Below are 57,671 nucleotides of genomic sequence, written 5' to 3'. Positions count from 1 at the left end.
GGCCCCCACCCCGAAGGGCCGTGGTCCGGCCGCCCCCGGACCCACCTGCCCCGTGCCGTCCGCCCCGCAGGCCGGATCGCCGCCGCCGTGCTCCGCCTCCTCAGGGAGCGCGACCGCCCCGCCCCGCAGGAGGACGATCCACGCCACCGCCTCGCCCTGGACCTGGACGACTGCCGACAGGAACTGGCCCGCTGGCAGCGGCACGCCGACTCCTACGAACAAGAGCTGACCCACGTCGCCCGCGAACGGGCGCACCTCCTCGCCTGGCTGGCGGCGCTGCACCCGTCGAGCGCCGTCATCACCCCGGTCGCCGACGCGGGGCCGAGCGGCACACACCTGCTGCGGCTCATGGCCGGGGAACGGCTGCTGTCCTGGCGCCTGCCGTCCACCGACCTCCCCCTGTTCGCGCACGTCCCGCACACGGAACCCACCGCGACACCTCCGCGACGGGACGGCCCCGGGGCTCCGGACCAGTCAGCCCACATCCGACGGCACACCCGTCTGCTGGCCATGGAGGGCTCCCTGTTCGTCACGCCCGCCGAGACACAGCCGTCGGCACGGCCTCCCGACCGCTGACAGCCCACGGTCACCCCGTGAGACTCCGGCCGGCAGGCTCGGGAGGCACGTCGGCCGGACCCCCAGCGCCCCCCTGCGGGAACACCCGGCGGAGGGGCGCTGCCCCCGACCCCGGCACCGCACACCCGCCACCCCCGAACCACCCCTACAGCCAGCCCGCGAACTCCAGCAGCAGCTCGGCGTCCCGAGCCCGCCCGACCCTGCGCGCCCGGACACCCGACTCCACCGCCCGGAACAACGTCCACCCCCGCAGCCGCTCCTGATCCAGGTCCAACGACTCCGCCAGCTTGCGCACGCGCCGCCGCGTGGTCGCCGCCCCCGACGGCGAGGCGATCAGATCCTCCACCCGGTCCCGCACCAGCCGCGCCAGATCGAACGCGCACTCGCCGACCACCGGATCCGGCCCCACGGCCAGCCACGGCATCCGCTCGCCCGCCAGCACCTTGCTCTGCCGGAACGTCCCGTGCAGCAGCCGGTGTTCGGGCGGTGCGGCCAGCAGCTCCTCCCGGGCCGCGAGCGCCGCGTCCACCAGGTCGCGCACCTCCGCGTCGGCGCTCGCCCGCATCGCCTCCGCCTGCCGCCCGGTCCGCTCGGCGACCGTCTCGAAGCCGCTCGCGCCGCCTTCGGCAGGCGGCTCCACCCACAGCCGCCGCAAGGTCCCCGCCGCCTCCAGCAGCGCCTTCGCCTCCGGCAGCGACCGCACCGACACATCCGGATGCAGCCGTTCGAGCAGCAGCACCCCCTCGGTGACCGGCCCCTCGAGCAGCTGCACGGCGCCCAGACCGGCCCAGTGCGCCAGCGCGGCCCGCTCGGCCTCCGGCCGGAACCGGGGCGGGGCCAGCTTGAGCACGGCGGGCGTCCCGTCCGCACGGCGCACCAGGGCGACCAGGCTGCTCCGGCCGCCCGGCACCTGCACCCGCTCGACGGTCAACTCGCGTAGAGCGACGGCCTGTTGGACCGCCTCCGGCAGCTTCTCCAACCAGTCGTCACCGCTCGGTGCCGTCTCACCGAGCGCCCTCACCAGACGCTGCGGCGGTTCGAAAGCCATGCGCGAGTCGTTCCCTTCCCTCTCCGGGTCACACGGTCGGTGTCGCCGAGCCCCCGGAGGTGGCCGCGTCCGTAACGGCCCGCTCGGCGAGCCCAGGGAAGGCTACGCTCCCGCCGCGCCAGCGCACCGCCCGCACCGCCGCCTCCCGCAGCGCCCCGGCCGCCTCCCGGCGCCGCTCGTCCCCGGCCGCCCGCACCAGGTCGGAGTACACCCCGGCCACCCGGTCCTCCAGTTCGGCGGCGAGCCGGACCGCCGCCGCCGAGTCCGGCACCGCAAACGGCAGCGCGTACGCGGCACTCGCCGCGACCGGCTCGGCGCCCAGGTCGCGCACCTCGCGCACCAGCGCGTCCCGGCGCGCCCGGTGCGCGTCGTACCCCGCCCGCGCCTCCGCGCGCCGCGCCTCGCTGATCCGGCCGCCGACGACGCCGTACCCGTACACCGCCGCGTGCTCGGCGGCCAGCGCCGCCTGGAGCGCCGTCAGCTCCGCGCCCGGCTTCCCGGTCGGCGCCGCGCTCGGTGTCGCGCTCGCCTTCCGCCCGCTCGTCCTCGTCATCGCTTCCCCTCCGTCAGCAGATACGCGTGGGCCGCGCCGGCCGCCGCCACCGAGGCGAGCAGCCGGGCCAGCTCGCCCGGGACCTCCATCAGCGCGGTGGTCCTGCGGTCCGCGAGCTCCCGCTCGGCGGCGGCCAGACCGGCGAGAGCGTCCTTCTCGGTCGCCGGGGAAGCCGACGGCGCCGCGGCCGCCGAAGCGGCGCTCGACGAGGACACGGAGGCCGAGGGGGACACGGAAGCCGAGGGGGACGCGGAAGGAGACGGGGACGCGGAAGGAGACGGGGACGCGGAAGGAGACGGGGACGCCGGAGCCTTCACGTCACCCCCGAACGCCTCCACGTGCCGTACGACCTCCGCCCGCAGCGGTGCCAGCCGCGCCGTCAGCGCGGGATGGGCGGCGAGGACGGCGTCGTACCGCTCCAGCAGCCCGTCGCTGTCCCGGGCCGCACGCGTGCGTGCCCGCTCGGTGACGGACGGGGTGCCGCTCGCCACCTCCTCGGAGTCCTCGGCACCGGACGAACAGCCCACCAGCAGGGCGGCCCCGGCGGCCGACGCGAGCAGGGTTCTTCTGCGCGGCCCGGCGGGGGTGCGCGGCGGGAGCGGGAACGGCACGGCAGACGTCCTCGGGGAACTCGTACGAACGGAAGACCGGGCGGGGAACAGGCCCGTGATCACCGTACCCGCGCACCCGCCGGAGCGAGGTCTCCGCCACCCTCCGTGCACAGGTGGACGGCAACACTCCCCGCGACCGGATACCCTTTGACCAGACACGCGACCCATCCCACAACAGCACACGCGGCCGAGGAGTCACCCGGATGAGCACCACCCAGAGCGAGAGGCTGCGAGAGCTCCTGGAACCGCTCGTCACCTCCCAGGGCCTGGATCTCGAAGAGATCGCCGTGGACTCCGTGGGCCGCAAGCGCGTGCTGCGTGTCGTCGTCGACTCCGACACCGGGGCGGACCTGGACCAGATCGCCGATGTGAGCCGCGCGCTCTCGGCGAAGCTCGACGAGACGGACGCGATGGGCGCGGGCGAGTACACCCTCGAGGTCGGCACCCCGGGCGCGGAGCGCGCCCTCACCGAGCACCGCCACTACGTGCGCGCCACCGGCCGGCTGGTGAAGTTCCAGCTGAGCGAGGGCGGCGAACTGGTCGCGCGGATCCTCAAGGCCGACGACGACGGCCTCGACCTCGAAGTGCCCGGCGTGAAGGGCCGCAAGGCCACGACCCGCAGAGTCGGCTTCCCGGAGATCGAGAAGGCCCGCGTGCAGGTCGAGTTCAACCGCAAGGACCAGGACGTCAAGGACGAGAAGGAAGAGGAGGCGTAGCCGTGGACATCGACATGAGTGCCCTGCGGGGCTTGGTACGGGAGAAGGAGATCTCCTTCGACCTGCTGGTCGAGGCGATCGAGTCGGCCCTCCTCATCGCCTACCACCGCACCGAGGGAAGCCGCCGACACGCGCGCGTGGAGCTCAACCGGGAGACCGGGCATGTGACCGTGTGGGCGAAGGAGGACCCCGAGGACCTCGAAGAGGGCCAGGAGCCCCGCGAGTTCGACGACACCCCGTCCGGCTTCGGCCGTATCGCCGCCACCACCGCCAAGCAGGTGATCCTGCAGCGGCTGCGCGACGCCGAGGATGACGCGACGCTCGGCGAGTACGCCGGCCGCGAGGGCGACATCGTCACCGGAGTGGTCCAGCAGGGCCGCGACCCCAAGAACGTGCTCGTGGACATCGGCAAGTTGGAGGCCATCCTGCCGGTCCAGGAGCAGGTCCCCGGAGAGACCTATCCGCACGGCCTGCGCCTTCGCTCGTACGTCGTTCGGGTGGCGAAGGGTGTGCGCGGTCCCTCGGTCACGCTTTCGCGTACCCACCCCAATCTGGTGAAGAAGCTCTTCGCGCTGGAGGTGCCGGAGATCGCCGACGGGTCCGTCGAGATCGCCGCCATCGCACGCGAGGCCGGTCACCGCACCAAGATCGCGGTCCGTTCCACCCGTTCGGGCCTGAACGCCAAGGGCGCCTGCATCGGCCCCATGGGCGGCCGGGTGCGCAATGTGATGGGCGAGCTGAACGGCGAGAAGATCGACATCGTCGACTGGTCCGACGACCCGGCCGAGATGGTGGCGAACGCGCTGTCCCCGGCCCGGGTCTCCAAGGTCGACGTGGTGGACCTCGCCGCCCGCTCCGCGCGCGTGACCGTGCCGGACTACCAGCTGTCCCTGGCGATCGGCAAGGAGGGGCAGAACGCCCGCCTCGCGGCCCGTCTCACCGGCTGGCGGATCGACATCCGTCCGGACACCGAGCAGACGGCCGAATAGACGTCACAGACATCCGACCAGCGGTTGGGCCGTTCGGGGGAATGGATCCAAGCCGCAGCCCGCTTAGATCACGTCAGATGTATCGCGGCAAGTGTTCGAGTCCTGCCCCAAAGGGGTGAGGTCGCCGCGGGGAGGTAGACTTAACTGTGTCTGGCCGGACGCACGCCGGAGCATGCCCTGAGCGCACCTGTGTGGGGTGCCGGGAGCGAGCGGCCAAGACAGAGCTGCTGCGCATCGTGGCGATCAAGGACGCATGCGTCCCCGATCCTCGCGGTACGCTGCCCGGCCGGGGTGCGTACGTACACCCCGCACTGGTCTGTTTCGACCAGGCGGTGCGCCGCCGGGCGTTCACGCGGGCGTTGCGCGCCCCGGGAGCGCTCGACACAAAGGCGTTGCGCCAGTACGTCGAGCAGACGACAGTTGCCGATCAGGCAACCGTTGCCGACCAGGCGACACCGTAAGAAGCGTCGCGCGGAACGTCCGTGCGGCTCAGGTACCCCGCGAGTTGGAAGTAGGTCGAGATTGCGATGAGCACTCGATGAGCACGCGATGAGTACGCCCATGAAGTAGCGACGGTCCGGACGCAACCCGGACCTAAAAGGAGCGAAGTGGCTAAGGTCCGGGTATACGAACTCGCCAAGGAGTTCGGCGTGGAGAGCAAGGTCGTCATGGCCAAGCTCCAAGAACTCGGTGAATTCGTCCGTTCGGCGTCTTCGACCATCGAAGCGCCCGTAGTCCGCAAACTGACTGACGCCTTCCAGGGCGGCGGCAAGCCCGCCCCGCGCAAGGCAGCCCCCAAGCCTGGCGCGCCCTCCCCGGCGCAGTCGGCCCGTCCGGCCGCGCCGCGTCCGGCGGCCCCCAGGCCCGCCGCGCCCCAGCCGCCGGCGGCTCCGGCCGCTCCGGCCCCGGCCGCCTCGTCGGCCCCCGCGCCGGTGACCCCCGGCCCGCGTCCCGGCCCCAAGCCCGCGCCGCGTCCGGCCCCGGCCGCCCCGGAGTTCACCGCTCCGCCGGCGCCCCCGGCCGCCCCGTCCGCGCCGCGTCCGGCCGCCCAGGGACCGCGCCCCGGCGCGCCCCGTCCCGGCGCCCGCCCCGGCGGTCCCGGTCAGGGTCACCAGGACCGTGGCCAGGGTCAGCGTCCGGCGGGTCAGGGCCCGCGTCCCGGTGGTGGCGGTGCGCCGCGTCCGGGTGGTGCCCGTCCGGCCGGCCCGCGTCCGGGCAACAACCCCTTCACGTCCGGCGGTAACGCCGGCATGGCCCGTCCGCAGGCCCCCCGTCCGCAGGGCGCGCCGCGTCCGGGCGGCCCGGGCGGTGCCCCCGGCGGCGGCGGTCCCCGTCCCCAGGCCCCCGGCGGTCAGGGCGGCGGTCCCCGTCCGCAGGCTCCCGGCGGCTCGCGTCCCTCTCCGGCGGGCATGCCCCGTCCGCAGGGTGCGGGTCCCGGCGGTCCGCGTCCCGGCGGCCCGCGTCCGAACCCCGGCATGATGCCGCAGCGTCCCGCTGCCGGCCCGCGTCCCGGCGGTGGCCCCGGCGGCCGCGGTCCGGGCGGTGCGGGTCGTCCCGGCGGCGGCGGTCGTCCCGGTGGCGGCGGCGGTTTCGCCGGCCGTCCGGCCGGTCCCGGCGGCGGCGCCCGTCCCGGTGGCGGCGGCGGCTTCGCCGGTCGTCCCGGTGGCGGTGGCCCCGGCGGCGGTGGCGGCGGCTTCGGTGGCGGCGGTGGCCGTCCCGGCTTCGGCGGTCGTCCCGGCGGTCCCGGTGGCCGCGGTGGCACGCAGGGTGCCTTCGGCCGTCCCGGCGGTCCGGCCCGTCGTGGCCGCAAGTCGAAGCGTCAGCGTCGCCAGGAGTACGAGGCCATGCAGGCCCCGTCCGTCGGCGGTGTGATGCTGCCGCGCGGCAACGGCGAGACGATCCGTCTCTCCCGCGGCGCGTCGCTCACCGACTTCGCGGAGAAGATCAACGCCAACCCGGCGTCGCTCGTCGCGGTCATGATGAACCTCGGCGAGATGGTCACCGCGACCCAGTCCGTCTCCGACGAGACCCTCCAGCTCCTCGCGGGCGAGATGAACTACCAGGTTCAGATCGTCAGCCCGGAGGAGGAGGACCGCGAGCTGCTCGAGTCCTTCGACATCGAGTTCGGCGAGGACGAGGGCGACGAGGACGACCTGGTGGTCCGTCCGCCGGTCGTCACCGTCATGGGCCACGTCGACCACGGTAAGACCCGACTGCTCGACGCCATCCGCAAGACGAACGTCATCGCGGGCGAGGCCGGCGGCATCACCCAGCACATCGGTGCCTACCAGGTCTCGACCCAGGTCAACGACGAAGACCGCGCGATCACCTTCATCGACACCCCGGGTCACGAGGCGTTCACCGCCATGCGTGCCCGTGGTGCCCGGTCGACGGACATCGCGATCCTGGTGGTCGCGGCCAACGACGGCGTGATGCCGCAGACCGTCGAGGCGCTCAACCACGCCAAGGCGGCCGACGTCCCGATCGTCGTCGCGGTCAACAAGATCGACGTCGAGGGTGCCGACCCGACCAAGGTGCGCGGTCAGCTGACCGAGTACGGCCTGGTGGCCGAGGAGTACGGCGGCGACACCATGTTCGTCGACATCTCCGCCAAGCAGGGTCTGCACATCGACGACCTCCTCGAGGCCGTCATCCTCACCGCGGACGCCTCGCTCGACCTGCGGGCCAACCCGAACCAGGACGCGCAGGGCATCTCGATCGAGTCCCGTCTCGACCGCGGCCGCGGTGCCGTGGCGACGGTCCTCGTCCAGCGAGGCACCCTGCGGGTCGGCGACACGATGGTCGTGGGCGACGCCTACGGTCGCGTGCGCGCCATGCTCGACGACAACGGCAACAACGTGGCCGAGGCCGGCCCGTCGACGCCGGTCCAGGTCCTCGGCCTGACCAACGTCCCGGGCGCCGGCGACAACTTCCTCGTGGTCGAGGAGGACCGTACGGCCCGCCAGATCGCCGAGAAGCGTGCGGCACGCGAGCGCAACGCGGCCTTCGCCAAGCGCACGCGCAGGTTCTCCCTGGAGAACCTGGACGCGGCGCTGAAGGCCGGCGAGGTCCAGCAGCTGAACCTGATCATCAAGGGTGACGCGTCTGGTTCCGTCGAGGCTCTCGAGTCCTCCCTGCTCCAGCTGGACGTCGGCGAAGAGGTCGACATCCGCGTCCTGCACCGCGGCGTCGGTGCGGTCACGGAGTCGGACATCGACCTGGCCATGGGCTCGGACGCGATCGTCATCGGCTTCAACGTCCGGGCAGCCGGGCGTGCGCAGCAGATGGCGGAGCGCGAGGGTGTCGACGTGCGCTACTACTCGGTCATCTACCAGGCGATCGAGGAGATCGAGGCGGCCCTGAAGGGTCTCCTCAAGCCGGAGTACGAAGAGGTCGAGCTCGGTACGGCGGAGATCCGCGAGGTCTTCAAGTCGTCCAAGCTGGGCAACATCGCCGGTGTCCTCATCCGCTCGGGCGAGGTCAAGCGAAACACCAAGGCACGCCTCATCCGCGACGGCAAGGTCATCGCGGAGAACCTCAACATCGAGGGCCTGCGTCGCTTCAAGGACGACGTCACCGAGATCCGCGAAGGGTTCGAGGGCGGTATCAACCTCGGCAACTTCAACGACATCAAGATCGACGACGTCATCGCGACGTACGAGATGCGGGAGAAGCCGCGGGTGTAAGCCCCGGTGAGTGTGCCGGTCCGCAGGGCATGCCCTGCGGACCGGCACACGGCTTTCGGCGGTGGGAAACCCCGTCGAGTCGTCGCCGGGATCGGGGTACCGTTCATGATGCCCCTGTCCCACACGGCCGACAGGGCCATCGATCCCGTACCGGCGGGTGAACCGGCTGCACATGTACGTGGGGACTCTGTCCTTCGACCTCCTCCTCGGCGACGTACGGTCGCTGAAGGAGAAGCGCTCCGTCGTCCGCCCCATCGTCGCCGAGCTCCAGCGCAAGTACGCGGTGAGCGCGGCCGAGGTCGACCACCAGGACCTCCATCGCAGGGCCCGGATAGGCCTCGCCGTGGTCTCCGGTGACGCGGAGCACCTCACCGACGTACTGGACCGGTGCGAACGGCTGGTCGCCGCCCGCCCGGAAGTGGAGCTGCTGTCGGTCAGACGGCGCTTCCACGGCGAAGACGACTGACCACAGACCAACAGACACGAGAAGCAAGAAAGAACGGGAGAGCGAGCAGTGGCCGACAACGCGCGCGCCAAGAGGCTGGCGGACCTCATCCGAGAGGTGGTGGCGCAGAAGCTGCAGCGTGGGATCAAGGACCCGCGGCTCGGCTCCCACGTCACCATCACGGACACCAGGGTCACAGGCGACCTCAGGGAGGCGACCGTCTTCTACACGGTGTACGGCGACGACGAGGAGCGGGCGGCCGCCGCGGCCGGACTGGAGAGCGCCAAGGGCATCCTGCGCTCCGAGGTCGGCCGCGCGGCGGGCGTGAAGTTCACGCCCACCCTGGCCTTCGTCGCCGACGCCCTCCCGGACAACGCCCGCACCATCGACGACCTCCTCGACAAGGCGCGGGCCGCCGACGCGAAGGTCCGTGAGGCGTCCGCGGGCGCCGGGTACGCCGGCGAGGCGGACCCGTACCGCAAGCCCGGTGACGACGAGACGGACGACACCGCCGAATGAACCGCAAGACCACCGCGCCCGACGGCCTTGTCATCGTCGACAAGCCGTCGGGCTTCACCTCGCACGACGTCGTGGCCAAGATGCGGGGGATCGCCAGGACCCGCCGCGTCGGCCACGCCGGCACGCTCGACCCCATGGCCACGGGCGTCCTCGTCCTCGGCGTGGAGAGGGCGACCAAGCTCCTCGGGCACCTCGCCCTCACCGAGAAGGAGTACCTCGGCACCATCCGCCTCGGTCAGACGACCCTGACGGACGACGCCGAGGGCGAGATCACCGCCTCCGTCGACGCCTCCGGAGTCACCCGGGACGCCGTCGACGCCGGCATCGCCAAGCTCACCGGCGACATCATGCAGGTGCCGTCCAAGGTCAGCGCCATCAAGATCGACGGCGTGCGCTCGTACAAGCGGGCCCGGGAGGGTGAGGAGTTCGAGATCCCGGCCCGGCCGGTCACCGTCTCCTCCTTCGCGGTGTACGACGTCCGGGAGGCCGTCGCCGAGGACGGCACCCCCGTCCTGGACCTGGTCGTGTCGGTCGTCTGCTCCTCCGGCACCTACATCCGCGCCCTCGCCCGCGACCTGGGCGCCGACCTCGGCGTCGGCGGCCACCTCACCGCCCTGCGCCGCACCCGCGTCGGCCCGTACAAGCTGGACTCGGCGAAGACGCTGGACCAGCTCCAGCAGGAGCTGAGCGTGATGCCGATCGCCGACGCCGCCGCGGCCGCCTTCCCCCGCTGGGACGTGGACGCCAAGCGGGCCCGGCTGCTCACCAACGGTGTCCGGCTGGAGATGCCCGAGGAGTACACGGGCGCCGGCCCCGTCGCCGTCTTCGACCCGGAGGGCCGGTTCCTGGCCCTGGTGGAGGAGCAGAAGGGCAAGGCCAAGAGCCTGGCCGTGCTGAGCTGAGCCGGTCCGGCCGGTCCTTTGCCCGTGGAGCGGCGGACACGGGGTGATCCATCGTCCCGCCGCTCCACGGTCCCCCCTCGGTTCCCCCACCCCTAGGGTGTATCCAACGACCCCCGTTCATTCACCCGTCCGGGCAGGCGCTCGGAGTGAACCGAGGGAGCGCAGGGGGGCGCGTTCGTCCGGCGGTCTGTCTTCTTGATCACCGCACGCCTACCGTCGAACGGACGGCAGGCACACGGGCGCGGCGCGGAGGTACGACGATGGCGGGACGGGTCCCGCGGACCGACGACGGCCACCGCACACACACCGCACCCACCGAGGCCGCCTCCCACGCCGCCTCCGGCGCCCCTCCCTCCGACGCCTCCCGGGCCCGCCTCGACGCCTCCCTCGTCCGCATCCGCGACCTCGCGGGGCGACCGCGCGGCACCGGGTTCGTCGCCGATCACCTCGGCACGGTCGTCACCAGCCACGAGGCCGTCGACGGCCTGCCCCGCCTCGTCCTGTACGACGCCGACGACCGCGGCTGTGCCGTGACCGCCGACGCGGTCACCCCGCTCCCGGAGCTGGACCTGGCCCTCGTCCGCACCGAGGGCCTCGGCGCGGAGCCGCTGCCGGTGACCGTCCGGGAGGACGTCGGGACCGGCACGTACGTCCGGCTCGCCGCGGGCTGCTGGCGCGAGGCCCGCGTGCTGGCCGCGACGCAGGCGACCTACACGGCCACGGACCGCTTCCACCTCCTCGACGGCGCCCTGGAGCTCGCGATCGGCACGGCGGGCCGGGACGCGCTGCGGCTGGGCGGCGGCGCGGCCGGGGGACCGGTGCTCGACGCCGAGACCGGTGCCGTCGTCGCGGTCCTGGGCACCGCCCTGCACTCCGGCGACCGCGACGCCGCTTTCGCCGTACCCCTGCGTCCCGCCGCCGCGGGCCCGCTGGCCGACCTGCTCGCCCGCAACGCGGCGACCGTGCCCGCGTACGGCGCCGACCTCAATCTCGCGGGCGTCCTGGAGCTCGCCGCCACCTCGGTGGCCTCGGACGGCCCGCCCGGCACCCTCCCCGGACACCCGGGCGAACCCGGCGCCTCCGCCGTGGAGCCGGTCGAACGCGCCGGAACGGCACGGGAGTTCGCCGCCTTCGACACCGGCCCGGCGGCCGTCCTCGGCCTCGTCGGCGCCCCGGGCAGCGGCCGTACGACGGAACTCGCGGCCCTCGCCGCCCGCCGCGGCCGGGGCCCCGAACCCGCCCCCACCCTGTGGCTGCGCGGCGCCGACCTCAGGGAGGAGGACGACTCGCTCGCCGACGCGGCCCGCCGGGCGCTGACCCGGGCGGCCCGCATCGTGGCGGCCTCGGCCGGCGCGAGCCCCACCGCCCTCGGTGACCTCACCCCCGCACACCTGGCCCGCCTCGCCCGCACCGCCGGCCGTCCCCTCCTGCTGCTGCTCGACGGCCCCGAGGAGATGCCGCCCGTCCTCGCCCACCGGCTGGCCGACTGGACCGAGGGCACCGTGCAGTGGCTTCGGGAGACGGGGGCACGGCTGATCGTGGCGTGCCGGGCCGAGTACTGGGAGGGAGCCGGCACCGGGTTCCCGCCGCGGATGCTGTACGGCGGCGGAGAGCCCGGGGAGGCGAGGCGCGGGGCGCTGCCACCGTGCGTCCCGCTCGGCGACCTCACCCCGGACGAGGCCCATGAGGCCCGTGTCCGTTACGGCGTCCCCGACACCGCCCTGGCCGCCCCCGACGCCCGTCACCCCCTCACGCTGCGGCTCCTCTCCGAGATCCGCGCCGCCCTGCCCGACGCGCCGCCCAACGCCCCCGTCGACCGCGACGACGTGCTGTCCGCCTACCTCGACCTGATGTGCCTGCGCGTCGCCGTCCGCCTCGCCGCCGAGAACGGTCTGCGCGGCACGGCCGTACGCCGGCTCGCGGCGAAGGTCTCCGGCCAGGTGCACGAGGCCGCCCGCCGCAGCCTAGGGCCGGGGCAGGGCGAACTGGACCGGGCGTCGTTCGAGGCGGTGTTCCCCTGGGGACCGGCGCCCGCCCGGCTCGGTGGCGGCACCGGCTGGGCGTCCGCCGTCCTCACCGAGGGACTGCTGGTGCCCGCGGGCAGCGGCTACCGCTTCGCCCACGAGGAACTCGCCGACTGGATCCAGGGCGTCCACCTCGACCTGGACGGAGCCCTGCGCGCCCTGGTCCACCGCCGCCGCAGCCCCGACGGCGGCCATCCGCTCCCCGTCCCGCACCACCGGATCGGCCCTGTCGTCCAGGCCCTGCTCCTCCTCGCCCGCCAGGACGGCATCGGCCAACTCCTCGGCCGACTCGAGGAGTTGACCCGGGCCCTGGGGGCCGACCCGGCCTCCTGGTGGGCCGGCCGGCTGCTCGCCGAGACCCTGCTGCGCGTCCCGGACGCCACCCCGTACACCGGCGTCCTGTGTCTGCTGGCCGACCGGATCGTGGCGGGGGGCGAGCAGGCGGTCCGGCGTCCCGAGTTCGGGCCCGGCTTCTGGACGCGGCTCGCCCTTCCGCCCGAGGTCCGCCTGGACCTCCTGCGCCGTCTCGTCCTCGCCGACGCGGCTCCGGAGGACGTCGGCGCACCCCGGTACCTCGACGCCGTCGCGCATCTCCTCGCCGTCGACGCCACCGCCGTACAGCCGTACCTCACCCGCTGGTTCGACGACGAGCGGCCGCTGCCCGCGACCCCGCACGCCACGGTGGCGACGGCCGCGCAGGCGCTGCTGCACACCCACCGGCACCGGGGGCTGGACGACCTCACGGAGGTCCTCGTCGGCCGGGGCCATCGGCGGGCCGACGAACTGCTCGCCGTACTGGCGGAGGACGAGCCGTCCGCGCTGTGCCGGGCCGTCGACCGGTGGGCGCACGACGAGCGGCCCGACCGGCGGGTCGCGGCGGTGGCGTACGGTCTGCGCGCCGCCCCGCACGCGACGACCGACGCCGACCGGGGCCTGCTGCGCTACGCGGCCCTCGCCCTGCTCGCCCGGCCCGCCGACCGCGCCCTGCACGGCGGCGCGCTCGCCCTCCTGGTCCGCGACCCCGAGAGCCGGGCCCGGTACCTTCCGCAGGCGCTGGAGCGGTTCGCGGCGGGCGATCCCCAGCTTCCGCCGAGCGCGCTGCTCACCGCGCTCGCCACAGACCCCGAGCCGGTCCTGGGAGCCGTCCGGGCCCGGCTGAGCAGCCCCGGAGCGGGCGGCACCCTGCGCGCGCTCGCCGATGTCACCCCGCCCTCGCTCGCCCGCCGGGTCGCCGCCCTCGTCCGGGAGGCGGTGGAGCGGCGGCCGGAGACCGCCGGGGACGTGGCCGCGTACGTCGACCGACGCCTGGACCAGGGGCCGACCGTACGTGCCGTCCTCTTTCCGCTGGTCGCGGGCCTGCTGGACGGCGACGGCCCCGAGCAGGTACGGGCCGCGCTGGCCGGCGTGCTGCTCGCCCCCGGCACCCCGGACTCCCGCCCGCTCCGGCGCGAGCTGCTGGAGTTCCTGCTGGACCACGAGCACACGCCCGCCGTCCTGGACGCGGTGCTGCACGCGGCCCCGCAGCGCAGCGGCGAGGAACTGCGCGTGCTCGTCCACCGCACCGGGCTGCTCCTGGTCCGCACCCCGGACGGCGCGACCCGCTTCGACCGCGGCCTGGTCGAGCTGGGGCGGCACATCCCGGGCTTCGCCGCGCAGGTGGCCGGCTGGTTCACCGAGGCCCCGGACGACTGGGCCGCGGTCGTCGGCGCCGGCACCCGCCGCATGCTGGAGAACCTCGCGGGGGTACGGGTGCCCGCGTGACCCGCGGATGCTCTCCGGCACACGTGGGTCGAGTCACAGCCCCCATGCCGATGCGGGCAGGAAGCACCCGGCATGGCACCCTTAGACCTGCGTAAGAGGCAACGGAACATACGGACACGGGTTCGAGGAGCGGTCACAGTGCAGCGCTGGCGTGGCTTGGAGGACATCCCCGAGGACTGGGGACGCAGCGTCGTCACCATCGGCTCCTACGACGGGGTCCACCGCGGGCACCAGCTGATCATCCGGCACGCCGTGGACCGCGCCCGCGAGCTGGGCGTCCCCTCCGTCGTCGTCACCTTCGACCCGCACCCCAGCGAGGTCGTCCGCCCCGGCAGCCACCCACCGCTGCTCGCCCCGCACCACCGCCGTGCCGAGCTGATGGCGGAGCTGGGCGTCGACGCGGTCCTGATCCTCCCCTTCACGACCGAGTTCTCGAAGCTGTCGCCGGCCGAGTTCGTGGTGAAGGTCCTGGTCGACAAGCTGCACGCCAAGGCCGTCGTCGAGGGCCCCAACTTCCGCTTCGGCCACAAGGCCGCCGGGAACGTCGAGTTCCTCACCGAGCAGGGCAAGGTCTACGACTTCGAGGTCGAGGTCGTCGACCTGTTCGTGTGCGGCGAGGCGGGCGGCGGCGAGCCCTTCTCCTCGACCCTGACCCGGCGCCTGGTCGCCGAGGGCGACCTCGCGGGCGCCGCGGAGATCCTGGGCCGGCCGCACCGCGTGGAGGGTGTCGTGGTGCGCGGCGCACAGCGGGGCCGCGAGCTCGGCTTCCCCACCGCCAACGTCGAGACCCTGCCGCACACCGCGATCCCGGCCGACGGCGTCTACGCGGGCTGGCTGCACGCGGGCGGCGAGGCGATGCCGGCCGCGATCTCCGTCGGCACGAACCCGCAGTTCGACGGCACCGAGCGCACGGTGGAGGCGTACGCCATCGACCGCGTCGGCCTCGACCTCTACGGCCTGCATGTCGCCGTCGACTTCCTCGCCTTCGTGCGCGGCCAGGCGAAGTTCGACTCGCTTGAGGGGCTGCTGGAACAGATGGCCCAGGACGTGAAGCGCTGCCGGGAACTGGTGAGCGAGGCGGCGGCACAGTAGCCGACGTCCCCTCCTGAGGACGGCCGAAGGGCGGCCGGTGTCTTCGGACACCGGCCGCCCTTCGGCTTTTCCGCCTGCTGCGCTTCCGCTACTGCTGCGGGGGCGGCGGCGGGGGAGGGGTCTGGCCGCCGTCCTGCTGGGGCGGGACGGGGGGCTGGGGGTAGCCGTAGCCCGCCGGGGGCTGGGGCGGCTGCGGGTAGCCGTAACCGGCCGGGGGCTGGGGCGGCTGGGGCTGGCCCGGCTGCGGAGGGTACGGGTGGCCGGGCTGCTGGCCCTGCGGCGGATACGGCTGCCCGGGCGGCGCGGGCTGCTGCGGGTACGGCTGGCCCGGCTGCGGTGCGTGGGGCTGCGGCTGGCCGTACGGCTGTCCCGCCTGCGGCGGGTACGGCTGGCCCGGGAAGGGCTGACCGGGGTAGGGCTGGCCCGGCGCGGGCTGCTCCGGGTAGGGCTGGCCCGGCATCGGCTGCCCCGGGTACGCCTGGCCCGGCATCGGCGGGGCCGCGACCGGGGGCGGGTTGCCGTCGCTGGTCCACAGGCCGTGCAGCCGCTGGTGGCGTACGAAGTCCTCCGCGACCATCGCCGCGAGGTTGAAGTACGCCTCCCGCACCTTCGGCCGCATCATGTCGAGGTCGACCTCGGCACCGGCGGCCAGGTGCTCGTCGAACGGGACGACGACCACACCCCGGCACCGCGTCTCGAAGTGCGACACGATGTCCTCGACCTTGATCATCTTTCCGGTCTCGCGCACCCCCGAGATGACGGTGATGGACCGTGAGACCAACTCGGCGTACCCGTGCGCCGACAGCCAGTCCAGCGTCGTACTGGCGCTGCTCGCACCGTCCACCGACGGCGTCGAGATGATGATGAGCTGGTCGGCGAGGTCGAGCACCCCGCGCATGGCGCTGTAGAGCAGACCCGTGCCCGAGTCGGTGAGGATGACCGGGTACTGCTTGCCCAGCACGTCGATCGCGCGCCGGTAGTCCTCGTCATTGAAGGTCGTGGAGACAGCCGGGTCGACGTCGTTGGCGATGATCTCCAGGCCGGACGGCGCCTGGGAGGTGAACCGCCGGATGTCCATGTACGAGTTGAGGTACGGGATCGCCTGGACGAGGTCACGGATGGTGGCCCCGGTCTCGCGGCGCACCCGGCGGCCGAGCGTGCCGGCGTCCGGGTTGGCGTCGATCGCGAGGATCTTGTCCTGGCGCTCGATGGCGAGGGTGGAGCCGAGCGCGGTGGTCGTGGTCGTCTTGCCCACGCCGCCCTTGAGACTGATGACCGCGATCCGGTAGCAGGACAGCACCGGCGTACGGATCAGCTCCAGCTTGCGCTGCCGCTCGGCCTCCTCCTTCTTCCCGCCGATCTTGAAACGGGAGGAGGCGGCGTTCGGGCGCCCGCTCTTCGCCTTCTGCTTCTTGTTGTTGAGCAGCCGGTCCGAGGACAGCTCCACGGCCGCGGTGTAACCCAGCGGCGCGGCACCGGGGTTGACCGGCTGCCGCTGGTCGTGCTGGATCGCCTGCGGCCAGGCGGCGCCGATCCGGGGGTCGACGGGCTGCTGCGGGTTCTGCGGGGCGGGCCCGGCCTGTGCGGCGTCGGGGGAGGGGGCCGCCGGGGTGGGACCGGGCTCCTGGGGTCCGTGCGGGCCGACTCCCTGCGGGGGCTGACCTGGGAAGCCGGGCTGACCGGGGAAGCCCTGCGGGGCTCCCGGCGCGTCCGGCGCCGGGTACCCCTGGGGAGCGGCCGCCGGGGGCCGGCCGTCCGCCTGGTGGGGGATGCCCGGGTGCGGCGGCTGCGGCTGCGGTGCGTGGGGCGGCTGCGGGGCCTGCGGGGGCTGGGGCACCTGGGGCGACTGGGGGGTGGGGGGCTGCGGGAAGCCGTAGCCCGGCTGGGCGTTGGGGGCCGGGGGCTGGGGGAAGCCGTAGCCCGGCTGGGCGTTGGGGGCCGGGGGCTGGGGGAAGCCGTAGCCGCCCTGGGCGTTGGGGGCCGGGGGCTGCGGGAAGCCGTAGCCCGGCTGTTGGGGTGCCGGTGCCGGTCCCTCGGCGGGCGGCAGCGGGAAACCGTACGCGGGCTGCGGGGCGGCCGGGGGCGCCTCGGGGGCCGGCGCGGGCGGTGCCGTCTGCGGCTGGACGGGCGGCTGCTGGGCCGCCGCCGGGTCCACCGGCTGGGGCAGCGGCTGCGGCTGGGCCGGCCACTCGGCCGCCGGTGCGGGGGCCGCGGGCTCGTACGACGGCGGCAGCGGCGGCAGACCGCTCTGCGGGGCCGGCGGGGGAGCCCAGGCGGGCGGCGCGGCGGCAACCGGCTGCTGGGGCGCCCCGTCCGGCGACTCGGCGGTGTCCGAGGAGTCGGGGGCGTCGGCGTCATCGGCGGCGTCGGTGGATTCGGGCGTGCTGGTGGGAGCGGCTTCCGGCGTCTCGCCGTCGGCGGAGTCGTCCTGAGCCGTCGTGTCCTCGGCGGCGGCACCCTCGGGCTCGGGGTCCGTGGCGGCGTCGGCGTCCTGGGAGGCTGTTTCGTCGGAGGCGTCCGCCTCGGCCTCGGCGGAGGCCACGACCTCGTCGGCCCCGTCACCTTCCTCTTCGGCGACGGCGGCAGTGGCAGCGGCGTCGGCCGCCTGCCCGGCGTTCTCCGCCTGCCCGGCGTCGGCCGTAGCGGCGGTCTGCTCCGCGATCTGCTGCTTCAGGGCGACCGCGGAGAAGCGCATGGTGGCGCCGCTCTCCAGGTCGCCGTTGTCAGGACCGCTCTCGTCGGTGGGCGCGACTGCCGGCTGCGGCGCGGCAGTCGGTGTCACGGCCTGCGGCTGCGGCTGCGGCGGTTGCTGCGGCTGGAACCCGCCGTGCCCCGGAAGCCCGGGCATGGCGACCGGCTCCCCCGTCGGAGGCGCGAACGGTGCGGGCGGCGCGGGAGGGGGAGCGAAGGGCGCGGGAGCGGCGGGGGGAGTGGCGGGCGGCGCGTACGGCGCCGCAGAGGCGGCGTTGGCCGGAACACCGGGCATCCCCGGCGGAGCCGGAGCCGGAATCTGAGGAGCGGGCGGAGGAACGGGAGCCTGCGCCTGAGGAGCCTGCGGGGGAACAGGAGCCTGCGGAGGGAACGGAGTCTGCGGAGGAACCGGAGCCGGAGCCTGCGGAGCCGGTGGTCCCGGCGGAGGCGCCGCACCGGTGCCCTCACCCGTGCCTGCCGCCGAACCCCCGCCCGCGTTCTGCGTGTACCAGGCGGGCGGCGCGTAGTCGATGGTGAACTCGCCCGTCATCTCGATGGCGGATTCCGCGTCGGGCTGGTCATCGCCGGGTGTGGCCCAGCCCCCGCGCGTCCCGTCCCGATCGCTGCTCACAATTCCTCCTGGTGTGGTCGAGCACCCTCATGCACGCTTGTGCCGTGCCGGGGCGCGACCATTTCTCGTCGTACGAAGTGGTTTCGAGGCCGTCCGAGGTCGTCCGACGCACCGGCCCTCCCCGGGGACGCCGACACCCACCCCACGGTTTCCGGTATCGCGCCCCACACCAGCCTAATCATCAGATGCCCCGCCCCGGCAGGCCCGCCCACCCCTCAGAAGGCCCCGAAGGCCCTGAAAAGCTCCGCAGCCCCGTCAGTCCATGCGCCGGGGCGTGCCCAGCAGCCCGATCTCCGCGTCCGTCGGCTGCGTCATCACATACTGCCGGTCGCGGTCGGCACACCACAGGGTGAAGCCGTCGACCAGCGTGGGCAGGGCCTCCACGTACTCCCGGGGCAGCGTCAACGCGCGTCCCACCTCCAGGGCTTCGTCGGGCGAGATCCGCTGCACCCCGACCAGCCGGGCCTGCCGTATCAGCCGCGGCGCGACCGGACTGAGGTACGGCAGCAGGGTCAGGACGGCCTGCCAGGGGCCGGAGGCGACCCGTCCGCGCGGCGGGCGCATCCCGCAGTCCCGCACCACCAGCACCGGCGTCCCCGCCGAGGCGCCCTGCGGGGGCACCCGGCCGACCTCGTACACCGCGAGCCCGTTCTGTCCGCCGCCCATCGCGTGCACCATCTGCACCCAGGCCTGCGGGCGCCCCGTCTCCACGGCCACGCGCGCCCCGGTGGCCGCCGCTCTGAGGGCGAGGACCTGCGCGGTCCACAGACCTCCGATGAGGACGACGTCGTACGGCGTGGGCCGGTTGAGGCCGAGCACCGCCGGACGTCCCTCGGTGTCGACGCCGACGACGACGCCGTCGTCCCCGATGGGCAGCGCGAGCGCGTCCAGTTGGTCCGCCGTCACCTGGTGCCGGCCGTGGCGCGGGCCGAGCAGGCCGAAGCCGCTGCGCAGCGAACGGCCCGCCCGGCCGCCGGCGGAGCGCTCCGGCTCGCCGGGGGCGGTGGCCGCAGTCCGTGTCGTCATCGCCGTCACCGAACACCTCCGAGGGGCAGAGTGGCCAGGATGCCGGGCACCTGTTCCCGGTCGAGGCGGGCCAGTCCCGCACCGGTGTGCCGGGCCGCCCCCTGCACCGCCCGCCGGGCCGCCACCAGTTCGTCGTCACTGCGCCCGGTCACCCTCAGGTGCGCGGCGAGGGACACGTCCTGCCGCTCGCCGCGGGCGAGGGTGACACTGAAGGTGGTGGCGAGCGCGGGGACCGCCGTCACCAGGGCGATGAACTGCGGCAGCGAGGGCGCGTGGGCGCCGCCCAGCGAGGGCCACCGGCGCAGCCAGTACGTCGTGTGCCGGCGGTTGTCGCACCGCCAGCTGCGGCTGGACTCCTCGGTGCGCCGCTCCAGCGTCCCGGTCCGCCCCGCCTCCGCCGTCACCAGCGGGTTGGCGCAGGCCGAGGTGGCGAGGGCCGCCGTCAGCTGCTCCTCGTCGAGGACGGTCGTGCTGAACCCGGCGCCGGTCAGCCGGCTCGCGAGATGGTCGGCCGCCCGTACGACGCACTTCTGCGCTCCGACGAGACCGCCCCCGCGCGCCGCCACGGCCTCCGGGCACAGCTCCGGGTCCAGCTTCAGCGCTATCCAGGTGATGCGGACCGCCGGCGCACCCGTCTGCTCCTGCAGCGGCGCGTAGTTGGTCACGGCCACCGACTGCGGGGGCAGGTGCAGGGCGGGCGCCGGCTGGGTGTGCAGGACGATCTGCGCGGACTCCAGACGGATTCCGTCCACGTCGAGCGCGTCACGCACCAGGGAGAGCGGCAGCGGCTGCCGGTTGCGGTCGGCGCGCAGCGCGGTGGCGTCCGCCTCCACCTGGAGGACCGCCGTGACGAACGTCCCGTCCCCGATGATGCCGACGGGCCTGCGGTCACGGCCGCCGTAGACATAGGTCCGCAGGCTGGGGTCGCACTCCAGGGCGGGGCCGAAGCCCGGTTCGGTGCCGGGCGGTATCTCGAACCTCTCGGCCAGCCGCTGACGCGCCTTCAACGCCCGTGCCGTGCCCAGCCATTCCGGGAGGGAACGGCCGCGGCGGCGGGCGACGGACAGCACCACGAGCACGACGGCGACCACGCCCGCGACCGCCAGGGCCACCGGCCCGATTACCCAGCCGACGAGCAGGACGGCCGCCGCGATCTCCCACAGGACGAGGCGTTGCAGCCGGAATGCCCCGGCATGCCCGGAACGCGCCTTCAGCTGGAGCGCACCCGCCGCCGCGGGCCGCTGCGACGCCTCGGGCCGGGGCGCCGAGGGGCCCCGCGTCCGTGACCGGCCACCGGAGTGTTCGCGCGTTCGCGAAGCCATCACTCCATCCCCCCGTTCTGCTCACGACTCGCCCGCATTTCAGCACCGCACAGGGCACTTGACGGCCCAGGAACCCTACCCGCTCGGCCGGGGCCCGCAGATACCAGGCATAGTAGGGGGCCGCTCTGACATCGGGGGCGGGGGACCGCGGCCCCGCGAGTGCGGCCAGGACCGAAAACGGGGAGAGACAGAGACAGATGGCATCCCGGCGCGATCAGCTCAATGCCTACACCTTCGCGAAGCGCCGTATGCTCGCGGCCTTCCTGCAGTCGTCGCCCGACGGCTCGGAGGAGGGAGCGCCGAGACCGCTGCGCTCGGTTCTCCCCGGCATCATCGTCGGCGTGATCGTCATGGCGGTCTTCGGCGCGTGGGGGATGTTCAAACCGACCGCGCCGCAGGGCTGGGACGAGCCCAACGCCAAGGTGATCATCGCGAGCAAGTCGACGACCCGGTACGTGGTCCTGAAGACCGACGGGCAGGTCCAGCTCCACCCGGTCCTCAACATGGCCTCCGCGAAACTCCTCCTCGACGCCGGTGAGGGAGACGTGGTCACCGTCGCCGAGTCCGTCCTCGACAGCGGCAAGATCCCGCACGGCGTCACCATCGGCATCCCGTACGCCCCGGACCGGCTGCCCTCGGCGTCCGAGGCCGGCAAGGCCAAGCGCTGGGCGGTCTGCGAGCGTCCGAGCGCGGGCGGCGGCGACTCCGTCCAGAAGGCCGCGCTGATCCTTTCCTCCAAGGACCTCGAACGGACCGACGGCAAGGATCGCCTGACCGGCGGTCAGCTCCTCTACGTGGCGGACCCCGACGACAAGCGCTACGTCGTGGACGCGGCCGGGCGGGCGTACCCCGTCGACAAGACCGACGAACTGCTGCTGCGCGCCGTCGTCGGCTCCAACCGCAAGCCCCAGCGGGTCTCCGCGGCGTGGCTGGCGACGCTGCACCAGGGCGACCCGATCACCTTCCCGGACATCACCGGCAGCCCGGGCGACGCCGCCGACGCGCCAGGCCAACTGGACGACGCGACCGACAAGGTCGGCATGGTCCTCAAGGCCTTCGACAACAACTCCGAGCAGTACTACGTGGTGCTGCCCGGCCGGGTCGCCCCCGTCTCCGCGTTCGTCGCCCAACTCCTGCTGTTCAGCGAGGACCTGGCCCCGCTCGGCCAGGCCGGTCACGCCGGCGAGGTCAGCCCCGGCGCGATCGTGCCGGGCAAGGCGTTCGGCACCGAGCACCGCTGGCCGACCGAGGACCCGGTCCCGGTCAACGAGGCGTCGGCCGCCCAGGGCAGCCGCAGCACCATCTGCAACGTCCTGCGCGGGGTGGACGCCGACTCGGGCGCCACCACCCTGAGCACCTGGGCGGGCACCGACTTCCCCCAGAAGCTCCCCACCGGCTCCTCCAGCGCCTATGTCACCCCGGGCTCCGGCCAGCTCTACCGCCAGTTCCAGGGCGAGGAGACCAAGGCGGGCCCGGTGTTCCTGGTCACCGACACCGGCCTGCGCTACGTGCTGCAGTCCAACGGCGACAGCGCCACGGACGACGCGGGCATCGGCACCACCGCCAAGCAGCGCGAACAGCAGCAGAAGGAGGCGCAGCAGGCCCAGACCCTGCTCGGCTACAAGGACGTGGACCCGGCGCCGATCCCCGCCGCCTGGTCGGAGTTCCTGCCCACCGGCCCACGCCTGTCGACGGCGGCGGCCCGCCAGCCGCAGGGTTCGTGAGGAGGAGGACGAGGTGCTTCGTACGACACTGGTGGCGGCCGCCGCCCTGCTCACGACGGCCACGGTCCTCACGCCCCCCGCGACCGCCGCGGACAAGCTGCCCTACTCGGACCAGTGCCAGTTCCCCAACGGCCTGTACCCGGGCCGCCCCTGGTCCCTGCAGCGCGTCCAGCTGGACGAACTCTGGAGCCGGTCCAAGGGGAAGAACGTCCGCGTCGCCGTCATCGACACCGGCGTGGACGTCAAGAACCCGCAGCTGACCGCCGCGGTCGACGTGAAGGCCGGGCGCAACCTCCTGCCGAAGAACCTCAAGGACGACAACGGCGACCCCATCGAGCGGGGTAAGGAGAACGGCACGACGGACACCGTCGGCCACGGCTCCAAGGTCGCCGGCATCATCGCGGCCCGCCCCGTCGGCGGCACCGGCTTCGTGGGCCTGGCGCCCGAGGCGACGATCATCCCGATCCAGCAGAACGACGCGGAGGGCCACGGCACCACCGAGACCCTCGCCGCCGCGATCCGCTACGCCATCGCGGCCGGGGCCGGCGTCATCAACATCTCCCAGGACACGTCCAACGCGGTGAAGCCGTCCTCCGACCTGGAACGGGCCGTCGACGAGGCACTGGCCCAAAAGATCGTGGTCGTGGCCTCGGCCGGCAACGACGGCCTCGGCGGCAACGTCAAGGAGACCTACCCCGCCTCCTACCCGGGCGTCCTGGCCGTAGCCGCCTCCGACCGCAACAACGAACGCGCTTCCTTCTCTCAGTCCGGCGACTTCGTCGGTGTGGCGGCCCCCGGCGTCGACATGATCTCCACGGTCCCCCAGGGCGGTCACTGCTCCGACAACGGTACGAGCTTCTCGGCGCCGTACGTCGCGGGCGTCGCGGCGCTGATCAAGGCCAAGCACCCGGACTGGACGGCCCGTGAGGTCGTCGCCCAGATCGAACAGACCGCGGAACGCACCATCGCCGGCCACGACCGCCTGGTCGGCTGGGGCGTGGTCGACCCCGTCCGCGCCCTCACCGAGGACGACCGGCCCATCGAGTCCCCGAGCCCGGAGACCCTCGGCAGGGCCGAGGCCCCCACGGCCGCCAAGTTCCAGGTCGGCGAGACCCCGGACGAACGCAACACCCGCCTCGCCACCTACGTGGCCGTGGCCGCCGCGGTCCTCGTCGCGGGCCTCGGCGGCACGGCGGTGGCCATCCGGGACGCCCGTCGGCGTGCGCGCAGGGTGGCGGGGAGCGGAGCCAGGGAGGCGGCGGTATGAGCAGGCCCGGGGGAGACCCCCAGCGGGGACTGAAGGTCTCGGCCGAGGCCCTGACCGCCCTCGCGAAGGACCTCGACGACATGCAGGGCCACCTGGACAAACAGGTCCAGCGCATGGACGCGATCGTCGACAGCATCGAGGCGGGCTGGCAGGGTCCGGCCGCCGCCGTGTACCGCGACTTCCACCGCGCGGCCACCGAGGACGCCGTACGCATCCGCGAGGTGATGAAGCTGCTGGAGGAGGCCGTACGGCTGAGCCGCGACGGTTTCTCCCAGGACGACCTGGACGTGCTCGCCCGGATGCGGCAGATCGAGGTCGATGTCGAGAGCGAGGTGGACCGGCTGTCCACGCCGAACACGCAGGCACCCGCGTCGGCACCGCGCAGCAGCCTCGACGACCTGTAGCCCTGCACAGAACCGCAGTTGCCGAGACGAACACAGGGGGATCATGTCGACCGGCGCCGCACCCGGCGAGTACATATCCGTTTCCTTCGCCGCCCTCCAGGAGCTGGCCGGCGATCTCGAGGACATCCTCAAGCAGCTCAACAGCAAGCTGGACGGCCTCTACGACCGTGTCGTGCCCGTCGTGCTGTCGTGGGAGGGCGAGACCCGCGAGGTCTTCGTCGACAAGCTCGACGAGTGGGACCGCTCCGCCCAGGACCTGCAGACGGCCCAGAAGTGGCTGCACGAGGTCGTGACCAGCGGCCACAGCGGCTACACGGCCGCGCACCTCGCGGTGCTGCGCGGCTGGGGCGGTGCCTGATGGCCGAAAAGCCGCCCACGGACGAGGAACGCGCACAGGAGCGCGCGGCCGCCCGAACCCGTTCACCCAGGACGAGCGGCGGCGGATTCGACCTGCAGCCGCAGCACGTGTTCTACACCGCGCTCGTGGTGCGGGACGGTCAGTTCGACTACGACAAGGGCGCCAAAGCGCTTGTCGACGTGCTGAACGAGTACAGCCAGTCGGCGGGTACCGGCTGGGGCGCGGACGAGTTCTCCGCGGCGTACAAGTCGGTGAACGAGAAGTTCCTGGAGCTCTGGGCGAAGAGCGTGGTCAGCGTCGGCGGTGTCGCCGTCGGCCTGACGGACACGACCAACAAGTACGTCCAGGCCGACTGGCAGGCCCGCCGGATGTACGGCCCGCCGCCCGTCGAGAAACAGCCGCCCGCCGTCATCGAGAACGAGCCCAGGTACGGCCCGGTCAACGACATCAAATGGACCGGCACCGGAGAGGACGCGGACTCCTGGGCCATCTCCGGAGTCCTCGGCGAGATCCCCGACTTCCTCGCCGACGTCATCCGGCCGGCGATCGAGCACGGCCTCAGGCTCGGCAAGATGCACGAGATCACGCCGGGGGCCAGGGACGAGGAACTCAAGGCCATGGCCACCGCCTGGGAAGCGGTCGAGAAGGACGCGAAGGCGGCGTCGGACAACTTCAACGGCGCCATCAAGTTCATCACCAACAACAAGGGCAACGACGAGTGGCAGGGCGCGATGAAGGCGTTCTGCCAGACCATCTGGGGCACCACGGAATGGGGCCGGACCTTCGACCCGCAGGGCAACCGGGTCTCCATCGGACGCAGCTGGAAGACGAACCGCAATGTGGTGCCCGCCAAGCAGCGGCCGATCATCGAGATCCTCCGCAGCACGGCGACCACGCTGAAGGACACGCTCAACCACCTTGCCGACGTCCGCAACAAGACCGCGGACAAGACCACCCAGCTCGCCGTCGACGCCACCAAGGCGACGGTCAAGGACCTGACCACGGGCCTCGACCTGTTCGAGATGACCCGGCTCGCGGCGACCATGGCGTTCGGCGAGATCGTTCTGACGTTCCGCTCGCACATGGACAAGGCTGCCGCCGACAAGGCCGTCGAGGAGTACCACCAGGCCTTCAGCGCGGCCGCCACCAAGGTGAAGGGCCTGGAGCCCGAACTGGACGAGGCGCTGCTCAGCGTGCCGACGTTCCGTGCGGAGGCGGCACGCGCGGCGGCGTACGGCGCGCGCTCCCTGAACGATTTCAAGAAGGAGCACAGCTGGCAGCGGACCGAGAGCCAGATCCCCTACAAGTACTCCATCGATCTGGTGACCGAGGAGGAACTGTACGGTGGGCACAGCATCGACAAGCATGTCGGGCTGACGGACGACCAATTGACGCAGCGATTGCGGGATGAGTCAAGCGCATCGAGTGGGCCGGACATTCCTGCGGCTTCCACATTCACCGACCTGGAATCGGCCCAGAAGTATACGCAGTACAATATTCGGGCAAATTCGGCGGAGATCGACCAGTGGCTTCAGGGCCCTCCAGCCCCGGGTGAAAAAGAGGAATTCAAGGTGCCGTCGGCCACTGACGGCACTCTGGCGGCGCCGGTCGTGACTGGGCGTACCGCGCCAGTGGTCAATGGCCACCCGACGCCGCCAAAGGACGCTCATGGCGTTCTGACGATTCTCAAGTACGAGCCCAGCTTGGACCCGCCGTTCGTCGTCCTGACGTCCATGCCCCAATGATTGTGTGAGGAGAAGCCGATGGTCGAACTCGACGAGCGGTCGTGGGCCGAGGCGATCGGCATGTACGGGCGTCGGGCGAGCATTGCCAAGGTGGCGAGCAGGGAGCACGAGAACTGGGTGCTCGACGTGCCCACCCTGATGCGAGGTGACACCCGTGACGCCCGCGGCTGGCGCACGGTGGACCGATGGGAGGGCGAACTCGAAAGGCTCGACGAACCGTCCTACCCTTTCGTCATGCCCCCGGAGGTCGTGGCGACGACGGACTCCTGGAAGCCCTACCTGTATGAGATCCCGCGTTCTCAAGCCGTACGTTTCCTTGTGGCTCTTTCCACGCCCTGGATAGATGTCACACAGGAACCGGATTTCGCGGAGCGCAGAGAGGCCCTTGAAGCCAACGCCCGCGTCATCCTGTCGCGCTTTCCTGAGGGATCGCACTTCTATGCGAACACCGGGCGCGGAAGCGATACCCGTGACTATTACCAGCGGGTTTCTCGTTGGTTCCCCTTTTCCGTGCGCACCTACGACTTCGGTTTGGTGCTCGTGTCGGAGACGGAGGTCGGGATGGTCTGGTCGTTCCGCTGATGTGACGCGATCCGCCGTACCGCCTCGATCCTCCGCACCGCCCACCCTGGAGAAGCCCCATGCTGACCCGCACCGCCACCTACCCCGACCGCGCGACCGCGCAGTGGGCGACCCAGCACGTGGTCACCCGCAACGAACAAGTGATCCACCGCTGGCTGGCGGAGTCGACCCGGCAGCGGCTCACGATCGAGGCCGTGTGGCCGTCCCGCGAGGAGCCCGTCGGACGGGTGCTGCTCCAGGCGATGGCCCTGGCCGGCCGGGGCGCGATCGACGTCCGCGCCGCGCGGGTCGTGCTGCGCCGCGAGCCGTCCGCCGCGCACGGGTTCGCCGTGCACACCAGTTTTCCCGTCTACCTGTGAAGGCAGTCCAGTCACCGTGGCGCTGACACCCCTTGAACACGATCGCCGTCATGGCGAGTTGGACCAGGTCCTGCGCGCGTACGCCGGCCAGCCGGCGGACGACACCGAGGAGAAGCCGAGCACTGCCCTCACCGCCTACCTGCGGCACACCTGGCACACCCGCCCCTGGGCGCTCGCCGTCGCCGAGACCCAGCTGCGGGAGTACGCCCGCAACCCGCCCGGGCGGCTGAGGGCCCGGCTCGGGGAGTTCTACGCCCTGCCGGACGTCGGCCTGCCGGACGCGGAGATCCTGGACTGGCTGACGTTGCTCGCCGACCACATCCGGCGCAGCGTGGAGGAGGGCCTGGTCCCGCCCCCGGCCGCCCCCGCCACCCACTGGGAGTGGAACGCCCGCTTCCCGGAACTGGGCCAGCTCCTCGGCGGCTGGTACTCCCAGGACATGCCGGACGAGTTCGACGACCACGACGCGGCCGCCGACGACTACCGCACGACCACCGACCCGCACCTCGTGGCCCGCCTGGTCGGCGAACTCCACGAGTTGCTCACGCTGGACCTCGACGAGTCGCACTACGCCCTGGCCGTCGCCGAACTGGGCATGGAGGTAGACCCCCCCGCCCCGTACTCACCCCATGGCTGGCTTGCGCTGCTCGCCGACCGGCTCGGCACCCCGCGACCCGAGTACGGGCCCGGATCGCCGGGAGCAACACCGTGACGGCGTGGGCGGGAGGCCACTGAAGTGCGAGCTGCGGTCGCGCGAGCCGCATGGGACGCAGTCGCTCTGCCCCTTTCTCGCACCCTGCCCGGTCCTTCTGTCCCCTGTGACGAACCGCGGCCCGGTCATCCCGTGGTCAAGTGCTGACCGGCACCCGGCCAAACACCTGTATGGGTTCCGCATACTCCCACGCCGTCAACGCCACATAGCCGGATTTACCGGATCATTCCCTCGCTACGTTGGTGCAGCCACATCGTCCACAGGGAAGAGGAGACGACGGTGGGTGGACCCTCGCGATCCAGGCTGCTCGACTACTTCGAGGCGGAGCCGTCCGCGGACTCGGCGCCGGAGTCCCGCAGCTCGCGTCTGCTGGAGTACGTCGTGGACGCGGCCGCACCCGCGGTGCCTGGTCCCCGGCCCGGCGTCCCCGCCTACCACACCCCTGTCTTCGTCCCGGCCCACCCCCGCTACGTCACCGCCACGGATGTGTCCGAGGCCGCCACCCCCACCCGCGTCCCCTTCCTCACCTACGAGCTCTTCGAGCACCCCACCGACGGAACCGTCGCCCTCGCCTTCACCACACTCCACGCCCTCGTGGCCGCCCTCGGCGAGACCCAGCCCTGGGTCGTCACCTCCCTCGGCCCGCTGGCCGAGGGCGTGCGCGGGCAGGGCGTCACGGTCCACCTGGACCCGCGGATCGCCGCCGGCCACCCCAACTGGAGCCCGGCCGACCTGCTGGCCTACGCGCAGGAGGTGCGCTGATGCCGGTCGACTTCAAGGCCGTACTGAGCGACCTCGCCGCCATGTCGAAGACCTTCCACGACGAGGCCGTCGACTACCGCAAGCTGCATCCCGACGTGGCCCCACCCGTCGTCAGCGGCGGAGACGCAGGGCTGGACCACGCCGTCAAGGAGGTCGCCGACCTCATCGTCGCCCTGCACATCGGCTTCGCCGACCGGCTGGACGACCACGGCGACAAGGTCACGTACGCCCACGACTCCTTCCAACGGCACGACATCGACGTACACGGACTGTTCGAGGACCTGATGGCGGGTGACGGCTGATGGCCGACAGCTGGGTCGGCGGTGACATCGGCGGACTGCGCACGATGGCCGAGACGTACAAGAACGCCAAGAGCAAGCTGGAGGACGTCGTCCATCCGCTCGGCCAGGCCGTGGAACGGCTGGTGGGCGACACGAGCTGGAAGGGCGAGGCGGCCGAGACCTTCCGCGCCACCTGGAGCGAGGACGCGCTGACGGCAGGCGCCTTCGCCACCCTCGTGCACTCCGCGGGCGAGATCCTCGACACGCTCGTCGGCGTGCTCTCCGCATGCGAGACCGCCCTGCAGAACGCCGAGCACATCGCCACGCGCAAGGGCGTACCGATGGGGCAGCGAGGCGTCCCCCTGGAGATCCTCACCGCGAACCCGCCGAGCGCGGACGACGAGAAGACGATCGCCGCCCTCAGCGAGTACGGCAAGGTCCGCGCCGAGATCCTGCACACCGCCCAGCACGCCCGCCTGGTCGCGGCCGACGGACTGCGTGGCCTGTACGCGCAGGTCACGGCCCCGGTGTCCACCGGCGACAAGATCACCATCGCCGACGCCCTGCGCGGCCTGTACGCCTATGACGCCGAGGACGCCCGCGCCGGCGGGAAAGAGGCCCATCGGCTCATCGACGACGCCAAGGCCGAGGAACGGGCCGCCAAGAAGGAACTGCGCGCGGAGCGAAAGGCGTTCCAGAAGGCCGGCCGCGCCCTGCCCGACGACCTCCCCGCCAAGAGCGCCTACCGCGACGCGGTCATGAAGGTCGATTCGCTCGAGGACGCCATCGCCCGCGCCGACCACGGCAGTACGGCCCTGCCCTACGACCGCGCCCTGAACGTGAAGCTGGCCGACGCGGCGGACGCACTGCGTCTGGGCAGGGGCGTGGCCGAACTCCCCGAGTTCCTCCGGGAGATCCCCGTCCTGGACGTCGCGGCAGCCGCCGCCTGCGGGCTGGTGGAGGCGAAGGACGACCACGACAAGGGGTGGTCGTGGCAGCACTCCGTGGTGGTCGACGGTGGCGCGGCGCTCGGCGGCGTTGCTGTCGGCGCCGCCGTCGTGGCCGCCCTCCCCGTCGAAGGCGCGGTGGCGGTGGCAGGCGTCGGAGTGGTCGCCGCGATCGGCGCGACCAGCCTCCTCGACCACTCCTTTCACGAGCACTGGAGCGAGGACATCCACGACCACGGCGTGGTCGGCGGCGTGCTGACCGGCACGGGGCACGTCCTGACCGAGACCAGGGACGACGGCGTACGCATGGCGAAGGACATCTGGCATGGCGTCACCAGCATCTTCTGACCCACGGACCTCCGCCCCCGGCACTCCGGTCCCCGTCCCGTCCCTGCCGAAGCTGGGCACCACCTGGTACCGGCGCGGCGCGCTCTACTGGCTGTCCCGCGCGCGTACGACGGTCTTCGTGGTCGTGGTGATGGCCTTCCTCTGCTTCTTCTCCCTCAGCCTCTACCAGGGCTTCCGCGAGGCGATGCCGCCCGCCGTACGCACCGTGTGCGACGGCGTGCAGGTGGGCGCGTCCGCCGTGGCCCTGGTCTGGGGCTGGATCAAGCAGCGCCGCGGCCACCGCGAAGGTCTCCTGCACCCGCCCACCCCGTCCGAGACCCGCGCGGCCAAACGCGACCACAACACCCGCGCCCCCGGCCGTATCGCCGCCGGCCGCGGCCTCGTCCTCCTCGCGGCCCCCGTCATGCCCGCCTTCGCCGCGTACATCGTGGGCTGGCTGACGGCGTGGCTCACCGTGCGCGAGTACCCGAGCGAGGTGGGGGCTCGGCGGTGGCTGGAGGAGCACCCGACGACCGGCCCGTGACGACGGGGCCCTCCGTCTCCCGTTTGCGTTGCAAACACCGTGTCGTGCCAGTGATCCACGCGCCGCACGGGCGTCCCATGGCCGTTTCGTAACTGAGTCCACACAAAGTTCAGTTGGGCGCGGTTTACACATTGACTACAGTGGTCGTCGGGTACGTCGATATGAGTACACCGCCCGGGACCGGGCCTCCCTCGCCTCTACGGCGTCCGAGGCTTCGCGATCGGGTAGCAGGCAACGGGGTACGGGGTACGGGGAAACGGGGAGGAAGGCATCGTGCTTCCTGCGGACATGGCGGGCTTCAAGGTCAGCCTGGAGGCGCTCGGAACCTTCAAGAAGCGTGTGGACGCGGTGCTGGCCACGTTCGAGGAGTCGCCCGGCAGCGCACAGAAGGTCGGGGAGCACACGCTCTCCCAGGCCTCCTTCAGCGGCGCGGGCCACTTCGGCGAGGCCAAGGGCCTGCACAGCCAGTACGAGCGTGTCCACGAACGTCTGACCACACTCTCCAAGAACCTGGGACTCCAGATCGAGGCGATGCAGATCGCCGTCCTGGGCGCGCACGGCAACTTCAGCAACCTCGACGAGGATCAGCGGCGCCGGTTCTGGGAGATCCAGACCCAGATCAGCAGGGAGCAGGCGGAGGCGGCCAAGGAGAAGGCTGCGGCTGAGGCTGAGAAGAACGGTGAGTCCGGCCAGAAGCGTTCCGATGACGGGAACTACGGCGGGGGTTATTAGTGAGCGACGAGCAGAAGCAGCCGGATCCGCATCAGGCGGACAAGGAGCACGTTGCCGCACAGGTCGGCGCGATCAACATGATCAGCCGTGCCTCGGAGCTCGTCAGCGGTCTCCCCTTCGGTGGCAACATCCGGGTGTTCGGCAAGACGGACTTCGAGGGGCACGCCCTCAACGACATGATCGACATGGTCGATTCCGCCAACCCGGAACACCTGGAGTCCGCCGGCACGGCCCTCTTGAACGCCCGTGACGCGATCCAGACGGCCGCCGAGGAACTCCAGGGCCACGTCGGCAACGTCGAGTGGCAGGGCGAGTCCGGCACGGCCTTCCGCGAGTGGGGCGACAAGCTCGTCAAGCACGCCCTCGCGCTCTCCACCTTCGCCGAAGTAGCCGGCACCCAGATCACGGCGGCGGCCACGGGCCTCGCGTCCGTGCGCAACTCCATGCCGCCCCGCGACAACCGGATCGCCCCCAAGACGGTCGACGAGATCCCGACACCCCAACAGGTCGACGGCAACAAGGAGTACGCGGCGGCGGTCAAGGCCGAGAAGGACCGCCAAGAGGCGATCAACCAGATGAACCGGCTGGCGTCCTTCTACGCGGTGTCGGAGGAGACGCTGGCGGCGCAGGAGGCGCCTACGTTTGAGGCTATGCCGGATGTGGGGGTGCCTAAACCGCTCAATCAGAAGGAGGGTTGGGACCCCGGTGGGAGTGCGGGGCAGAGCTTGGGTTCGACCTCGGGTGACACGGGCGGTTCCAGCCATGGGTCGGTCAACTCGCAGGTCGAGCGGCCACGCGCTCACGACACGCTGACGCCTCCCCACAGCCAGGTCGACCCCGTCACGCAGCCCGATCGCGAGATCGGTACGAAGATCGACAGTGTGGGTACCCTGCCCCAGCAGGAGCCGAAAAAGCTCGCACCCCACGTGCCGACGACAACGGGTTCGGGCGGGACGGTTCCTCCCTCCGTCACCGGCGGAGCCCCTCCCGTCTTCGGTCAGGCCACCGGACGCACTTCGGGCTTCGGAGGAGCGACGGGGAACAGGGCCCCTGTCTCGGCACAGGGACGTGCGGGCACTCCTGGCGGTACGGCCGGCGCGCGCGGCGCCACGGGCCCAATGGGCCGCGCCGCCGCCACGGGACAGGCAGGTGCCCGAGGGGGCGGCGCGGCCGCGGGCAGGCAGCCCATGGGCCGTGGTGTCACCGGAGGCACACCTCGCCCCATGGGAGGCACGACCAACGGACGTGCCGGCGGTATCGGTCCCACGGGTGCGGCTCGGGGCAACGGTGTCGTCGGGGGAAGGCCCACCAACGGCACTTCCTCGGGAACAACCGGTGCCAGGGTGCCTCGCGGCACGGTCGTGGGTGCCGAGGGCAACACCGGCGCCCGCGCGTCGGCGGGCGGGATCGGGCAGCGGGGTGTCATCGGGGCGCCCAACGCCAACCCTCGTCCGGGACGGACTGGCCGCCTCACCGCAGGCAATTCCGACGGGGTCGTGGGTACGCCCACAGGGCGGGCTCCCGCCGGGAGGAACGGCGGTTTCACCGGAGGCAGCGCGGAAGCTCCGCACGGTCCGACGGGAAACCGGCGCAGCACGAACCGAGAAGGCCGCGAGGACGAGCGTCGGCAGGACACCCAGCGGCGCGATGTGCCACCGGCGACCGACTGAACACGAGCGAGGATCTACACAGGCATGACAGGGACCAGCCCGCGCGGCCGACTGACTGCGCGCTTCGCAGGACGTGCCGGAAGACCGGCACTGACGGTCTGTGCCGCACTCGGTGCGTTCGCCATCGTGTCGTCTGGGCTGGCCCCGAGCGCGGCCGCCGCCGGCGTCCAGTCGAAGCAGTGGTACTTGGACGCGATGGATGCCGACGCCATGTGGAAGGTGAGCACCGGCAAGGGCGTGAAGGTGGCCGTCATCGACACGGGGGTCAACCCCGACACCTCGTCCCTGAAGGGGCAGGTGCTTGCCGACGAGGTGCCGAAGTCCGTGGCTTATCACGCCACCCAGGATTTCGATGGCCACGGAACGAGCATGGCGGAAATCATCGCAGGCACGGGAGCCGACGGAGGCCTCAGGGGACTCGCACCCGGCGCGAAAATCGTTCCCTACCGGATCAAGATCGAAGGGCTCAAGGGCGAGGCGGAGACGACGAAGACTCCCGACGCTGCTCAGGCCATCAGAGCTGCCGCCGACACGGATGCCAAGATCATCAATATGTCCTTCGGTGTTCCCTATATCTATCCTGATGAGCAGGAGGCCATAAAGTACGCCCACTCCAAGGGCAAGCTGATGTTCGCCAGTGTCGGAAACAACGCCGCCTCCAAGAACGACATCGGTTACCCGGCTGCATACCCTTATGTCGTCGGGGTGTCCGCGGCAGACAAGACCGGAACCGTCGGCAAGTTCTCGGAGCACGGAGACTCTGTCGACTTGGCGGCCCCTGGTCTCGACGTGCCGACATATTGCGACAACACGTTCCGTTCGTACTGTGACGGAGAAGGCACGAGCATGGCTTCGGCCATAGCCTCGGCCTCCGCTGCCCTCATCTGGTCCGCCCACCCCGACTGGACCGCCAACCAGGTCCTGCGCACTCTGATGGACACGGCAGGCCGAGACTGGCCCAGGGACACACCGAGCAACTACCTCGGCTACGGCCTGGTCCGCCCCCGCAAGGTGCTCGAGAACAGCAGCATCAATCCGGGCTCGGCCACCTCCGACCCCCTCAGCTACGCGAACGTCGGCGTCGCCGAATCCGACGCCTCCACCTCGCCCTCTCCCTCCGCATCAACCTCGTCACAAGCCCCCAAGGACACCTCAGGCGGAGCGACCTCGGCGGCAGGATCAAGCTCGGAGTCGTCCGACAACACCACGATGTGGGTGGCCCTCGGAGCCGCGGCGGCCGTGCTGGTGATCGGGGGCGTTGCCTTCGCGGTGATCCGCTCACGGCGACGCGCATGACGACGTCTGTACGACTCACGGACGACTGACCAGCCACACACAATCGCCCCGACGCGGTGACGCGTGCAGAAATGAACCACAGCTCTCACGAAAAGGAGTGCCGAAAATGGTCGACCGCAAGCTCAATGACGGCGACGTACAGAAGCTCCAGACCGAGGTCATCGACCGGTACGACAACATCAGGCAGTCGCTGGCGAAGCTGCAGGGCACGATCGACATGATCGAGAGGTCGTGGACGGGCCAGGGCGCCCTCGCGTTCAACCAGAAGCAGACGGAGATCAACGGCCACATGGTCTCGATCGGCAAGATGCTCGACGACTTCCTCGAGGGCATCCACATGACCAAGACCGACAAGGCCAACCTCGAAGACCAGATCACCGCCGACATGAACAAGATCTCGGTGGAGGACCTCGGCGGAAAGACCTCGGCGCTCAACAGCTACTGACGAGCCGTCGGCGGCACTGAGCCAATACCGTCAATCTTCGAAGAAACGAGGGAACCATGTCCGGAGTCCACTACGACGAACTCGCCGTCACGTACGGCACCATGGACGCGCTCGCCACCGAACTCGGCGACCAGGCCAAGAAGCTCGAGGAGGACCTCGAGGCTCTGAAGCAGGCCGTGCTCAACGTGTCCTCGGGCTGGGGCGGCGAGGCGTTCGACGAGTTCCAGAAGAAGTCCGGTGAGTGGGACAGGCACGCCCGGGGCATCCACGCGGCGCTGGTCCAGATCTCGAAGCAGGTCCACACCGCCGGCGGTGACTACCGCGGCGGCGACCTGAAGGGCGCCAGCTACTTCCAGTAAGGCTGGGCAGAACAGCGACAGGGTGGGCACGCACGGGAGGTGCCCACCCTGTCGCTGTGTCAGCACTTCAAGCAGCGGGGCTTGCCCTTCAGCTGTCGGTGCTGTCGTTCACGGGCACGGCGATGACGAACACGCCCTTGCCCTGGACCCCTTGTGGTGCGTCGATGGCGGACTTGATGGTTCGGCGGCTGACTGCGGGAGGGTGGGCACGCCAGGAAGGTGCCCACCCTCTGTCGTCAGGCGAGCGTGAGTGCCATGTCGCACTTGGCCTTGCCATGAGCGTAGGAAACAGCGTTCTTCGCCAGAGCGATCAGCTCGTCACGAGTCGCAGAAGCGCTGGCATCTCCTGCCTGCTTCAGCTCCACGGCGATGCTGAGGTTGTACTGACCACCCGGAATCTTCCCCTCTGAGGTACAGGGCACGAAGACGGCCGCGAACCTGCTGGAGGCGACTGCTCCCTTGCCGGCAATGAAGGGCGTCAGCGACGCGACGGACGCATCGTTCGCAGCCGTCCCCTTGACCCACTGCGTCCAGCTCGTTGCCGACTCGTCCTCCATCAGGAGTGCTTTCGCGACCAGTAGCTGATTGCCGCCTCCGGAGACGAAGCACGACGACTCGTAGCCCGTGTCCGTGACATCGACGCGGAGTTTCACGTCGTCTTCGAAGGAGTACGAGGGCTCTTCGGGCAGGACCTTTCTCAAGGCCTTGGCGGCGCTGGACGAGGAGCCCAGAGAAGCACAGACCTCTTCTGCCTTGATCTCACCCTTCTCCTTGAAAGGCGGGAATTTGAACGCGTACGCGACTCCTGCGAGGAGAGCCAGCGAGCACACGACTCCGGCGGCGAGTAGAACCTTGGGGCGAGTGAGTTTCACCTGTCAGTCTTCCGTGTCGAGTTGCCTGGGAATTCCCTCACCGTCGAGGTAGTCGTGGATCTTCGTGCGAGCGCTGTCGAATCCGCCCTCGGCAGAGGTTCCCACGGAAGCCTCGATGAGTGGATAGCTGTGGCCGGAGTTCTTGCCCGCCTTCTGCGCTGCCGCTTCAACCGCCGTGTATGTCGAGGACCTGGTGTCCTCGATCTTTTCGCCGTTGCGGTAGACGACTTCTCCGGAACTGTCCTTCAAGGACCCCTCGGTGATACCGCTGATGATTTCGTCGGCGGCTGTGCCCGCCAGGTCTCCGATGATGGCCCCACCAGGACCGGTGAGCGGCGCCGTGGCCATGCCCACCCCGATACCGACGGCGGTGCCGCCCCACGTACCAATACTCTCGATCTTGGCGTTGTAGTCGGCGTCCTTGATGCCGCCCTCGAGTTCGCTCTCGTAGGCCCGGCCTGCGCCGATCATGCCCTCGATCTGGCCCGCGGTACGGGCGATGTCGTTTATTCCCTGCTTGAGGCGGTCTTCCCGGTCGAAGGCCGGGTCGTTGGCATACACGTCGGGGTGCTCGAAGTGGTATTGCATCAGCTGGGTCGTGTAGCTGTTCTGGCCCAGGTTCACTGCCGCGTAACTCTCGGGATTACGGCCTAGCGTGTAGAGGAAACGAGTGGTGTCCCGTTCGCTCAGGTCCGCTGCCGAGCCCGCGATGGGGAACAGTTCTGCTTCGCCCTTGGTTCCGGCATGCAGTCCGCGATGAATGTCCGGCATGTATTCCGCCGCAATCTGGCCGATACTGTCGGACATGTAGCCGTTTCCGGTGAGAAGTGACGGCTTCTCCGAGATGGATGACACGAGGCTCTCCACGAGCTTGGTCTGCCCGGCATTGTGCGGCGGAGTGTCCGCGGTAGGCATTTCCCCCGCCGGATGCCCCGTAGTAGCCGCCTCCAACGCCAGGGCCAGGTTGTTCCGCCCCGCGATGCTGTCCTCGCCCTTGTCGTCCCGGTCCTGCGGCCAGTCGCGTTCCTCGAAGAGGTAGTCGAAGTTGCTCAGGGTCCGGCGGCCCTGCTTGCCGTCGCCGTCCGTGTCGTGGGTGAAGTCGTGGTCCTCGTCCTTCGTGACAAAGGTGCCGTTGAAGAAGTCCGTGGCCGCGTCGGGGCTGTTGGAGAGGGCCTTGAGGTAGCCGGTCATCGGGTCCCAGCCCGAGTCGGTGCCGGTGCGGTTGAGGAGGGGGTCGCCGCCGGTGCGGGTCCAGGCGCCGTGGCGGCCGTTGCTCGTGAACTTCTTCTCCGTCTCGATCAGCTTGTCGCCGTAGTCGACGAGGAAACGGTCGTCGTAGTCACCCCACCGCATGAGGTTGGACATGACCTGACCGCCGAGCGGGAAGCCGCCGCTGCGGCCGACCGGCTTGTCGACCAGGTCGACCATGTTCGACTTCCATGTCGTCATGTCGGCGTTGTCGCTCTGGGAAGCCGTGGCGAGCGTAAGGCTGAGATTCTTCTGCAGGTCGTCGAACTGGTCGCTCCGCGCCTGGCCGACCTTCCAGGCGCTGTGGTCGTTGATGCCCGTCCAGAAGTCCAGGGTGCCCTGCGCTCCCAGGCGCGTGGCGAAGCGTTCCGCGAACAGTGGGTCGCCGGCGTGGTCCTTCAGCCCCTGGTTGAGCCGGTCGAACTCCGCGGGCGACAGATCCTCGGGCTTCTGCTTCGCCAGGTCCGCCAGCTCCTCGGCGTCCTTCAACGCCTTGGCCGCGGAGTCCCGGTCGGAGTAGTCGACGTCCGAGAACCCCAGCTTGCTCTGGTCGGCGATGGCCATCAGCACGGTGCCGGCCGTGGTGTCGCTCTCGGTGGCCTTGTCCAGGATCCCCTGGATCTCGTCGCGCAGGGCGGTGATCTCGCCCGCGTGGTCCTTGTCCTGCTGGGCGCGTCCCTCCGGCGGGACGTTCGACGTGACGGTGAATCCGCCCTCGTAGCCGATCACCGTCAGGTTCTTCTGACGGCCGCGCTCGATGGCGTCGTTCAGCTTCCCCTTGTGGTTCTTCAGCTCGTCCCGGGTGTCCTTGAGGATCTTGTGGATGGACGAAGCCTGGCTGTGCGCGTCGGTGAACTCGCCGGCCGTCTTGCCGATGAACTCCTTCGAGACGGTGGCGTTGACCCCCGCCCAGCGCGCCTTGTTCGCGGCGCCGCGCAGGCCCTTGTCGGCCGAGTCCATCAGCGTTTCCAGGTCCCCGACCATCGTCGACCAGTCGTCCACGGCGTCGTCGAGCAGGGCGAAGTCGGCGTTGCGAAGGGCGTCGAGATCCATCAGTCCTTGCCCTTCTTGTCGTCCTTCTCGCCGTACACCGAGTTGGGCTTGCCCGGTTCACCGACGCGCTCGTCGAAGTACGAGTCCAGCAGGTCGATGCTGCTCATCTGGCGTCGGATGTAGTGGTCATCGCCGGCGTGCAACTTCTTCGTGACGGTCATGTGGTTCGAGATGTGCGCGCAGGCGTCTCTGAGGGACCCCAGCTGTTCGTCCCAGCGCAGAGCCACGTGCTGGAGCGCGCTGCCCAGGGCGAAACCGCCCTTGCTGAGGGTGCTCGCGGCGCTCTCGCTGGTGGGTACCGCCCTGCGGCCCTTGTCCCAGAGGTCGTTGTACAGCTTGAAGGCGTTGGTGCCGATCTTCCCCAGATCATCCTGGTTGGCCCTCAGGTCACCGTATTCAGCGGGATCCGGCGCGGGGCGTACCGGGCCGCTGCCGGGATCCAGCTGGTTCAGTTGCATATGGGGCGAGCCGCCCGCGGCGGCCTCCGTCTTCAGCTGCTCCCATTCGTCCCACGCCACGCGTGAACCCCTTCCCCGTGTCCCCGTGAAGCCCGCGCATCGGCGGGCCGGCCCCATCAGCTACCAACAGGCCAGATCCGTGAACTCGATGCAAGCGAGTTCACGGATCTCACCATACTTTCCCCAATTCACGGTTGTACGACTTGACGGGTGGGGTGGCCCTGCTGCCCGTGCTGCCCGTGCTGCCCGTGCTGCCCGTGCTGCCCGTGCTGCCCCCGCTGCCCCTGCTGCCCCGCGCCGTCGTCTCACATCTGGGCAGCCAGCGAAAACGTCCATACGGCCAGGCCCACCATGAACGCCGCACAGACGAACGCCACGATCCGCTTCGACCGGTACTCGGAGTCCGAGGGCTCGTTCGCCTCCGGATCCCGGAACCGCTTGGCCTGGAACCGCCACCACAGCGCCCGCTGGTCGGCCCCGCCGAGCCCGACGAGCACCGCGGCCAGCAAAAGCATGAAGATCCCGACACCGACCATCAGTACGCCCCCTCCGGCGACCACCCCACCTGCACCAACGGCTTCCCTCGCCGTCGAGAAACAAAGACCCCCCGCCCCGCGGGCATCGGCCGCGGCCGCACCCCGCCGAGGAGGTCGCCCTCTCCCGGGTCGCCGGCCAGGACCACGCCCTGGGCGCCCAGTTCCTTGATCCGCTGCATGAACGCCTCGTAGGAGGCCCGGCCCGCGCCGGCCGTGGAGCGGGCGATGATGAAGCGGACGCCCACGTCCCGGGCGAACGGCAGCATTTCCGTCAACCCTGCCAGCGGGTTGCCGCTCGACGTCGCGACCAGGTCGTAGTCGTCGATGACGACGAACACCGTCGGCCCCTGCCACCAGCTGCGGTCCCGCAGCTGCTGTGCCGTCACGTCCGCCGTCGGGGTCCGGCGCTGCATCAGGTTGGCGAGCGCGGACATGTGGTGCTCCATGGCGTTGGACATCGGGATGTACTCGGCCAGGTGGGAGGACGGGGTCACGTCCAGCAGAGAGCGCCGGTTGTCGACGACGAACAGCTTGCACTCGTCACCCGAGTAGCGCTCCGTCAGCTGCTTGATCAGCAGGCGCAGCAGGTTCGACTTGCCCGACTCGCTCTCGCCGAAGACGAGGAAGAAGGGGTCCTGCTCGAAGTCGACGAAGACCGGTTCGAGGTTGTTCTCGTCGAGCGCGAAGGCGACTCCCTGGCGCGGGAAGCGGTCGCCCGCCGGCAGCTGAGCCGCCGGGAACTCGCGCGGCAGCAGCCGTACCTCCGGCGCGGGCGCCGCCTGCCAGTGCCGGGAGACCTCCGCGGCCAGCGCCTGCGTGGCGTCGGAGAGGTCCGTGTCCGAGGCGAGACCGTCGATGCGCGGGACCGCCGCCATGAAGTGCAGCTTCTGGGGTGACTGGCCCCGGCCGGGGACGCCCGACGGGACGTTGGCGGCGACCTTGCGGTCGAGCTCGGAGTCCATCGTGTCGCCGAGCCGCAGCTCCAGACGGTTCATCAGATGGTCCTTGAGGGCGGCCCTGACCTCCATCGAGCGCGAAGCCGTCAGGACCAGATGGATGCCATAGCCGAGACCGCGCGCCGCGATCTCGTGGACGATCTGGTCCATCGCCTCGTAGTCCGCGCGGAAGTTCCCCCACCCGTCGACGACCAGGAAGACATCGCCCCAGGGCTGGTCCGTCACCGAGATCTCGCCGCGCGCCCGCTTGGCCCGGAAATCGGCGATGGAGGAGATGCCGGCCGCGCGGAAGTACTCCTCGCGGCGGGTCATCACGCCGTACACCTCGGCCACCGTGCGCCGCACCCGCTCCGGGTCCAGACGCGAGGCCACCCCGCCGACGTGCGGCAGTCCGGCCACCGCCGCCATGCCGCCACCGCCGAAGTCGAGGCCGTAGAACTGGACCTCGTGCGGGGTGTGGGTCAGTGCGAAGGAGCAGATCAGCGAGCGCAGCAGGGTCGACTTGCCGGACTGCGGGCCGCCGAGGATCTGCATATGGCCGGCCGCGCCCGAGAAGTCCACCCAGAGCGCGTCGCGGCGCTGCTCGTACGGCTTGTCCACCAGACCGACGGGGACCACCAGCCGGCCGGCGCCCTCGTAGCCGGGCTGGGCGAGCCCGCGGCCCTGGACCGCCGTGAGGCCGGGCAGGAGCACGTCGAGCGACGGCGGGCTGTCCAGCGGGGGCAGCCACACCTGGTGCGCCGCCGGGCCCTGCGCCTCCAGCCGCCGCACGATCACGTCGAGGACGGTGTCCGCGAGCGCCTCGTCCACCTCCGGCTCGTCCCCCGAGGACGCGCCGGATCGCTGCCGGGGCACCGGCACGTACTGCACCGGCACCTCCGCCGCAGTGAACAGCACCGGCCGCCGGTCCACCGGCAGCGGCCCGCCGCCCAGCGCCACCCGCTGCGCGCCCGAACGGTAGACGCCGGAGACGTACGCCGCCTTGAACCTCAGCATTTCGTCCGTGCCGAACTTCAGGAAGCCGGAACCCGGCACGTTCGGCAGCTCGTAGGCGTCGGGCACGCCCAGCGCCGCACGGGACTCCGCCGCCGAGAAGGTGCGCAGACCGATCCGGTACGACAGATACGTCTCCAGGCCGCGCAGCCGGCCCTCCTCCAGGCGCTGCGAGGCCAGCAGCAGATGCACGCCGAGCGAGCGGCCGATCCGGCCGATCTGCACGAACATCTCGATGAAGTCCGGCTTGGCGGTGAGCAGCTCGCTGAACTCGTCGATCACCAGGACCAGCGAGGGGATCGGCTGGAGCGGGGCGCCGGCCGCCCGGGCCTTCTCGTAGTCGTGGATGTTGGCGTAGTTGCCCGCGTCCCGCAGCATCTCCTGACGTCGGTTCAGCTCGCCGCGGATGGAGTCGCCCATGCGGTCGACCAGGGTGAGGTCGTCGGCCAGGTTGGTGATGACGGCCGCCACATGCGGCATCTGCGCCATGCCGGCGAAGGTCGCGCCGCCCTTGAAGTCGGCGAGCACGAAGTTCAAGGTCTCGGAGGAGTGGGTGACCGCCAGGCCCAGCACCAGGGTGCGCAGGAGTTCCGACTTGCCGGAACCGGTCGCGCCGACGCACAGGCCGTGCGGGCCCATGCCCTCCTGCGCGGCCTCCTTGAGGTCCAGCATCACGGGGCGGCCGTCCTCTCCGACACCGATCGGCACCCGCAGCCGCTCCGCCAGCGACCGCGGCCGCCAGGTGCGCCGGGGGTCGACGGACGCCGCGTCACCGAGGTTGAGCAGGTCGGTGAACTCCAGGTTCGCCAGCAGCGGTTCGTCGTCGTCCCCGCCGGACGCCATCCGCAGCGGCGCCAGCTGCCGCGCGAGCACCTCCGCGGACTCGTACGACAGAGTGTCGGGCGTCCCCTCGTAGACACCGCCGTGCCCGGACTCCAGGTGCAGCGCGCCCGGCTGTACGACGATGTTGAGCTCGCCGCCCGCTCCGGTCAGCTCGCCTGGCACGATCTCCAGGACGGTGACGCCCTGCAGGCCCTCGGGGTTGGCCAGCAGGGAGTCCTGGGGGAGGGAGAGGCCGTCGAGGAGGACGACGATGTGCGGTTCGTCCGGCAGGGGAGCGGAGTTGGGGTGGAAGCGCGGCCGACCGGTGAGGCGGGAGGCGAGCAGGTTCTCCAGCTCGCGCGAGTCACTGCCGATCAGCCGGCGGCTGCCCGCGCCGTCCACGGCGTCCGACGCCTGCACGTGCGGCAGCCACTTGGCCCACTCCCAGTGCGGCAGTTCCTCTCGGCCCGCCGCGACCACGACGACGAGGTCCTCGGGCGAGTGCATCGCGGCCAGCGAACCGGCCAGGGCGCGGGCGGAGGACCGTACGGACACCGGTTCGCCGCTGACCGTCACCCAGTAGAAGGCGCGCAGGGAGACCGCCATCGGCAGGTCGTCCAGGGTGCCGTGCACGGCGAGGAAGCGCTGCAGGGCGCTTGCTGTCAGCGGCTCCAGCTGCTCGACGGGGCCGGTCTCCGGGGCGAGGAGAGGTGTGGCCAGCGACTGGGCGCCGAGGCCGATCCGGACCTGGGCGAAGTCCTCGTCGCCCGGCCGCCGTTCCCACACTCGGCTGCCCTCGGCGACCAGCGCCCACAGCTGCTCGGGGGAGGGGTGCAGGTAGTACTGCGCGTCCCGCTGCGTCTTCGCGGTCTCCAGCGTGGTGCGCCGGGTCTGCGCCAGATAGCTGAGGTAGTCACGGCGCAGATCCGCCAACTGCCCCTGGGAGCCGCGGCGGAAGCGGATCACCATCGCGACGGACATGGCCACCGTCGAGGCGATCATGACCATGCCCATGATCCTCATGAACGGCTGCCCGCTCGTGAAGAAGAAGACCACCGAGCCACCCATGCCGAGCGTCGGCAGGAGTTGCATCAGCACGCTCTCCTGGTTCCCCCGCGGCAGTTCCGGCGGGGGCTGTACGGCGATCTCGCCCGTGGGCACTTCGGACGGCAGCGACCTGGGCGGCCGCTTCACGACGATGTGGCTCACTGCTCACCAATTCCCTCAACGGCCCCGGGCAGTTCCGGAAAGTACCGTCCGCCACCCCGTGTCAGGCGGACGCAGGCCGCCGCGTGATCCTACTGACTTCTCGTGTGACGAGGGGGCGGTAGGGTGCCGGATGTTCGCGTGAGCACATACGACTTGGGCCCGGGACGCCGGAACATTCCGTGCGATTGGGAACGGTTCGGCGCTCCGCGGCCGCCCGACGGCGCCCGTCTCGTCGTCCGGCCGGACCCACGGGCCCGATCGGGCGCGAACCGGCGCAGCACTTTCACAGCACCGACACACGGCACACGCGAGCAGACGCGACAACCAGCACTGAGGGGGAGCAGAAGGTGAGCATCACGGCGTCCGCGGCAGCCACCGGGGGAGGGCACGGAACGGGAGCGCCCTCCGGACCGGGAACGGGACTGGGCTTCTGCCGGGTCACCATCGTCGCGCCCGACAGCAGGATCGACGTCGCCCTCCCCGACGACATCCCGGTCGTCGACATCTACCCAGAGATCCTCAGGCTCTCCCGGCAGAGCCCCGCCGAGGGCGCCCCGGTCGGCTACCACCTCGTACGCCGGGACGGCACCGTCCTCGACGGCTCCCGCTCGTTCACCGCCCAGCACATCCTCGACGGCGAACTCCTCACCCTGCGCCCCTTCTCGGAGTCGCTTCCCCCGGCCGTCCATGACGACGTGTCCGAGGCCGTCGCCGCCGCGGTCACCCGCGAACGCACCCTGTGGGGCGGCGAACTGACCCGGGCCGCGGGCCTCGTCGGCGGCGGCGTCCTGCCGGCCCTGCTCGCCTTCGTGGCCTGGACGGGCGACCCGCGCCACGACATGAACGCGCTGCCCGGCATCCTCGCCGCCGTCGCCGGCGTCCTCCTCGTCGCCCTCGCCTGTGTGCGGGCCCGCGTCTACGACGACCGCGCCTCGGCCGTCGCCCTGGGCCTCGGCGCCCTGCCGAACATCGGCGTGGCCGGCTCCGGCCTCCTCCCGCTCGCCGACGGCCAGGGCATCGGCAAGCTGCAGTTCCTCCTGGCCTGCGCGGCGGTACTGGTGGCCGCGGTCCTGCTCACCCTGTGCTCCCCGGCCGGCGACGGCCCGTTCGTCTCCTGTGTCGTCGCCTCGGGCGTCGCCCTGGCCGCCGTCTTCGCGGGGATCCTCGCGCACTGGACGCCCTCCGAGATCGCCGCCCTGTGCGCCCCCCTGGGCGTGGGCGCCCTCGCGTTCCTGCCAGGCCTGTCCATGCGGTTCGCCCGGCTGCCGATCGGCTACGACGCCCGGGACTCCGCCCCGCGCAGCGCGTACGGCGCCGACCCCGCCCCCCAGGAGCCGGTCGACGTCGAGCGCATCACCGCCCAGGCCCGCCGCGGCCACGAACTCCTGGTCGGCCTGGTCGGCGGCTGCGCGATCCTCGCCGTCGGCTCCTGCGCGGTCCTCGGCTTCTCCGACGACCTGTGGGCCCAACTGCTCGCCCTCGCGACCGGCGTCGCCCTGCTGATGCGCGCCCACCTCTTCCGCTACACCGCCCAGGTCGCCCCCGTCCTGGCCGCGGGCCTCGGCTCGCTGGTGCTGCTCGGCCTCGGCCTGGCGCTCAACCCGCCCGTTTCGGTGTTCCACGACGCCCTGACCGGCGACCGCAGCGGCCTGGACCTCCGCACGATCTGGCTGGTCGCGGCGATCGCGGCCGCGGCCGCGATCGTCACCGCGATCGGCCTGATCGCCTCACGCGGCGGGCTCACCCCGTTCTGGGGCCGGTTCATGGAGATCGCCGAGGGCTTCGTCCTGCTGACCCTGCTCCCGCTGGCGCTGGCGGTCTTCGACGTGTACGCCACCGCCCGGTCCATGACGAGCTGAGCTCAGCGAAGGGAAAGGAACAGCGAGCGTGAGCTTCGGCCCACCCCCGTCCGTCTTCACCCAGTCCACCCTCGCCGCCGAGGCCGACCGCGCCAGACGCCGCCGGAAGCTGCTGGTGTGGCCGTCGGCCGGCGCCCTCGTCGTGGCGCTCGTCGTCGCAGGCCTCCTCCTCCGGGGCGGCGACGACGCCGGCACCGGAGCCAAGAGGGGAACCACCGCCGCGCAGGGCCGCCTCGACGTCCGGGAGACCGTCGAGAAACGGCCCGCGAGCACCGTCGGCACCCGCGCCTTCCGCTTCTCCCTGGACGACATGAGCCCCGGCGAGCACTACGAGATGCCCGGCATGTGGGCCACCGACAAGATCCTCGCCAAGGGCATCAACAAGACCGTCGCCGGCCTAGCCATCGGCACCGACGCCGCACCCGGCGACGAGCGGTGGAAGCTCACCCTCGACGGCCCCATCTGCGGCTACACCCGCCATGTGACCGGCGACCACCGCACCGCCGTCCTGTACCGGGCCAGTTCCGACGAGGGCGCGTTCTGCGACCACGTCGCCTACTTCGACCTCGACGACGGCCGCGAGATCTGGTCCCACGACTTCCCGGTGTACGGCCTCGGCGCAGCCCCGAAGAAGCCGAGCAGCGGCAGCTACCAGGACCCCCCGAGCGTGACCCTCACCCATGACACGGTCGCCGTCACCTGGGGCGGGGGCACGCTCGCGTACGACATGGACCACGGCAGGCAGCGGTGGAGCGTCAAGGCGACCGCCCCCTGCCATGACGCGGGCGCCGCCGGCGGAGGCGCGCTGCTCGTACGCCAGAAGTGCTGGAGCGACGACAAGGACCTCCCCGTCGACTCCTACGAGTACGCCACCTACAAGGTCCGCAAGCTGGACCCGGACACCGGCCGCGTCCTGTGGACCTACTCCGCCGCCAAGGGCGTCCGCGAGGTCGACATCCCCTCCGCCGAACCGGCGCTCATCGCCGTCTCCGCGGGCGACATCGGCATCACCGAACTGCTGTCCCTCGACGACAAGGGCAAGAACCGCGCCACGATCCGCCTGCAGAACGGCACCTACGTCGGCGAGTGCTCGTACGGCGACTACCTCGTCGTCGACGACTGCCCGACCATCGCCGTCGGCGACGGCCAGGTCTTCCTGCGGAGCAAGGAGATGACCGACAAGGCCGACAAGAGCATCTCCAACTGGGTCATCGGCTTCGACCTGGCGACCGGGAACAGCACCAGGAAGTTCGACGCCGGACCCAATTCCCTGCTCTACCCGGTACGGATGAGCGGCGACCGCCTCCTCGCGCTGCGGGACAGCGACGACCACATCACGCCCACCGGGCTGGTCAGTCTGGATCCCGCGAGCGGCGAGGAGACCCCGTACTTCTACTTCAACCTGCCGGCCGAGGCGGAGTTGATGGACATGACGGAGTACAACGACATCCTCGTCCAGGACGGCCGCCTCTTCTTCGGCCGGAAGGCGGTCGACGGCCCCGCCAAGACCGATCCGCAGTGGGTGTATCTGGTCCTCGGCATCGAGAGCGACGCCCACAGGAGTTCGTGACGCCCGAGGAGCGGCGGCCGGCGCCGACGGGCTACCGTGCCGCCCGCTCCTCGTCGTGCGCCGCCGGCTCCAGATCGAACTCCCCGTCCCGCGCCCCGAGCACGAACGCCCGCCATTCCCCCTCCGTGTAGCGCAGCACGGTGTCCGGGTCGAGCGAGGACCGCATCGCCACCGCCCCGCCGGGCAGGTCCGCGATCTCGACGCGCTCCTCGTGCTCCTCCGTACCGGGAGCGCACTTCCACTCGACGCCGGAGATGTCGAGCGCGTACAGCTCGTCCCGCTCGCGCTCCTTGCGCGCCTTCATCTCCGCTTCCGTCTCCGCCATGCCGCAGCGTCCCCTTCCCGACGTGCCGACTGCCCGAGGTGCCGACTGCCCGGCTCGTCGCATTGCCGACCTTCGCTCCGTCCACGATCCGAGCGTCACCCTAGTGGTCCGCTTTCCGCGGCGGCGAGGATTCGGATACCGGGGAGAAGACGCCTGCCACCTCCTGGTACCCTGTCCATCGGCCGTTTGTGTACGCACCCCCGGAGCCTGACCCAGGCCCTGGAGGCCGCGCCCAGCGGATCCCCGCCTCCCGAGTAACGGAAGCTCCCCCGAGACACAGACCGGGGGCACTCGGTGGCCACTCAAAGACTACGAGGAGTACGCGTGTCGCTCGACGCCGCTACGAAGAAGCAGATCATCGCCGAGTTCGGCCAGAAGGAGGGCGACACCGGCTCCCCCGAGGTCCAGGTCGCCATGCTCTCGCGTCGGATCTCCGACCTGACCGAGCACCTCAAGACCCACAAGCACGACCACCACTCCCGCCGTGGTCTGCTGATCCTCGTCGGCCAGCGCCGCCGCCTGCTGCAGTACCTGGCCAAGAAGGACATCCAGCGCTTCCGTACGCTGGTCGACCGCCTCGGCATCCGCCGCGGTGCGGCCGGCGCCAAGTAAGACGCCAGGGAGGGGAGCGGTTCCCGTTCGAAGGGGGCCGCTCCCTTTTGCTGTACGTACGGAAAGGTGCGGACTGTCACCGCCCCTTTGTAGTGTGGTAGCACAACGCAAGACGCACGACACAGAGTGATGACACGTACTCACTACGGGTAGGGCGTCATCACCCACCGAACGAGGAGACGCGCACCCAGCCGCCGCCGGTCCTCGGTAGTGGCCCCCGGGGGAAGCGAGCCCCGGGTGCTTCGATCGAAGACCGGCCCGCACAGCACGGAGCGCTTCTCCGCCACCGTCCCCCTGCCACACGGGCAGCCAGGGGACAAAAGACGACAAGTAACGGAGAAAACGCTAGTGGAGAACGAGACCCACTACGCCGAGGCCGTCATCGACAACGGCGCCTTCGGCACCCGCACCATCCGCTTCGAGACGGGCCGCCTGGCCCGCCAGGCCGCCGGCTCCGCCGTCGCCTACCTGGACGACGACACCATGGTGCTGTCGGCCACCACCGCCTCCAAGAACCCCAAGGACCAGCTCGACTTCTTCCCCCTGACGGTGGACGTCGAGGAGCGGATGTACGCCGCCGGCAAGATCCCCGGCAGCTTCTTCCGCCGTGAGGGCCGTCCCTCCGAGGACGCCATCCTCACCTGCCGCCTGATCGACCGCCCGCTGCGCCCGTCCTTCAAGAAGGGCCTGCGCAACGAGATCCAGGTCGTCGCCACGATCATGGCCCTCAACCCCGACCACCTGTACGACGTCGTGGCGATCAACGCCGCGTCCGCGTCCACGCAGCTGGCCGGTCTGCCCTTCTCCGGCCCGATCGGCGGCGTCCGCGTCGCGCTGATCAACGGCCAGTGGGTCGCCTTCCCGACGCACACCGAGCTCGAGGACGCCGTCTTCGACATGGTCGTCGCGGGCCGCGTCCTGGAGGACGGCGACGTCGCGATCATGATGGTCGAGGCCGAGGCCACCGAGAAGACCATCCAGCTGGTCCAGGGCGGCGCCGAGGCGCCGACCGAGGAGGTCGTCGCCTCCGGTCTGGACGCCGCGAAGCCCTTCATCAAGGTGCTCTGCAAGGCCCAGGCCGACCTCGCCGCCAAGGCCGCGAAGCCGACCGGCGAGTTCCCGGTCTTCCTCGACTACCAGGACGACGTCCTGGAGGCGCTGTCCGCCGCCGTCCGCCCGGAGCTCACCTCCGCGCTGACCATCGCGGGCAAGCAGGAGCGCGAGGCCGAGCTGGACCGCGTCAAGGCGCTCGCCGCCGAGAAGCTCCTGCCGGAGTTCGAGGGCCGTGAGAAGGAGATCTCCGCCGCGTACCGCTCCCTGACCAAGCAGCTCGTCCGCGAGCGCGTGATCAAGGAGAAGAAGCGCATCGACGGCCGCGGCGTGACGGACATCCGTACGCTCGCCGCCGAGGTCGAGGCCATCCCGCGGGTCCACGGTTCGGCCCTGTTCGAGCGTGGCGAGACCCAGATCCTGGGCGTCACCACCCTCAACATGCTCCGCATGGAGCAGCAGCTGGACACCCTCTCCCCGGTGACCCGCAAGCGCTACATGCACAACTACAACTTCCCGCCGTACTCCGTCGGCGAGACCGGCCGCGTGGGCTCCCCCAAGCGCCGCGAGATCGGCCACGGCGCCCTCGCCGAGCGCGCCATCGTGCCGGTCCTGCCGACGCGCGAGGAGTTCCCCTACGCGATCCGCCAGGTGTCCGAGGCCCTCGGCTCCAACGGCTCGACGTCCATGGGCTCGGTCTGCGCCTCCACCATGTCGCTGCTGAACGCCGGTGTGCCCCTGAAGGCCCCCGTCGCCGGTATCGCCATGGGCCTGATCTCCCAGGAGATCAACGGCGAGACGCACTACGTCGCCCTCACCGACATCCTCGGTGCGGAGGACGCCTTCGGCGACATGGACTTCAAGGTCGCCGGCACCAAGGAGTTCGTCACCGCCCTCCAGCTCGACACCAAGCTGGACGGCATCCCGGCCTCCGTCCTGGCCGCCGCCCTCAAGCAGGCCCGTGACGCCCGCCTCCACATCCTCGACGTGATGATGGAAGCGATCGACACGCCGGACGAGATGTCCCCCAACGCCCCGCGGATCATCACCGTCAAGATCCCCGTGGACAAGATCGGCGAGGTCATCGGCCCGAAGGGCAAGATGATCAACCAGATCCAGGAGGACACCGGCGCCGAGATCACGATCGAGGACGACGGCACCATCTACATCGGTGCCGCCGACGGCCCGGCCGCCGAGGCCGCCCGCGCCACGATCAACGGCATCGCCAACCCGACGATGCCCGAGGTCGGCGAGCGCTACCTGGGTACGGTCGTCAAGACCACCACCTTCGGCGCGTTCGTCTCCCTGCTCCCCGGCAAGGACGGTCTGCTGCACATCTCGCAGATCCGCAAGCTGGCCGGCGGCAAGCGCGTGGAGAACGTCGAGGACGTCGTCGGCGTGGGCCAGAAGGTCCAGGTCGAGATCGCCGAGATCGACTCCCGCGGCAAGCTCTCCCTGATCCCCGTGATCGAGGGCGAGGAAGGCTCGGACGAGCAGAAGGACGACACCGACAAGTGACGTCGAGTAGCTCCAAGGCGACGGCCCGCACCTCTTCGGAGGCGCGGGCCGTCGCCCGTACCCAAACCCTGATCAAGGGCGAGAACGGCATCGGCACGGTCCGCAAGACCACCCTCCCCGGCGGCCTGCGCATCGTCACCGAAACCCTCCCCTCGGTCCGCTCCGCGACCTTCGGGATCTGGGCCCACGTCGGCTCCCGCGACGAGACCCCCTCGCTGAACGGCGCCACGCACTACCTGGAGCACCTGCTCTTCAAGGGCACGACCCGGCGCAGCGCGCTGGACATCTCCTCCGCCATCGACGCCGTCGGCGGCGAGATGAACGCGTTCACGGCGAAGGAGTACACGTGCTACTACGCGCGCGTGCTCGACACCGACCTGCCGCTCGCCATAGACGTCGTCTGCGACATGCTGACCGGCTCCCTCATCCTCGAGGAGGACGTCAACGTCGAGCGCGGCGCGATCCTCGAAGAGATCGCCATGACCGAGGACGACCCCGGCGACTGTGTGCACGACCTGTTCGCGCACACCATGTTCGGCGACAACGCCCTCGGCCGCCCGGTCCTCGGCACCGTCGACACGGTCAACGCCCTCACCGCCGACCGCATCCGCCGCTTCTACAAGAAGCACTACGACCCGACGCACCTGGTCGTGGCGGCCGCCGGCAACATCGACCACAACAAGGTCGTACGCCAGGTCCGCGCGGCCTTCGAGAAGGCGGGCGCGTTCAAGAACCCGGGCGCCGACCCGATCGCCCCGCGCGACGGCCGACGCACCCTCCGCACCGCGGGCCGGGTCGAACTGCTCGGCCGCAAGACCGAGCAGGCGCACGTCGTCCTCGGCATGCCCGGCCTGTCCCGCACCGACGACCGCCGCTGGGCGCTCGGCGTGCTGAACACCGCCCTCGGCGGCGGCATGTCCTCCCGCCTCTTCCAGGAGGTCCGCGAAAAGCGCGGCCTGGCCTACAGCGTGTACTCCTACACCTCCGGCTTCGCCGACTGCGGCCTCTTCGGCGTCTACGCCGGCTGCCGGCCGTCGCAGGTCCACGACGTGCTGAAGATCTGCCGCGACGAGCTCGACCACGTCGCCGGACACGGGCTGTCCGACGACGAGATAGAGCGTGCCATCGGCCAGCTCAGGGGCTCCACGGTGCTCGGCCTGGAGGACACCGGTGCGCTCATGAACCGCATCGGCAAGAGTGAGCTGTGCTGGGGCGAGCAGATGTCCGTCGACGACATGCTGACCCGGATAGCGGCGGTCACCCCGGACGAGGTCCGTTCGGTGGCCCGCGACATCCTGGGACAGCGCCCGTCGCTGTCGGTCATCGGCCCGCTCAAGGACAAGCAGGCCTCCCGGCTGCACGACGCCGTCGCCTAATCCACTCCCGTAAGGAAGCACAACAGATGAGCAAGCTGCGCGTGGCGGTCCTCGGCGCCAAGGGCCGGATCGGCTCCGAGGCGGTACGGGCGGTCGAGGCCGCCGAGGACCTGGAGCTGGTGGCCGCCCTGAGCCGGGGCGACAAGCTGGAGACGCTGGCGGAGACCGGCGCCCAGGTCGCCGTGGAACTCACCACGCCCGCCTCCGTCATGGACAACCTCGAGTACTGCGTCGGACACGGCATCCACGCCGTCGTCGGCACGACGGGCTGGACCGACGAGCGCCTCGCGCAGCTGAAGGGCTGGCTGGCCGCCTCCCCGCGGACAGGCGTCCTCATCGCGCCGAACTTCTCCATCGGCGCGGTCCTGACCATGAAGTTCGCGCAGATCGCCGCGCCGTACTTCGAGTCCGTCGAGGTCGTCGAACTGCACCACCCGAAGAAGGTCGACGCCCCCTCCGGCACCGCCACGCGCACCGCCCAGCTCATCGCCGAGGCCCGCCGCGCGGCCGGCACCGCCCCGGCGCCGGACGCCACCGAGACGGCCCTGGACGGCGCGCGCGGCGCGAGCGTCGACGGAATCCCCGTCCACGCCGTCCGGCTGCGCGGTCTGCTGGCCCACCAGGAGGTCCTGCTGGGCGGCGAGGGCGAGACCCTGACCGTCCGCCACGACTCCCTGCACCACAGCAGCTTCATGCCGGGCATCCTGCTCGGCGCCCGCCGGGTGGTGACGACTCCGGGCCTCACCTTCGGCCTGGAGCACTTCCTGGACCTGAACTAGAGATCCGCCCCGACATGCGCGCGAAGCTCTCCTACGCCCTCACGGCCGCCGTCCTGGTCTTCTACTTCGTCCTGGTCGGCAGCCGTGGCGTCATGCTCATACAGTCCGGCACGGTCATCACCGTCACCTTCGGGATCTCGGTGCTGATCCTGCCGGTCATCGGCGTCTGGTTCCTGTGGAAGAACACCCAGTTCGTCCGCCGAGCCAACGCCCTCGCCGCGGAACTCGACGCCGAGGGCGGCCTGCCCGTCGACGAGCTCAAGCGCACCCCCGCCGGCCGGATCGACCGCGACTCGGCCGACGAGGTCTTCGCCCAGCGCAAGGCCGAGACCGAGGCTGCCCCCGACGACTGGCGCACCTGGTTCCGGCTGGCGGTCGCCTACCACGACGCCCGCGACACCCCGCGCGCCCGCAAGGCGATGCAGCGAGCGATCAGTCTCCACGACGGCAGGCGGATCGGGGCCGCCTGAGCCCCGCGAGCACATCGTCGCCGTACGCCGAAGGGGCCGGCCCGCACCCGATGCGGACCGGCCCCTTCGGCGTACGACGGTGTCAGACGGGCCGGTTCTCCGCGGCCCACGCCTCCACCGCGTCCGCGGCCCGGTCGAAGCCCTCGGCCCGCCCCAGGAAGTCCGCACCGTGCGTCGTCATCAGCACCGCGGCCTCCTCCGTCGCCCGGTCACGCCGTACGACGACCAGCGCCTGCCCCTGGAGGGTCCGCGGCAGCCCCAGCCAGCGCACGGGCTGCTGCACGGTCCGCACGGCCGCGACCCGGTCCCACGGCACCGTCCGTGTGAGGAGGAACCGCACCTGCCGCAGCCCGCGCGAGCTCACCCACACGCCCATGCGCAGCAGCCGCAGCGCAGCCGCGATCACCAGCAGTGAGATCCCCAGGATCACTCCGGCCTCGGAGGCCGAGGCGGTGAGCGCGATCACGACCGCCGCGAGCAGCACGTACGAGGCGAGCAGCAGCGCCAGCGCGGCCGTCGCGACCCGCCAGGGACCGGGCCGGTAGGGGCGCCGCCAGTGCTCACGGTCCTCGAAGGGCAGCGCGACATCGTCCGCCGCCTCGAAGGGGCGGTCGGCCGTCAGGAAGGGCAGGGGCACGGCTGGTCCTCACTCGTCCATGCGTGGGCTGTGCCCGGTGAGGCTACCGCGTCAGGGTCCCTGAGAGGCCTGCGGCTGCTGTGACGGCTGTGACTGTTGCGCCGGAGAGGAGTGGTCCACGGTCGGCGCCGGCCTCCCCGACGACCGGGGGTCACCGTCCGCGCCCCGTAGAGTGGGCGCCGCCCGCAGAAGTGATGGAAGGGACCCTCCGACCCGTGACAGACACCCCCGCCGCCGCCCTCACGCCCAGCTTCCGGAGCGACGTCACCGTCGAGCTGGTCAAGCACAGCGCGTCCGACTCCGACGTGCTGTGGGCCGCCCGTGTCTCCACCGCCGGCGAGCAGTCCCTGGACGAGCTGAAGAAGGACCCCGAGCGCTCCAAGGGCCTGATCAACTACCTGATGCGGGACCGGCACGGCAGCCCCTTCGAGCACAACTCGATGACCTTCTTCATCAGCGCCCCGATCTTCGTGTTCCGCGAGTTCATGCGGCACCGCGTGGGCTGGTCCTACAACGAGGAGTCGGGCCGCTACCGGGAGCTGGAGCCGGTGTTCTACGTCCCGGGCACCTCCCGCAAGCTCGTGCAGCAGGGCCGCCCGGGCAAGTACGTCTTCGTCGAGGGCACCCCCGAGCAGCACGAGTTCGTCGGCAAGGCCATGGAGGACTCCTACCGGCAGGCGTACGAGGCCTACCAGGAGATGCTGGCCCAGGGCGTCGCCCGCGAGGTCGCCCGCTCGGTCCTGCCGGTCGGCCTCTTCTCCTCGATGTACGCCACCTGCAACGCCCGCTCGCTGATGCACTTCCTCGGCCTGCGCACCCAGCACGAGCTGGCCAAGGTGCCGTCCTTCCCGCAGCGGGAGATCGAGATGGTCGGCGAGAAGATGGAGGCCGAGTGGGCGAAGCTCATGCCGCTCACGTACGCCGCTTTCAACGCCAATGGCCGTGTCGCTCCGTAACGAAGGAACGGTCGTGTCGCCCCCGGGGCGAAGGCCTGTTCTCCCTTCCGGCACACATGTACGGTCATCCGCGCGAAGTGTCCGTATTGCGGCATTTGGAGAAGTTCATCTAGCCTGATCAAACGGACCCGGTACTGCTTGAACCCCCGAGCAGGCAGTACCGGGATCCGCATTTGTCGTGACTTTTCGTAACCCCCCGAGGGCAGACCACACGGGGAGCAACGAGTAGCGTGTAACCCATGGCTCCGACCTCCACTCCGCAGACCCCCTTCGGGCGGGTCCTCACCGCCATGGTCACGCCCTTCACGGCGGACGGCGCACTCGACCTCGACGGCGCTCAGCGGCTCGCCACCCACCTGGTGGACGCAGGCAACGACGGCCTGATCATCAACGGCACCACCGGCGAGTCCCCCACCACCAGCGACGCGGAGAAATCGGACCTCGTACGAGCCGTCCTGGAGGCCGTCGGCGACCGGGCCCACATCGTGGCCGGTGTCGGCACCAACGACACCCACCACAGCATCGAACTGGCCAAGGCCGCCGAACAGACCGGCGCACACGGCCTCCTGGTCGTCACCCCGTACTACAACAAGCCCCCTCAGGAGGGCCTGTACCGCCACTTCACGGCGGTCGCCGACGCCACCGAGCTGCCGGTCATGCTCTACGACATCCCCGGCCGCAGCGGCGTCCCGATCAGCACCGAGACGCTCGTCCGCCTCGCCGAGCACCCGCGGATCGTCGCCAACAAGGACGCCAAGGGCGACCTGGGCCGCGCGAGCTGGGCCATCGCGCGCTCCCGCCTCGCCTGGTACTCGGGCGACGACATGCTGAACCTGCCGCTGCTCTCCGTGGGCGCGGTCGGCTTCGTCTCGGTCGTCGGCCACGTCGTCACCCCGGACCTGAGGGCCCTCGTCGACGCCTTCGTCGCCGGAGACGTCCAGAAGGCCACCGAGATCCACCAGAAGCTGCTCCCGGTCTACACGGGTATGTTCCGCACCCAGGGCGTCATGACCACCAAGGCCGCTCTGGCCCTCCAGGGCCTGCCCGCGGGCCCGCTGCGCTCGCCCATGGTCGAGTGCTCGCCGGAAGAGATCGAGCAGCTCAAGATCGATCTTGCCGCGGGCGGGGTACAGCTCTGACAACGGACTTCACAACTGAATAAGCAGGACACCGGTGCCTGCGATCCACAACGACAACTGCTTCTGCACGAACGTCACGCGCGCCACGTGCCCTACCGGTACGTGGCGCGCGTGTTTGAGGAGAGTCTTTTGAGTCATCCGCATCCCGAACTGAGCCCGCCCCCGCCGCTCCCCGAGGGCGGCCTGCGGGTCACCCCACTCGGCGGTCTCGGCGAGATCGGCCGGAACATGACGGTCTTCGAGTACGGCGGCCGTCTCCTGATCGTCGACTGCGGAGTGCTCTTCCCCGAGGAGGAGCAGCCCGGAATCGACCTGATCCTGCCGGACTTCTCGTCCATCCGTGACCGTCTGGACGCCATCGAGGGCATCGTCCTGACCCACGGCCACGAGGACCACATCGGAGCCGTCCCCTACCTCCTGCGCGAGAAGCCGGACATCCCGCTGATCGGCTCCAAGCTGACCCTCGCCCTCATCGAGGCCAAGCTCCAGGAGCACCGCATCCGCCCGTACACCCTCGAGGTGGCGGAGGGGAACCGCGAGCGCATCGGCCCCTTCGACTGCGAGTTCATCGCCGTCAACCACTCCATCCCGGACGCCCTCGCCGTCGCGATCCGCACCCCCGCCGGCATGGTGGTCCACACGGGTGACTTCAAGATGGACCAGCTGCCGCTGGACAACCGTCTGACGGATCTACACGCGTTCGCACGGCTGAGCGAGGAAGGCATCGACCTCCTCCTCACCGACTCCACCAACGCCGAGGTCCCCGGCTTCACCCCGCACGAGCGGGACATCTCCAACGTCCTGCGCACGGTCTTCGCGGGCGCCCGCAAGCGGATCATCGTGGCCAGCTTCGCCAGCCACGTCCACCGCATCCAGCAGATCCTGGACGCCGCCCACGAGTACGGCCGCCGGGTCGCCTTCGTCGGCCGCTCCATGGTCCGCAACATGGGCATCGCACGGGACCTGGGCTACCTGAAGGTCCCGCCGGGCCTGGTGGTGGACGTCAAGACGCTCGACGACCTGCCGGACCACGAGGTGGTCCTGGTCTGTACGGGCTCCCAGGGCGAACCGATGGCCGCCCTGTCCCGCATGGCCAACCGCGACCACCAGATCCGTATCGTCCCCGGCGACACGGTGATCCTGGCCTCGTCCCTCATCCCCGGCAACGAGAACGCGGTCTACCGCGTGATCAACGGCCTGACCCGCTGGGGCGCGAACGTCGTCCACAAGGGCAACGCCAAGGTCCATGTCTCCGGCCACGCCTCGGCGGGCGAGCTGCTGTACTTCTACAACATCTGCCGCCCGAAGAACCTGATGCCGGTTCACGGCGAATGGCGCCACCTGCGCGCCAACGCCGAGCTGGGCGCCATGACGGGCGTCCCGCACGACCGCATCGTCATCGCCGAGGACGGCGTCGCCGTCGACCTCGTCGAGGGCAAGGCCAAGATCTCCGGCAAGGTCCAGGCGGGTTACGTCTACGTCGACGGCCTCTCCGTCGGCGACGTCGGCGAGCCGGCGCTGAAGGACCGGAAGATCCTCGGCGACGAGGGCATCATCTCGGTCTTCGTGGTCGTGGACTCCTCCACCGGCAAGATCACCGGCGGCCCGCACATCCAGGCCCGCGGCTCGGGCATCGAGGACTCCGCCTTCGGGGACGTCATCCCGAAGATCACCGAGGTCCTGGAGCGCTCCGCCCAGGACGGCGTGGTCGAACCCCACCAGCTGCAGCAGCTCATCCGCCGCACCCTGGGCAAGTGGGTCTCCGACAACTATCGCCGCAGGCCGATGATCCTCCCGGTCGTGGTGGAGGTCTGAGCGACGAACGACCTCTCGTACGCCCCTCGTACGGGTGAACCTGGAGCGGGCCGTCTCGATTTGCATCGAGGCGGCCCGCTCCAGTACGTTTACGGCTCCGCCTGAACGGGAACCCGGTACGCCTCGTGCACCGGGACCAGTCCCGGGAGGGGCCGGGAAAACCGACTCAGAACTTCTGATAAAGTCGGAACCGCCGGAAAGGAAACCGCGAAACAAAAGCGGGAACCTGGAAAGCACCGAGGAAATCGGATCGAGAAAAGATCTGATAGAGTCGGAAACGCAAGACCGAAGGGAAGCGCCCGGAGGAAAGCC

Annotated in this window: 50 protein-coding genes (1 of these 50 running past the window's edge); 37 read left to right on the top strand and 13 right to left on the bottom strand. The window is 71.0% G+C overall.

Going from position 1 to position 57,671, the window contains the following annotated elements; translation table 11 throughout:
• Positions 1-576 carry the 3' portion of a hypothetical protein gene (locus ACIRF9_RS33945; RefSeq protein WP_403830089.1) on the top strand. The gene continues 18 nt to the left of window position 1, outside the view, so the window shows 576 of its 594 coding nt (coding positions 19-594); its start codon lies off the left edge, out of view; the stop codon is at positions 574-576.
• Positions 577-721: 145 nt separating this feature from the next.
• Here ACIRF9_RS33945 and ACIRF9_RS33940 read toward each other — a convergent pair whose 3' ends face one another.
• From ACIRF9_RS33940 to ACIRF9_RS33930, 3 genes are read right to left on the bottom strand one after another with little or no spacing between them, the layout of a single operon-like run.
• Entirely contained in the window at positions 722-1,624 is a 903-nt protein-coding gene (locus ACIRF9_RS33940; protein ID WP_403830086.1) for an aminoglycoside phosphotransferase family protein, read from the bottom strand.
• 28 nt (positions 1,625-1,652) lie between these two features.
• Complete coding sequence (locus ACIRF9_RS33935) at positions 1,653-2,177, bottom strand: ferritin-like domain-containing protein (protein WP_403830084.1); 525 nt, start codon at positions 2,175-2,177, stop codon at positions 1,653-1,655.
• Positions 2,174-2,788 carry a hypothetical protein gene (locus ACIRF9_RS33930; RefSeq protein WP_403830083.1) on the bottom strand — a complete coding sequence of 205 codons (615 nt, stop codon included), beginning with the start codon at positions 2,786-2,788 and terminating at the stop codon, positions 2,174-2,176. Before ACIRF9_RS33930 ends, ACIRF9_RS33935 begins: the two co-directional genes overlap by 4 nt.
• A gap of 203 nt (positions 2,789-2,991) precedes the next feature.
• Between ACIRF9_RS33930 and rimP the strand changes: the two genes are divergently transcribed.
• The 9 genes from rimP (at position 2,992) to ACIRF9_RS33885 (ending at position 14,922) form a co-directional block, all read left to right on the top strand.
• The gene (gene rimP / locus ACIRF9_RS33925; RefSeq protein ID WP_403830081.1) at positions 2,992-3,504 is read left to right on the top strand and encodes a ribosome maturation factor RimP; all 513 of its coding nucleotides are present in this window, start codon (positions 2,992-2,994) and stop codon (positions 3,502-3,504) included.
• A 2-nt stretch (positions 3,505-3,506) separates the two neighbouring features.
• The gene (nusA, locus tag ACIRF9_RS33920; RefSeq protein ID WP_403830078.1) at positions 3,507-4,493 is read left to right on the top strand and encodes a transcription termination factor NusA; all 987 of its coding nucleotides are present in this window, start codon (positions 3,507-3,509) and stop codon (positions 4,491-4,493) included.
• 146 nt (positions 4,494-4,639) lie between these two features.
• Positions 4,640-4,954 (top strand): YlxR family protein, encoded by a 315-nt coding sequence (locus ACIRF9_RS33915; protein WP_403830076.1) that lies wholly within the window; start codon positions 4,640-4,642, stop codon positions 4,952-4,954.
• Between the two features lie 147 nt (positions 4,955-5,101).
• Positions 5,102-8,179, top strand: a complete 3,078-nt coding sequence (gene infB / locus ACIRF9_RS33910) for a translation initiation factor IF-2 (protein ID WP_403830073.1) — start codon at positions 5,102-5,104, stop codon at positions 8,177-8,179.
• Between the two features lie 172 nt (positions 8,180-8,351).
• Positions 8,352-8,645 carry a DUF503 domain-containing protein gene (locus ACIRF9_RS33905; RefSeq protein WP_403830431.1) on the top strand — a complete coding sequence of 98 codons (294 nt, stop codon included), beginning with the start codon at positions 8,352-8,354 and terminating at the stop codon, positions 8,643-8,645.
• 48 nt (positions 8,646-8,693) lie between these two features.
• Entirely contained in the window at positions 8,694-9,143 is a 450-nt protein-coding gene (gene rbfA / locus ACIRF9_RS33900; RefSeq protein WP_403830071.1) for a 30S ribosome-binding factor RbfA, read from the top strand.
• Positions 9,140-10,045, top strand: a complete 906-nt coding sequence (truB, locus tag ACIRF9_RS33895; protein ID WP_403830068.1) for a tRNA pseudouridine(55) synthase TruB — start codon at positions 9,140-9,142, stop codon at positions 10,043-10,045. Before rbfA ends, truB begins: the two co-directional genes overlap by 4 nt.
• Before the next feature lie 260 nt (positions 10,046-10,305).
• Positions 10,306-13,830, top strand: coding sequence for a trypsin-like peptidase domain-containing protein (locus ACIRF9_RS33890; protein WP_403830066.1), 3,525 nt, complete (start codon positions 10,306-10,308; stop codon positions 13,828-13,830).
• A gap of 138 nt (positions 13,831-13,968) precedes the next feature.
• A complete protein-coding gene (locus ACIRF9_RS33885) occupies positions 13,969-14,922 on the top strand; it encodes a bifunctional riboflavin kinase/FAD synthetase (RefSeq protein WP_403830064.1) in 954 nt (317 codons plus the stop codon).
• Positions 14,923-15,010: 88 nt separating this feature from the next.
• On the opposite strand, the gene ACIRF9_RS33880 is transcribed toward ACIRF9_RS33885, so the two are convergent.
• From ACIRF9_RS33880 to eccE, 3 genes are all read right to left on the bottom strand, one after another.
• Entirely contained in the window at positions 15,011-18,244 is a 3,234-nt protein-coding gene (locus tag ACIRF9_RS33880) for an SCO5717 family growth-regulating ATPase (RefSeq protein WP_403830062.1), read from the bottom strand.
• Positions 18,245-18,499: 255 nt separating this feature from the next.
• Positions 18,500-19,270, bottom strand: a complete 771-nt coding sequence (locus ACIRF9_RS33875) for a hypothetical protein (protein WP_403830060.1) — start codon at positions 19,268-19,270, stop codon at positions 18,500-18,502.
• Between the two features lie 5 nt (positions 19,271-19,275).
• Complete coding sequence (gene eccE, locus ACIRF9_RS33870; protein WP_403830058.1) at positions 19,276-20,592, bottom strand: type VII secretion protein EccE; 1,317 nt, start codon at positions 20,590-20,592, stop codon at positions 19,276-19,278.
• A 197-nt stretch (positions 20,593-20,789) separates the two neighbouring features.
• On the opposite strand from eccE, the gene eccB reads away from it, so the two are divergent.
• The 17 genes from eccB (at position 20,790) to ACIRF9_RS33785 (ending at position 35,106) form a co-directional block, all read left to right on the top strand.
• Positions 20,790-22,316, top strand: coding sequence for a type VII secretion protein EccB (gene eccB / locus ACIRF9_RS33865; RefSeq protein WP_403830056.1), 1,527 nt, complete (start codon positions 20,790-20,792; stop codon positions 22,314-22,316).
• A gap of 13 nt (positions 22,317-22,329) precedes the next feature.
• A complete protein-coding gene (gene mycP, locus ACIRF9_RS33860) occupies positions 22,330-23,583 on the top strand; it encodes a type VII secretion-associated serine protease mycosin (RefSeq protein WP_403830054.1) in 1,254 nt (417 codons plus the stop codon).
• Entirely contained in the window at positions 23,580-23,987 is a 408-nt protein-coding gene (locus ACIRF9_RS33855; RefSeq protein WP_403830052.1) for a WXG100 family type VII secretion target, read from the top strand. Before mycP ends, ACIRF9_RS33855 begins: the two co-directional genes overlap by 4 nt.
• 43 nt (positions 23,988-24,030) lie before the next feature.
• Entirely contained in the window at positions 24,031-24,345 is a 315-nt protein-coding gene (locus ACIRF9_RS33850; RefSeq protein WP_403830050.1) for a WXG100 family type VII secretion target, read from the top strand.
• The gene (locus ACIRF9_RS33845) at positions 24,345-26,090 is read left to right on the top strand and encodes an RNase A-like domain-containing protein (protein ID WP_403830048.1); all 1,746 of its coding nucleotides are present in this window, start codon (positions 24,345-24,347) and stop codon (positions 26,088-26,090) included. The genes ACIRF9_RS33850 and ACIRF9_RS33845 overlap by 1 nt, the downstream gene beginning before the upstream one ends.
• Positions 26,091-26,108: 18 nt before the next feature.
• Positions 26,109-26,672, top strand: a complete 564-nt coding sequence (locus ACIRF9_RS33840) for a hypothetical protein (RefSeq protein ID WP_403830045.1) — start codon at positions 26,109-26,111, stop codon at positions 26,670-26,672.
• Positions 26,673-26,731: 59 nt separating this feature from the next.
• Entirely contained in the window at positions 26,732-27,031 is a 300-nt protein-coding gene (locus ACIRF9_RS33835) for an RNase A-like domain-containing protein (RefSeq protein WP_403830042.1), read from the top strand.
• 16 nt (positions 27,032-27,047) lie between these two features.
• Positions 27,048-27,743, top strand: coding sequence for a contact-dependent growth inhibition system immunity protein (locus ACIRF9_RS33830; protein WP_403830040.1), 696 nt, complete (start codon positions 27,048-27,050; stop codon positions 27,741-27,743).
• 279 nt (positions 27,744-28,022) lie between these two features.
• On the top strand, positions 28,023-28,505 hold the full coding sequence (locus ACIRF9_RS33825) for an SAV_915 family protein (RefSeq protein WP_403830037.1): 483 nt from the start codon (positions 28,023-28,025) through the stop codon (positions 28,503-28,505).
• Complete coding sequence (locus tag ACIRF9_RS33820) at positions 28,505-28,807, top strand: DUF6317 family protein (protein WP_403830035.1); 303 nt, start codon at positions 28,505-28,507, stop codon at positions 28,805-28,807. Before ACIRF9_RS33825 ends, ACIRF9_RS33820 begins: the two co-directional genes overlap by 1 nt.
• On the top strand, positions 28,807-30,081 hold the full coding sequence (locus ACIRF9_RS33815; RefSeq protein WP_403830032.1) for a WXG100 family type VII secretion target: 1,275 nt from the start codon (positions 28,807-28,809) through the stop codon (positions 30,079-30,081). Before ACIRF9_RS33820 ends, ACIRF9_RS33815 begins: the two co-directional genes overlap by 1 nt.
• Positions 30,059-30,604 (top strand): hypothetical protein, encoded by a 546-nt coding sequence (locus ACIRF9_RS33810; protein ID WP_403830029.1) that lies wholly within the window; start codon positions 30,059-30,061, stop codon positions 30,602-30,604. Before ACIRF9_RS33815 ends, ACIRF9_RS33810 begins: the two co-directional genes overlap by 23 nt.
• 273 nt (positions 30,605-30,877) lie before the next feature.
• Positions 30,878-31,336 (top strand): hypothetical protein, encoded by a 459-nt coding sequence (locus ACIRF9_RS33805; RefSeq protein ID WP_403830027.1) that lies wholly within the window; start codon positions 30,878-30,880, stop codon positions 31,334-31,336.
• Positions 31,336-33,006: a WXG100 family type VII secretion target gene (locus ACIRF9_RS33800; RefSeq protein ID WP_403830025.1), complete on the top strand. Its 1,671-nt coding sequence runs from the start codon at positions 31,336-31,338 to the stop codon at positions 33,004-33,006. Before ACIRF9_RS33805 ends, ACIRF9_RS33800 begins: the two co-directional genes overlap by 1 nt.
• A 24-nt stretch (positions 33,007-33,030) precedes the next feature.
• Positions 33,031-34,302 carry a S8 family serine peptidase gene (locus ACIRF9_RS33795; RefSeq protein ID WP_403830022.1) on the top strand — a complete coding sequence of 424 codons (1,272 nt, stop codon included), beginning with the start codon at positions 33,031-33,033 and terminating at the stop codon, positions 34,300-34,302.
• Between the two features lie 106 nt (positions 34,303-34,408).
• A complete protein-coding gene (locus ACIRF9_RS33790; RefSeq protein ID WP_403830020.1) occupies positions 34,409-34,747 on the top strand; it encodes a WXG100 family type VII secretion target in 339 nt (112 codons plus the stop codon).
• A 56-nt stretch (positions 34,748-34,803) separates the two neighbouring features.
• Entirely contained in the window at positions 34,804-35,106 is a 303-nt protein-coding gene (locus ACIRF9_RS33785; protein ID WP_403830018.1) for a WXG100 family type VII secretion target, read from the top strand.
• Positions 35,107-35,342: 236 nt separating this feature from the next.
• Here the strand turns inward: ACIRF9_RS33785 and ACIRF9_RS33780 are convergent, their stop codons facing one another.
• The 5 genes from ACIRF9_RS33780 to eccCa all read right to left on the bottom strand — a co-directional run bounded on the left by ACIRF9_RS33780 (position 35,343) and on the right by eccCa (position 43,253).
• On the bottom strand, positions 35,343-35,978 hold the full coding sequence (locus tag ACIRF9_RS33780) for a hypothetical protein (protein WP_403830015.1): 636 nt from the start codon (positions 35,976-35,978) through the stop codon (positions 35,343-35,345).
• A 3-nt stretch (positions 35,979-35,981) separates the two neighbouring features.
• Positions 35,982-38,279: a DUF6571 family protein gene (locus ACIRF9_RS33775; RefSeq protein ID WP_403830012.1), complete on the bottom strand. Its 2,298-nt coding sequence runs from the start codon at positions 38,277-38,279 to the stop codon at positions 35,982-35,984.
• Positions 38,279-38,797: a hypothetical protein gene (locus ACIRF9_RS33770; protein ID WP_403830009.1), complete on the bottom strand. Its 519-nt coding sequence runs from the start codon at positions 38,795-38,797 to the stop codon at positions 38,279-38,281. The genes ACIRF9_RS33775 and ACIRF9_RS33770 overlap by 1 nt, the downstream gene beginning before the upstream one ends.
• Positions 38,798-39,042: 245 nt before the next feature.
• Positions 39,043-39,273 carry a hypothetical protein gene (locus ACIRF9_RS33765; protein WP_403830007.1) on the bottom strand — a complete coding sequence of 77 codons (231 nt, stop codon included), beginning with the start codon at positions 39,271-39,273 and terminating at the stop codon, positions 39,043-39,045.
• Positions 39,273-43,253, bottom strand: a complete 3,981-nt coding sequence (gene eccCa, locus ACIRF9_RS33760; protein WP_403830004.1) for a type VII secretion protein EccCa — start codon at positions 43,251-43,253, stop codon at positions 39,273-39,275. Before eccCa ends, ACIRF9_RS33765 begins: the two co-directional genes overlap by 1 nt.
• A gap of 347 nt (positions 43,254-43,600) precedes the next feature.
• On the opposite strand from eccCa, the gene eccD reads away from it, so the two are divergent.
• The gene (gene eccD, locus ACIRF9_RS33755) at positions 43,601-45,112 is read left to right on the top strand and encodes a type VII secretion integral membrane protein EccD (RefSeq protein WP_403830001.1); all 1,512 of its coding nucleotides are present in this window, start codon (positions 43,601-43,603) and stop codon (positions 45,110-45,112) included.
• Between the two features lie 28 nt (positions 45,113-45,140).
• Positions 45,141-46,682 carry a PQQ-binding-like beta-propeller repeat protein gene (locus ACIRF9_RS33750; protein WP_403829999.1) on the top strand — a complete coding sequence of 514 codons (1,542 nt, stop codon included), beginning with the start codon at positions 45,141-45,143 and terminating at the stop codon, positions 46,680-46,682.
• Between the two features lie 31 nt (positions 46,683-46,713).
• Here ACIRF9_RS33750 and ACIRF9_RS33745 read toward each other — a convergent pair whose 3' ends face one another.
• On the bottom strand, positions 46,714-47,007 hold the full coding sequence (locus ACIRF9_RS33745) for a DUF397 domain-containing protein (RefSeq protein WP_403829996.1): 294 nt from the start codon (positions 47,005-47,007) through the stop codon (positions 46,714-46,716).
• A 324-nt stretch (positions 47,008-47,331) separates the two neighbouring features.
• Between ACIRF9_RS33745 and rpsO the strand changes: the two genes are divergently transcribed.
• The 5 genes from rpsO to ACIRF9_RS33720 all read left to right on the top strand — a co-directional run bounded on the left by rpsO (position 47,332) and on the right by ACIRF9_RS33720 (position 52,812).
• Entirely contained in the window at positions 47,332-47,619 is a 288-nt protein-coding gene (rpsO, locus tag ACIRF9_RS33740) for a 30S ribosomal protein S15 (RefSeq protein WP_016432306.1), read from the top strand.
• A 348-nt stretch (positions 47,620-47,967) separates the two neighbouring features.
• Positions 47,968-50,187 (top strand): polyribonucleotide nucleotidyltransferase, encoded by a 2,220-nt coding sequence (locus ACIRF9_RS33735; protein WP_403829992.1) that lies wholly within the window; start codon positions 47,968-47,970, stop codon positions 50,185-50,187.
• Positions 50,184-51,563, top strand: a complete 1,380-nt coding sequence (locus ACIRF9_RS33730) for a M16 family metallopeptidase (protein ID WP_403829990.1) — start codon at positions 50,184-50,186, stop codon at positions 51,561-51,563. The genes ACIRF9_RS33735 and ACIRF9_RS33730 overlap by 4 nt, the downstream gene beginning before the upstream one ends.
• 26 nt (positions 51,564-51,589) lie before the next feature.
• Positions 51,590-52,342: a 4-hydroxy-tetrahydrodipicolinate reductase gene (gene dapB / locus ACIRF9_RS33725; protein ID WP_403829987.1), complete on the top strand. Its 753-nt coding sequence runs from the start codon at positions 51,590-51,592 to the stop codon at positions 52,340-52,342.
• 14 nt (positions 52,343-52,356) lie between these two features.
• Positions 52,357-52,812 carry a hypothetical protein gene (locus tag ACIRF9_RS33720; protein WP_403829985.1) on the top strand — a complete coding sequence of 152 codons (456 nt, stop codon included), beginning with the start codon at positions 52,357-52,359 and terminating at the stop codon, positions 52,810-52,812.
• 82 nt (positions 52,813-52,894) lie between these two features.
• On the opposite strand, the gene ACIRF9_RS33715 is transcribed toward ACIRF9_RS33720, so the two are convergent.
• Positions 52,895-53,449 carry a hypothetical protein gene (locus ACIRF9_RS33715; RefSeq protein ID WP_403829982.1) on the bottom strand — a complete coding sequence of 185 codons (555 nt, stop codon included), beginning with the start codon at positions 53,447-53,449 and terminating at the stop codon, positions 52,895-52,897.
• 215 nt (positions 53,450-53,664) lie between these two features.
• Here ACIRF9_RS33715 and thyX point away from each other — a divergent pair, with 215 nt between their 5' ends.
• From thyX to ACIRF9_RS33700, 3 genes are all read left to right on the top strand, one after another.
• Positions 53,665-54,405 carry an FAD-dependent thymidylate synthase gene (gene thyX, locus ACIRF9_RS33710; RefSeq protein WP_403829979.1) on the top strand — a complete coding sequence of 247 codons (741 nt, stop codon included), beginning with the start codon at positions 53,665-53,667 and terminating at the stop codon, positions 54,403-54,405.
• A gap of 239 nt (positions 54,406-54,644) precedes the next feature.
• On the top strand, positions 54,645-55,544 hold the full coding sequence (gene dapA, locus ACIRF9_RS33705; RefSeq protein WP_403829976.1) for a 4-hydroxy-tetrahydrodipicolinate synthase: 900 nt from the start codon (positions 54,645-54,647) through the stop codon (positions 55,542-55,544).
• Positions 55,545-55,673: 129 nt separating this feature from the next.
• A complete protein-coding gene (locus tag ACIRF9_RS33700) occupies positions 55,674-57,359 on the top strand; it encodes a ribonuclease J (protein WP_403829973.1) in 1,686 nt (561 codons plus the stop codon).
• Positions 57,360-57,671: the final 312 nt, after the last annotated feature.

Source organism: Streptomyces sp. NPDC096132, from assembly GCF_044763345.1.
GTDB lineage: Bacteria > Actinomycetota > Actinomycetes > Streptomycetales > Streptomycetaceae > Streptomyces.
The sequence above is the reverse complement of the archived record's forward strand: the minus strand, read 5'-3'. Positions and strand labels throughout refer to the sequence as shown.

Bases quoted from the DNA above. Each gene is read 5' to 3' on its own strand.
- ACIRF9_RS33940 (WP_403830086.1), bottom strand. From the start codon at position 1,624: ATGGCTTTCGAACCGCCGCAGCGTCTGGTGAGGGCGCTCGGTGAGACG.
- ACIRF9_RS33935 (WP_403830084.1), bottom strand. From the start codon at position 2,177: ATGACGAGGACGAGCGGGCGGAAGGCGAGCGCGACACCGAGCGCGGCG.
- rimP (WP_403830081.1), top strand. From the start codon at position 2,992: ATGAGCACCACCCAGAGCGAGAGGCTGCGAGAGCTCCTGGAACCGCTC.
- ACIRF9_RS33905 (WP_403830431.1), top strand. From the start codon at position 8,352: ATGTACGTGGGGACTCTGTCCTTCGACCTCCTCCTCGGCGACGTACGG.
- truB (WP_403830068.1), top strand. From the start codon at position 9,140: ATGAACCGCAAGACCACCGCGCCCGACGGCCTTGTCATCGTCGACAAG.
- ACIRF9_RS33890 (WP_403830066.1), top strand. From the start codon at position 10,306: ATGGCGGGACGGGTCCCGCGGACCGACGACGGCCACCGCACACACACC.
- ACIRF9_RS33875 (WP_403830060.1), bottom strand. From the start codon at position 19,270: ATGACGACACGGACTGCGGCCACCGCCCCCGGCGAGCCGGAGCGCTCC.
- eccE (WP_403830058.1), bottom strand. From the start codon at position 20,592: ATGGCTTCGCGAACGCGCGAACACTCCGGTGGCCGGTCACGGACGCGG.
- eccB (WP_403830056.1), top strand. From the start codon at position 20,790: ATGGCATCCCGGCGCGATCAGCTCAATGCCTACACCTTCGCGAAGCGC.
- ACIRF9_RS33855 (WP_403830052.1), top strand. From the start codon at position 23,580: ATGAGCAGGCCCGGGGGAGACCCCCAGCGGGGACTGAAGGTCTCGGCC.
- ACIRF9_RS33850 (WP_403830050.1), top strand. From the start codon at position 24,031: ATGTCGACCGGCGCCGCACCCGGCGAGTACATATCCGTTTCCTTCGCC.
- ACIRF9_RS33845 (WP_403830048.1), top strand. From the start codon at position 24,345: ATGGCCGAAAAGCCGCCCACGGACGAGGAACGCGCACAGGAGCGCGCG.
- ACIRF9_RS33840 (WP_403830045.1), top strand. From the start codon at position 26,109: ATGGTCGAACTCGACGAGCGGTCGTGGGCCGAGGCGATCGGCATGTAC.
- ACIRF9_RS33835 (WP_403830042.1), top strand. From the start codon at position 26,732: ATGCTGACCCGCACCGCCACCTACCCCGACCGCGCGACCGCGCAGTGG.
- ACIRF9_RS33820 (WP_403830035.1), top strand. From the start codon at position 28,505: ATGCCGGTCGACTTCAAGGCCGTACTGAGCGACCTCGCCGCCATGTCG.
- ACIRF9_RS33815 (WP_403830032.1), top strand. From the start codon at position 28,807: ATGGCCGACAGCTGGGTCGGCGGTGACATCGGCGGACTGCGCACGATG.
- ACIRF9_RS33810 (WP_403830029.1), top strand. From the start codon at position 30,059: ATGGCGTCACCAGCATCTTCTGACCCACGGACCTCCGCCCCCGGCACT.
- ACIRF9_RS33795 (WP_403830022.1), top strand. From the start codon at position 33,031: ATGACAGGGACCAGCCCGCGCGGCCGACTGACTGCGCGCTTCGCAGGA.
- ACIRF9_RS33790 (WP_403830020.1), top strand. From the start codon at position 34,409: ATGGTCGACCGCAAGCTCAATGACGGCGACGTACAGAAGCTCCAGACC.
- ACIRF9_RS33785 (WP_403830018.1), top strand. From the start codon at position 34,804: ATGTCCGGAGTCCACTACGACGAACTCGCCGTCACGTACGGCACCATG.
- ACIRF9_RS33775 (WP_403830012.1), bottom strand. From the start codon at position 38,279: ATGGATCTCGACGCCCTTCGCAACGCCGACTTCGCCCTGCTCGACGAC.
- ACIRF9_RS33765 (WP_403830007.1), bottom strand. From the start codon at position 39,273: ATGGTCGGTGTCGGGATCTTCATGCTTTTGCTGGCCGCGGTGCTCGTC.
- ACIRF9_RS33745 (WP_403829996.1), bottom strand. From the start codon at position 47,007: ATGGCGGAGACGGAAGCGGAGATGAAGGCGCGCAAGGAGCGCGAGCGG.
- dapB (WP_403829987.1), top strand. From the start codon at position 51,590: ATGAGCAAGCTGCGCGTGGCGGTCCTCGGCGCCAAGGGCCGGATCGGC.
- ACIRF9_RS33720 (WP_403829985.1), top strand. From the start codon at position 52,357: ATGCGCGCGAAGCTCTCCTACGCCCTCACGGCCGCCGTCCTGGTCTTC.
- dapA (WP_403829976.1), top strand. From the start codon at position 54,645: ATGGCTCCGACCTCCACTCCGCAGACCCCCTTCGGGCGGGTCCTCACC.